This is a genomic window from Bacillus sp. AFS002410, assembly GCF_002556365.1.
Taxonomy (GTDB): domain Bacteria; phylum Bacillota; class Bacilli; order Bacillales; family Bacillaceae_G; genus Gottfriedia.
Genome location: NZ_NUEU01000017.1, coordinates 1 through 57671, shown reverse-complemented (window position 1 = coordinate 57671; position 57671 = coordinate 1). Strand labels below are relative to the sequence as shown.

Annotated in this window: 25 protein-coding genes and 2 pseudogenes (1 of these 27 running past the window's edge); 7 read left to right on the top strand and 20 right to left on the bottom strand. The window is 34.3% G+C overall.

Annotated features, from left to right (window positions below; all coding sequences use genetic code 11):
- From CN692_RS12135 to CN692_RS12110, 6 genes are all read right to left on the bottom strand, one after another.
- Positions 1-1366, bottom strand: the 5' portion of a protein-coding gene (locus CN692_RS12135) for a long-chain-fatty-acid--CoA ligase (RefSeq protein ID WP_098119426.1). It extends 143 nt beyond the left edge of the window; 1366 of the gene's 1509 nt are visible here — the first part of the coding sequence; the start codon lies at positions 1364-1366; the stop codon falls past the left edge of the window.
- 154 nt (positions 1367-1520) lie between these two features.
- Positions 1521-2924 carry an aldehyde dehydrogenase gene (locus tag CN692_RS12130; RefSeq protein WP_098119425.1) on the bottom strand — a complete coding sequence of 468 codons (1404 nt, stop codon included), beginning with the start codon at positions 2922-2924 and terminating at the stop codon, positions 1521-1523.
- A gap of 168 nt (positions 2925-3092) precedes the next feature.
- Positions 3093-4370 (bottom strand): MFS transporter, encoded by a 1278-nt coding sequence (locus CN692_RS12125; protein ID WP_098119424.1) that lies wholly within the window; start codon positions 4368-4370, stop codon positions 3093-3095.
- Positions 4371-4494: 124 nt separating this feature from the next.
- Entirely contained in the window at positions 4495-4983 is a 489-nt protein-coding gene (locus tag CN692_RS12120) for a DinB family protein (RefSeq protein ID WP_179865591.1), read from the bottom strand.
- Positions 4984-5063: 80 nt separating this feature from the next.
- The gene (locus CN692_RS12115; RefSeq protein WP_098119422.1) at positions 5064-5420 is read right to left on the bottom strand and encodes a Rieske (2Fe-2S) protein; all 357 of its coding nucleotides are present in this window, start codon (positions 5418-5420) and stop codon (positions 5064-5066) included.
- An 18-nt stretch (positions 5421-5438) separates the two neighbouring features.
- Positions 5439-6539, bottom strand: a complete 1101-nt coding sequence (locus CN692_RS12110; protein WP_098119421.1) for an amidohydrolase family protein — start codon at positions 6537-6539, stop codon at positions 5439-5441.
- A 496-nt stretch (positions 6540-7035) separates the two neighbouring features.
- Here CN692_RS12110 and CN692_RS12105 point away from each other — a divergent pair, with 496 nt between their 5' ends.
- Positions 7036-8205, top strand: a complete 1170-nt coding sequence (locus CN692_RS12105) for an ROK family transcriptional regulator (protein ID WP_098119420.1) — start codon at positions 7036-7038, stop codon at positions 8203-8205.
- A 114-nt stretch (positions 8206-8319) separates the two neighbouring features.
- Here CN692_RS12105 and CN692_RS26725 read toward each other — a convergent pair.
- The 5 genes and pseudogenes from CN692_RS26725 to CN692_RS12075 form a co-directional block, all read right to left on the bottom strand.
- Positions 8320-9681 (bottom strand): annotated as a pseudogene (locus CN692_RS26725) (spore germination protein).
- Between the two features lie 383 nt (positions 9682-10064).
- Positions 10065-14294: a S8 family serine peptidase gene (locus tag CN692_RS12090; protein WP_098119417.1), complete on the bottom strand. Its 4230-nt coding sequence runs from the start codon at positions 14292-14294 to the stop codon at positions 10065-10067.
- A 59-nt stretch (positions 14295-14353) separates the two neighbouring features.
- On the bottom strand, positions 14354-14665 hold the full coding sequence (locus CN692_RS12085) for a LysR family transcriptional regulator (RefSeq protein WP_098119416.1): 312 nt from the start codon (positions 14663-14665) through the stop codon (positions 14354-14356).
- Positions 14666-14843: 178 nt separating this feature from the next.
- Positions 14844-19061, bottom strand: coding sequence for a S8 family serine peptidase (locus CN692_RS27025; protein ID WP_098119415.1), 4218 nt, complete (start codon positions 19059-19061; stop codon positions 14844-14846).
- Between the two features lie 625 nt (positions 19062-19686).
- The gene (locus tag CN692_RS12075) at positions 19687-23901 is read right to left on the bottom strand and encodes a S8 family serine peptidase (protein WP_179874428.1); all 4215 of its coding nucleotides are present in this window, start codon (positions 23899-23901) and stop codon (positions 19687-19689) included.
- 335 nt (positions 23902-24236) lie between these two features.
- On the opposite strand from CN692_RS12075, the gene CN692_RS12070 reads away from it, so the two are divergent.
- Complete coding sequence (locus CN692_RS12070) at positions 24237-25124, top strand: LysR family transcriptional regulator (RefSeq protein WP_179865588.1); 888 nt, start codon at positions 24237-24239, stop codon at positions 25122-25124.
- Positions 25125-25310: 186 nt separating this feature from the next.
- Here CN692_RS12070 and CN692_RS12065 read toward each other — a convergent pair whose 3' ends face one another.
- From CN692_RS12065 to CN692_RS12055, 3 genes are all read right to left on the bottom strand, one after another.
- Positions 25311-28874 carry a S8 family serine peptidase gene (locus tag CN692_RS12065; RefSeq protein WP_306659831.1) on the bottom strand — a complete coding sequence of 1188 codons (3564 nt, stop codon included), beginning with the start codon at positions 28872-28874 and terminating at the stop codon, positions 25311-25313.
- Between the two features lie 651 nt (positions 28875-29525).
- Entirely contained in the window at positions 29526-30110 is a 585-nt protein-coding gene (locus CN692_RS12060) for a dockerin type I domain-containing protein (protein WP_142317362.1), read from the bottom strand.
- A gap of 176 nt (positions 30111-30286) precedes the next feature.
- Positions 30287-32569 carry a S8 family serine peptidase gene (locus tag CN692_RS12055; RefSeq protein WP_098119411.1) on the bottom strand — a complete coding sequence of 761 codons (2283 nt, stop codon included), beginning with the start codon at positions 32567-32569 and terminating at the stop codon, positions 30287-30289.
- Positions 32570-33572: 1003 nt separating this feature from the next.
- Between CN692_RS12055 and CN692_RS12050 the strand changes: the two genes are divergently transcribed.
- Positions 33573-37031 carry a S8 family peptidase gene (locus CN692_RS12050; protein ID WP_098119410.1) on the top strand — a complete coding sequence of 1153 codons (3459 nt, stop codon included), beginning with the start codon at positions 33573-33575 and terminating at the stop codon, positions 37029-37031.
- 470 nt (positions 37032-37501) lie between these two features.
- Here CN692_RS12050 and CN692_RS27185 read toward each other — a convergent pair whose 3' ends face one another.
- The 3 genes from CN692_RS27185 to CN692_RS12035 all read right to left on the bottom strand — a co-directional run bounded on the left by CN692_RS27185 (position 37502) and on the right by CN692_RS12035 (position 43162).
- A complete protein-coding gene (locus tag CN692_RS27185) occupies positions 37502-37681 on the bottom strand; it encodes a hypothetical protein (RefSeq protein WP_098119409.1) in 180 nt (59 codons plus the stop codon).
- A 112-nt stretch (positions 37682-37793) separates the two neighbouring features.
- Positions 37794-38462, bottom strand: a complete 669-nt coding sequence (locus CN692_RS12040) for a response regulator transcription factor (RefSeq protein ID WP_098119408.1) — start codon at positions 38460-38462, stop codon at positions 37794-37796.
- Positions 38463-39067: 605 nt separating this feature from the next.
- On the bottom strand, positions 39068-43162 hold the full coding sequence (locus CN692_RS12035) for a S8 family serine peptidase (RefSeq protein ID WP_098119407.1): 4095 nt from the start codon (positions 43160-43162) through the stop codon (positions 39068-39070).
- Positions 43163-43629: 467 nt separating this feature from the next.
- Between CN692_RS12035 and CN692_RS12030 the strand changes: the two are divergent.
- A pseudogene (locus tag CN692_RS12030) lies at positions 43630-43935 on the top strand (IS3 family transposase); the annotation flags it as partial.
- 187 nt (positions 43936-44122) lie between these two features.
- Here the strand turns inward: CN692_RS12030 and CN692_RS12025 are convergent.
- Positions 44123-49048, bottom strand: coding sequence for a S8 family serine peptidase (locus CN692_RS12025; RefSeq protein ID WP_179874427.1), 4926 nt, complete (start codon positions 49046-49048; stop codon positions 44123-44125).
- A 1256-nt stretch (positions 49049-50304) separates the two neighbouring features.
- Between CN692_RS12025 and CN692_RS12020 the strand changes: the two genes are divergently transcribed.
- Positions 50305-51438 (top strand): GerAB/ArcD/ProY family transporter, encoded by a 1134-nt coding sequence (locus CN692_RS12020; protein WP_098119405.1) that lies wholly within the window; start codon positions 50305-50307, stop codon positions 51436-51438.
- A 223-nt stretch (positions 51439-51661) separates the two neighbouring features.
- Here CN692_RS12020 and CN692_RS12015 read toward each other — a convergent pair whose 3' ends face one another.
- The gene (locus tag CN692_RS12015; RefSeq protein ID WP_306659902.1) at positions 51662-53125 is read right to left on the bottom strand and encodes a flavin monoamine oxidase family protein; all 1464 of its coding nucleotides are present in this window, start codon (positions 53123-53125) and stop codon (positions 51662-51664) included.
- 415 nt (positions 53126-53540) lie between these two features.
- On the opposite strand from CN692_RS12015, the gene CN692_RS27180 reads away from it, so the two are divergent.
- Complete coding sequence (locus CN692_RS27180) at positions 53541-53675, top strand: TetR family transcriptional regulator (RefSeq protein WP_098119444.1); 135 nt, start codon at positions 53541-53543, stop codon at positions 53673-53675.
- Between the two features lie 214 nt (positions 53676-53889).
- On the opposite strand, the gene CN692_RS12005 is transcribed toward CN692_RS27180, so the two are convergent.
- Positions 53890-54777 carry a LysR family transcriptional regulator gene (locus tag CN692_RS12005; protein WP_098119404.1) on the bottom strand — a complete coding sequence of 296 codons (888 nt, stop codon included), beginning with the start codon at positions 54775-54777 and terminating at the stop codon, positions 53890-53892.
- A 343-nt stretch (positions 54778-55120) separates the two neighbouring features.
- On the opposite strand from CN692_RS12005, the gene CN692_RS12000 reads away from it, so the two are divergent.
- A complete protein-coding gene (locus CN692_RS12000; protein ID WP_098119403.1) occupies positions 55121-56341 on the top strand; it encodes a helix-turn-helix domain-containing protein in 1221 nt (406 codons plus the stop codon).
- The last annotated feature ends 1330 nt before the right edge of the window (positions 56342-57671 follow it).

Below are 57671 nucleotides of genomic sequence, written 5' to 3'. Positions count from 1 at the left end.
ATAATTCATCAGTTGTAACACTTTCATTACTACAAACAACGAAAGCTTTCACACTTTCACCATAATGATGATCAGGTATTCCAATTATGGCTGCTTCTACGATGGCCGGATGCTGATAGAGCACTTCTTCGACCTCTCTTGGATAAACATTATATCCACCTACAAGTACCATATCCTTTTTTCGATCAACAATATAGATGTATCCTTCTTTATCCCTTTTTGCTAAGTCACCTGTATAAAACCAACCATTTTTCAAAGAGGAAGCCGTGGCATCAGGCATGCCAAAGTATCCAATCATAATATTCGGACCTTTTACAATTAGTTCTCCTACTTCACCTCTTGGAACTTCGACTCCATTTGGATCGACAATCATATTTACTACATATGGTATATCTACTCCGACTGAACCAGTCTTTTTATTTCCTTTTAAAGGATTGATTGCTGTAATTGCGGAGGTTTCAGAACATCCAAAGCCTTCTAATACAGTAGTATTAAACTTTCCTTCAAATCTTAGAAGTAATTCAACAGGTATAGAGGCTCCACCTGATAAACATACCCTAACACTTGAAAAATGGTCAGCTGAGAAATCTTTTACTTGCATTAAATAGCTATACATAGTTGGTACACCAGCAAATAAAGTTATTTTTTCATTTAAAATCGTTTGAATAACATCAGTTGGACTAAATTTTTGTGAAATAACGATATTTGCTCCACACATAATTGGTGCATTTATACATACAGTCATACAAAATACATGGAACATAGGAAGTACTGCTAAAATTCGATCGGTTTCTTTAAATTCTATTAATTTAGTAAAAGATGCGGCAGTCGAAGCCATATTACGCTGAGATAACATGGCACCCTTTGGTTTACCGGTTGTACCAGACGTATATAAGATCATTGCAAGATCGTCTTCATTGATTAAAGGGTAATCATATCGATCAGCAGCTTGAACAAGAAGTTCCCAAGTAGATTCGATATAAAACGTCATTTCTAAATCGTTTAATTGCTCTTTTAGATTAGCTAGTACAAACTCCAATGAAGTATTTGCAATAACAGCTTTCGATTGACTATTAGATAGTATATAGGAAATTTCATCTCCTGTGTAAATTGGATTAATCGGTACAACAACCCCACCAGCACGAAGAATACCATAATAGGCAATGACAAATTCAGTGCAATTACCTAATAATAATGCTACTTTGTCACCTTTTTTAATTCCATAGTGAATTAAGTTGGAAGCAACCAAATCAACAGTCGAATCCAACTCACGATATGTCATACTTTCATTTGCAAAAGTAAGGGACAAACGATTTGGAAATTTTTCAGTACTTTTTCTTAAATTTTCATTTAAGTTCCAGCTCATTTATTCTGCTCTCCTTCTATATAAACTATTAATTTCGTTTTATCTTAAATCCATACACGTAACAGACTATTTTTCGAAAATTCAAATAATCACAGCTGTTTTTTATAAAAAACTAGGGTTCCAACTTAATAAAAAGCAAACTAGGGGTTTGTTACTATTTAAAAAGTTTTCGAATAATGTTTAATGCTCCTTTTGTAGTATGGTATCTTACATTTAAATCAAATTTAGTTGTTTGATTTAGAACACTCTTTTCGTGTGTGAAACATTTAAATGAATGGATTCCATGATAGGATCCATGTCCACTATGCCCGACTCCGCCAAATGGTAAATGAGGTGTTGTAATATGATATAAAGTATCATTTATACATCCTCCACCAAATGGAATGTTATTAATAATCCGTTCTTTTACTGAACTTTTTTCCGTGAACAAATAAAGTGCTAATGGTTTAGGATTACTGTTAATGTCATTGATTACTTCATCAATTGAACGGAAAGTTAATACTGGTAAAATAGGGCCGAAAATTTCTTCTTTCATTACGGGATGATCGAGTGTAACATTTGTAAGAATAGTAGGTTCAAATGCTAGTGTTATTTCGTCAGTTTCCCCTCCGTAAAATACAGTAGGTCCAGCTAATAATTTTTTTAACCTTGAGAAATGGCGGTCATTAACAACATGTGTGTAATCACTATAAGTAAGAGGATTTTCCGTAAATAATCTCTCAATCTCTTCTTTTAATGTAGAAAGAAACTTTTCTTCAATTGATTTGTGTACGTATATATAATCAGGAGCAATACAAGTTTGACCAGCATTAAAAAATTTCCCCCATGCAATCCTTCGAGCAGCAAGTTTAATGTTCGCACTTGAATCGACGATTGTTGGGCTCTTTCCACCAAGTTCTAAAGTAACAGGCGTTAAATGTTTACTTGCCGATTGCATCACAATACTTCCGACCTGAACACTACCTGTGAAGAATATATGGTCAAATCTCTCATTTAATAGGGCTGTACTTTCTTCAACTCCTCCTTCAATACAGGCAATAAACTCACTTGAAAATGTCTCTTTAATCAATCTTGCGATCAATGCAGAAGAGTTCGGCGTCAGTTCTGAAGGTTTGATAATAGCTGTATTTCCACCAGCTATTGCACCAATCAACGGGATAAATGTTAGCTGAAATGGATAGTTCCAGGGTGAAATAATTAAATTCACACCATAAGGTTCACGGTAAACTTTGCAACTACTGCCAAAATGAGTGATTGGCGTTTGAACTTTTGAAGGCTTCATCCATTTTCTTAACTGTTTTTTGACATATGTAATTTCATGTAGTATTAAGGCAACGTCTCCAAAAAACCCTTCAAACTCACTCTTATTTAAATCCTTTTTTACTGCTTCTAAAATAAGTTTCTCATTTTCTGAAATTACTTTATATAATTTTACTAGCTGTTGAATTCGAAATTCATATGATCGAGTCTTTCCAGTTTGAAAGAAAGCATTCTGTGATGAAACCAATGAAGCATATTGAGATGAATCAACTAATGTTTTTTCGATTACTTGTTCCATGATTAAACACTCCTTATAGTCGAAATTGTAATAGCCACCTATTCTTTAGCTATTTTTTCTAACTATTATGAATCTATCGAAATACAAAACTATTTGATTTTCAATTTTGATAAAACAAATTGTATCTACCTGTACTAGGGTCGTTTTTCTTCTTTTTTTACTTATCCATTAAACTATATTAATTCCTTGGTCATTTTCTTGTGCCATCTTAATAACACGCTCATCTGGATGCACAAAAACCAATAATAATATACTTGCAACGACAAGTAATGCAATGATGCTAAAAATAAAATAATTATGCCCCATTTCTACGTTTCCTTTTCCGGCAGATTGGATTAAATAACCTGTTACAATTGGGCCAATAATTCCTGCTGAATTCATAAATGAAGTACCTAAGCTTGCCATTAATCCACTACGTTCAGGAGAAAAACTCATTAATAACTGGGGACCTAAAGCTAAGAACACATTTACAAATCCACTTGCAAAAGCAATAGTAACAATGACCCAAACAGTTGAATGAATGAACAGTATTGAAGTCAACATAGCTCCTGCTGACAGCATCGTAATGATTGATAAATTTACACGAGATTTACGAGAATCCCCACTTTTCTTATACAATATATCTGAATAAGTGCAAATCGCATAAGAAATAATCATCGAGCATAAGCCAATACTTAATACCGAATAGCCCATCTGTTGAGATGATAGATGAATCACTTTTACCAAATACTGTGGCATCCAGACAAGTAGCCATACTACATACCAAAAACATGCGAATAAAGCTAGTATCGATGGTATTGAATTACGTGAGAATACTAGTTTGACTATTTCAGAGGATTTCAATTTTGGTTGTATAGATATATTAAGATTAGGTTTCTTTGTTTCAACCGGTTTATCCTTACCAAATGGAATCCAAAAAAGAACCCACAATAGGCTGAATACACCAAAACTAGCAAACGAAAATCGCCACCCAAAATTATGAATCAGATGAACAACAATCGGAGCATATAAAAATGCCCCAATTTGAGCACCTATGTTCAGAATGGATAAAGCCCGTCCTTGCTGCTCTTTTGGGAACCATTTACTTACGTGACTGTACATCGCTGGTGCACTCGGACCTTCAAACATTCCGAGTAAAATTCGGTACAAGATAAGTCCAGTAAGACCAGTGATGGCGAATGCCCCTAGCTGTAAAACTGTCCATGCTAGCAAAAGAATTGTAAGCATTTTTTTTGATCCAATTTTGTCTGACAATGCTCCACCAACGATTGCTGCCAATGAAAATAACCAGAAAAAACTGCTTCCGACCACTCCCCACTGAGGAGCTGATAATTTAAATTCTTTCATAATCGCAATTGAAGCATATCCAGACACCGATTTATCTGCATAGTTAATCATTAATCCGATAAATAAAAATAAAAGTATGATTCCACGAATTCTCTTCAAAGTAAGTCCCCCTTTTTGAATACTTCACCTTTCAGCCACATCATGCACTATTAAAAACCGTCGACAACATGATCTGCAATTAACACAAGGAGGCTTACATAGTCGACGGATTTATTTCTTCAATTTAATTTTGAACTTCTGCTATCTCAACGATATTTTTTAGTGCATTAATAAATCCGGTATGTTCTCCTTGATGATAAATCGCAAAATTAAACAATTCCCCATTTGTCTCTAAAGAGAGAGGTTCTAACAGTAGTGGCTCAGTTAATTTCAGATCAAATCCTTGGACAGCCAGTTCTTCTACTCGCGTTTTTTGATCAATTAATTGGTCAATTAACGTCTCCAATGAGGGTACGTTTTCTTGAAATTCAGTTGGTTTCGTTCCTTGTCCGAATAATTCAATATAATGAAGTGGAAATTCTGTTGGATGATTAGGTAACAAAAACAAAAGCTGTTCATTAATCGTTAAAATATGTCCAACATTCCAATGAAGTGAATTATTAAAACCTTTAGGTTGATGATTTGCAACCACTTCAGCGATAGACTTAAGCATCTTTATTAATGTAACATGTGATCGATTAAATATATTTTTTTGTTGATTCCAGAAATTCATAAACATTCTCCTTTTCTCTTAAAAGATTTTCATAAGAAAGTTTTTTAACCGTACATTTCGGATACACATTTTCCCAAGACCTAAACCTCTACAAAAATTTCTTCTCCATCTATGTTCACTTCATAGGATTTAAGATTCATATTTTTTGATTCAAATAATGTCTTACCTGTACTAACATCAAATTCATATCCATGCCATGGACACCGAATGATTTCATTACATCGACCAAATTCGATTTCTCCTACACAAGGGCTAAGTGTTGTACCTTCTAATGTTCTGGCTCCTACCATTCTTGCTCCCTCATGTGGACAAAGGGCACTTAATACCTTATAGGTAGAATCTTTCATACAACATAAAAGTAATTTTTTCCCATTTACCGTAATTTCTTTGATTTCTCCTGGGTTCATGTCATTTATTTTGGCAACTGCGAATTTCATATTTTCCCTCCTCCCCTATTACTCAAAACCGTAAAATTCTCGAGCATTATCGTACAATAGACGTTGCTTTAATTCTTTAGGGAAAATACTAGGATACGCACGGTATGGATCATCAAAATCCCAATGAGGGTAGTCCGTTGAAAAGACAAGCATTTCAGGCCCAATCATATCAATAATTTGCAATAACTGTTTTGCATCTTCTGGGTCATCCATCGGTTGAGTACTGAAACGGAAGTGTTTTCGGATATATTCACTCGGATTTTTTGTTAACCATGGTACTTCTCTTCGAAGAGAGCGATAGTTCACATCGAATCTCCACATTAGATGGGGTAACCATGTGAATCCACTTTCTAAGCAAATAAATCCTAAGCTTGGATACTTTTCAAACACCCCATGTGTTATTAGACTGACAATTTGAGTCATGAAATTTTGCGGCATCGTTGTATGCCACTGCATGTAATAAGTCGGATATCCGCCCGCTGGTTGTGTGTCCGTACTTTGATGCATTGAAATTCGCAAATTATTTCTTTCTGCAGCTTCATAGATTGGATGGAAATATGGATCTCCAAATTCCACGTCATACAATACAGGCATCATGATTTGTACGATTTTCGGGTGGCTACCAACGCGGTCAATTTCTTGCGCCGCAGCCTTTGGGTCGCGTGTATTAATGCAAATTGATCCACGTAATCGATCGTCTTTAGTCAACCAATTTTCAATAACCCAATCGTTGTAAGCACTCGCAAGCGCATTACGAAATTCTGGCTGAACTGCCTTTGGTGTATCAGAAGGATAAAATAAGCTTGTTAAGATGGCATATTTAATATTGTATTTATCTAAAACTTCTCTTTTCATTAAATTGAAATCTGTTCCTGCAAACCAATTTTTATCGTCATTTTTTAAATCCAGTCGGTCTACTCCGCCAGGAAGTGGCCAAGTATATGGTAATCTTTTTGGTTGCCATTGTCCTCTTTCTAAATAACCTCTCCACGGCTCCTCCATGTAAGGTAATAAGTCAAACACTGATACTGGCATTTCATGGATATCACAATCGATAACGGGTAAACCTTTTCTTGTCTTTTCTTTTTCTAAGTCTGTGTTCTGTTGGATAGTAGTCATTTTCTTCCTCCTATTTGAATTACTGTAAATGATGAAGCAATAGACTTGCTTCGATTCAGTTTTGACTGTTTCACTTAAGATGCAATTTTTGCAAGTTCTCCATCATAAATACGCTAAGGAATCTTCAGATGAATCTAAATTTTCAGATATTATAATTCTTAATCCAATTATAAAACTTATATCCATATTGGGTCAATACATTTACATAAGCGTTTTAAAAATATTTTAGATTATCTAATTTTATAGATAAAACACCAATGATATATTCATTTTGGATGCAAGTACAAACAACTAAAATCAGGAACCGATTAACATTATGCTCATTCTTGTAGTAAAAAACAGTCATTTTTCTTAAGTAAACCGATAAGTAAAAACATTATTGTTAGTTGCAATTGATCTTTAACTATTAAATGACTGCTAATATTGATACTGTTTTTTAAAAATAATAGTGATAAAATGACGATAGTGAATCTTATAATTAAGGAGAAAAGCTTTCATGTTCCAATTTTTAAATCAAGAATCACAAAAAGCGCACACTCAAAAACGTATTTACAAATTGATATGGAAATATGGTCCGATTTCACAAGGAAAAATCATGGAGTTTACTGGATTAAAACAAAGTACTTGTTCGCGCTTTATCGAAGATCTCACAAAAGAAGAGCTAATTAGTGAAGGTAATTTTGGTGAATCGAGAGGAGGAAGAAAACCAACTCTCTATCAAGTTACACCAAATAACTATTTTGTTATTGGCATAGACGTATCTTCTACACCCAGTAAAATATTGATGATGGATCTTTCCTTAACAATCACAGCTGAATCAGTACTCTTTCTCTCTCAAGGAACTTCATCAGAAAATGCGGCTCAAAAAATTGCCCAAGTCATTTCACACATGTTACAAGCACATCAAATTAATCATTCATGTATTCTTGGAATAGGAATTGCCCTCGAAAATTCGGTCATCGATTTAGATAAAAAAGTACTTAGTACTATTCTTGGTGAACAGTTACAAATGAAAATATCGATTGAAAATAGTTCAAATGCCGCAGTTTTAGGTGAATATCAACAAGGTTCATGGAAGGGTTCAGACAATGCTGTATTTATACATAGCGGGATTGGTATTCGAACTGGCATCTTAACAAACGCACATATTCTCCGTAAAACGACAGATACAGCCGGAAAATTTGGACATGGCCATATAGTGGTCGATATTCATGGGCGAAAATGTATTTGTGGAAATTTCGGTTGTGCTCTTGCTTATTCCTCTATTCCAGCGATGATTGATGATACAATAAACGCTTTAAAGAGAGGTCATTCTTCGATATTAAATGAAAAGTTTTCTGTAAATGAACAAATAAATTTTGATGATATTTGCTCAGCAGTTCAAGAAAATGATCCTTTATGTATCCAAGTCATTAAAGATGCTGCTATTTACTTCGGGGCTGGACTTTCTACCTACTTAAGCATTGTCCATCCCGAAATCGTTATTTTAGGTGGACCAACTATAGCAAAGATCGATTTATTTTATGAAATCGTAATTGAAACTACACAAGAGCGAATGAAAAAAGTTTATCCTGATTATGAATTTAAATTTACTCGTCCTACACTTGGCGAAAACGCAGCGGCCATTGGAGCAGGCTGTATTGTTATACATGAATTATTGGATTAATTACACAGCCAAATATGATACTGCTGTTTTATTAATTGAACCGGTAACTGATTGGATTCATCGTTACCGGCTCATTTAATCATTTGTTTTCTTCCACTTCACCTTATTTTCGCTTCATTTATTTTTCTTAGTTTGATACGTATGCTTACTATTAATTAACTTTCGCAAATCTCCTCGGATTAAGCCGTCTTTCATTTCGTTCCATTGAAATGGAATAAAAGGTGCTAAACATGGTACACCAAGAGATTTAAGTGATGCCATATATGCAATTAGAATGATGAATCCTATTAGAATACCTGTTACTCCAAAAAAATAACCAAGTAGTAGAAAAATAAACCTTAGTATTAGTACAGTTCCATATAACCCTCCTGCTGCGATTACAATCGTTGCTAAAAAATTAGTTCCAACTATAATTAATGTTAATGGATGGATTAGTTTAGCCGAAACCGCGGTCTGGCCTACTACAATTGCACCAATCAAAGACACTATAATAACAGTTGACTTTGGTATTCGTAGTGCTGCTTCGGTCAGAAATTGAAACAAAATCAAAACGAAAAAAATTTCAATCAAAATAGGAAAAAGTGTATCTGAGCTGGATAACAATTTTTTAGCAAAATGATGTGGAATCCAATTATGATGAAACCGTTCCATTGACACATATAATCCTAGTAAGAAAACTGACAGGAACCCACCAAATAAGCGCATAAAACGATACCCAAATCGACCTGATTTTGAAAAATATTCATCAGGTTGATGAATATTTTTGAGAAAAAGGCAGGGAACAATTATACAAGAAGGGTTACCGTTTACCAGAATTACTACTCTGCCTTCAAACAAAGCTGAAACCGTTACATCTGGCCGTTAACACGTAAAAGTAAGTGGAAAAAGCTTCTTCTTCCCTTCTAATGCATCTTCTATTACTCTAGCTTCTAATAAATAATCAACATCGATATTCATAATTTTTTGTCTAGCTTCTTCTAAAACATGATGATTAACAAGGCTTCTCATATATAAAATCGAGACATCTGTATTACATTCCTGACCAATTTAATAACTTTCTACACTTAATTGATGCGTCTGTGCCATATTACGTAATAAATTGATATTATTTTTCAATTGCTCATTGAAACTAACCAATGGACCTTTTATAGAACGTTGTGTATCTGGTTCAGAAATGGCTCTTTTTTGCCAATCCGAAGTATCTGCTAAAATTCCTTCATTAAATCCATCAATGAGAACTAGTGTTTTCCCTTTTGATAATCCACTCAAAATCTCATTAATCGTTCTTACTACAATTGCATCTAAAATTGAAAGATGGTAAAAAACAATGTCTTCTAATTTTTCAATTTCTCCAACATGCAACAACGGTGAAAGAAGATGGTTCTGTATAGTTTCATTATTTGTAATTCCATCGAGATAAAAAATCGCAGCCTCACGATCAATCTTTCCTCTAATTTTAAATAAACGAAATTTCAAGTCAGGATTCATTAAATTGTTCTTGGATTAGATTTAGATTCTTAAAAAAGTTAACCGATAAAGATATTTGTTTCAATTCACCCATTCTTTAGCTCCTTCATCTTTTTAAGCATATTAGGCTCTCCTTTAAACAAAAAAATCCAAAGAATTCCTTTCCGTAATGAAAAGCATTTTATTCAATGCATTGAGCATATAAAGAAAACTCGGCGACTACCGAGCCTTTTAGGAGAAAACAAAGGCGTACTTGCACTTATACTTTATTCCAAGATTTGGCATCTACCTCAAGTTCTCTTCCTCACTGCTAATTTTTACTTTCTTATCGTAGAACAAAAAATCTACCTGTTCCAATATTCAGAAACAGGTAGAAAGAATCTTCTAATCTATTAGTTAATTCCTAATCCATTTTTAATACTTTGAAGCGTTGATCCTTTATATTGTTTCTTAGGAGATGGCGCGTTATCAACTTGTTTATTTTGTAATAAGTAGTTCTTTTCTACAAAAGCAAAGTCTTTTGCATCCACATTTCCATCAAAGTTAATATCCGCGCTACGTTTATTTGTCCCCCAATAAGTTTGAATCGCTAAAGCATCCATCACATCAATGACATTATCTTTATTAATGTCTCCAGCGACTGCATTTCCTGTTACTACGTTTGAGATATTCGTCCAATACTTACCACCAATTTGATCATCTAATGGTAGATAAGAATCAAAATCTCCGTATTGAGTGAAATGACCTGGAATATCAATCTTAAGCGTATATTTATCTTTCGTTGTTGGTAAATTTAAGATTTTAAACGTACCATTTTTAGCAATTGTTCCATTGTACGCATTTCCATTTTTATCTAAAATTTGAACCGTTGAACCAATTGTCGTGTAATCTTTCGCAGAATCTACGCCAGTTCCAGTACTCGTTACTTTATTTAATCCTTCTGCAAATAAATAACCATTTACAGTTGAATTATAAGATAAAATATTGATTGGCACTGTCTCTGTGATTGGTCTCGTTACTACATTATCCACATTCGTAAATGTCGATTTCACTGCTGAGCTATAAAAGCTTGATGAACCCAAACGTTCTTGACCTTTTGGAATTTGTAAAGTGATATCAACCATCGGAACATCACCGGAAACACCAGTAGTTCCATCAAATGAAACTTTTACATTTGAATTAACAACCGTGCTTGATTTATCTGTTGATGTCACATTGAAGTCTTTTACACCAAGTTTTTGTGCTTCTGGATTTAATGCAATATTTAGTATTTTTGTATCAGTTTTAGTTGTATCAAAATTGTATACAGCTTCTTTCACTTTGTCGATATTATTCGCTGTTAAAGTAATTGTAACAGTGTCTCCATTTTTCAACCAAAGTGCGTTTAATCTCGTTGGTAAATTCGGTGTTCCTGCAACGTATGGCGTGTCATCCTTCACGAAATAGTACGATTTTTGTGCAGCACTGTTTGTTGCTTGATCAATCCCTTCAAAATACACATGTAAATAGGATTGGCTTGGAATCATAGCAATTTGATCAGTTGCATTTCCATTCCCTTCTACTGTCAGTTGTCCAGACGGTGAAAATGGATCATTATAGAAATACCAAATTTGATTTTGTGATTGATTTGCTGATAATCCGGCTGAATTCATTTCATCAACTATTTTGTCTTTTATGGTAGCTGTCAATGGAACATTTTCTTGATTTGCTTTGAATTCTACAAATGGATTTCCTGGATTTTCTCCATCTACATGCATATCAAAGCTTGGCATTGTGTTATCTACAAACAAATCTCTTTTTAAGATATACGTTTTTCCTGCATCATCATATCCAATTAATTTTACAAAATAGTGACCTTCTTTTGTTATCACCGGATTATAATCAACTGGATTATTTGGATCATTTGTGAATGGATAATACCCACCATTATAAGCAAGAACATTATACTGTACTCCTTCATTAACTCCTACACCATCATACGAGTTAAGCAAACCAATATCCATACCTGTTTTTGCATCTGTTAAAACAATATCTACAGATCTCATATGAGATTTCAAGCTAAATGTACCAAATACTCTATTTTCCCAAAAATATTGGAAATACTGTGTACCCAATGAACTGACAGAGTTTTTTGATAGGTTAAAATCAGCTAAACCTTGCTCTACATAGTGAACACCAAATGGTATTTTATATGTTTCAGCTGGATTGTCTTTATTTGTATAAACAACATATCCTTCATAGATTCCTTTTTCCGCCGCCTTTGGAATCATCAATGTAACATTCGTTTTCTTCTGGCTAATCCCTTTTAACGTAATAGTTGAAGTCGTATCAACGGTTACACCATTCTTCACTGCATCCTTTGATCCTCTTAAATTAGATTGAAAATTAACACTTACATTAAACGTTTTTGACTTTTCCCCTCTATTTAATAATGTAACAGAGTGAGTATCTTTGATGTCATTTCCACTATAAGCTTTATTTCCAAAACTTAGTGCACCAGTATCAATTTTAATTTGTTTTTCCTTGTTATTAATAATTGTTGGTGTTGTTTCAGAAACTTTTAATTCGATAGTTGAATGAATTGCATTGTAAGGATCAACTCGACCTGCCCCAACTTCAAATACACTATAAGGCTTGCTTAAAGGATCCGCTGTATTCATTAAGATGGCTTTTACATCTTCAGGTTTTAAATCAGGCTTTGCTTGCAGCAATAATGCTACTACCCCTGCAGTAGCTGGCGTCGCCATCGAAGTACCTGACATACGCTCGTACGCATATTGATAATTGTTCGGATTCGCATGATCATGAACAAATCCTGGAACAGTCGATAATACACCTACACCAGGTGCTGTAATTTCAGGTTTAATTTCATAAGTCATACGAGATGGTCCACGAGAGCTGAAGTCAGCAAGATTATCGCCACCGGTTTTTATTTGCCCTAAATCACTAAATGAGAATTGTGCACTACCCGAGCTTATTTTTTGCGATAGAGCAAGTCCATCAGCATTGGTTAATGAGAAAGTAGGGATAAAATCTGTGCTTTCACCTAAATTAAATGGAAGATGTCCTTCTGCAGCATTATTATTGTAAATTATTATAGCGGCAGCACCACGATTTTTTGCTTGCAAAATTTTATCATTTATCGTATTTGTTCCTCTTTGGATCAGTACGATTTTTCCATCCACACGACTATTTGCACCTTTGTATTCAGTAGCTTGTCCAGTTCCAACAGCAACGATTTGACGTGATTGACCTTGTAATGAGGTAATATTATCACTAAAGCCTTTCGCCATTAATCGTAAATCAAACTTCGTACTATCAACACTCCCATTCATTGTTGCAATCACATTCGGTACATCACTTGCACCTACTGTTAAAGCTAATGCAGCACCACCTGGAGATCCTACAGTATACATATCACTACCTGAATTCCCTGCTGCAACTACTGCCGTTACTCCACTTAAAACTGCATTATTAATTGCAATTCCAGTTGGATACATCGGATCGTTATAATTTGCTCCTAAAGATAAATTCATAACGTTCATACCGTCCGTTACTGCTTTTTCAATTCCTGCAATTACATTTGATGTATTACCACTGCCTGAAGGACCGAGTACGCGATATACATAAAGATCCGCATCCGGTGCAATTCCATTCGTTGCATATTCACTATTGTTTTTACCTTGTCCTACAATCGTTCCGGAAACATGCGTGCCATGTTCAGTGTAGTAATCGGCTCCATCACTAGTTCCAGGCTTCCCTGCATTTTTCCAATCCTCATAAGTTGTTTCCATTGGATCAGCATCATTACCAACAAAGTCCCAACCTTTCACAGAACTCGGATCAATTGTTTGTGGATTTACTCCTGGTTGTGCACGATATCCTTTGTATGCTGCTGTAATATCAGGATGATTGTAATCAACACCTGTATCAATAACAGCAACTTTCACTCCCTTACCTGTATATCCTTCTTCGTGTAATTTATTAATTTTGAGATATTCATTCTCTGCTGCCATTCCTTGACCAGCAGCTTCTTTTGAAGGAGTTATTTCACTATTAGGCTGCTCTACTTTTACTGTCTCGTCACTGTATATTGCCTTTACAGCTTTCGATTTTAATAAAGATTCGACTTGATTTGCAGGCAAATCCATCGATACACCATTAAATGCGTTTTTATATTCTCTTTTAATCTTGTAAGTACTAGAAGCTTTACTATTCGTATTTAAAAATTGGTGTATATCTTCTTTAAATGCTGTATGATCTGCTTCCACTCGACTTTTTGCTTCGTCATTTGACAAACTTTCACCTTGTAAAGCAGCTTCTAAAACGGCAATTTTTTGTGGTTTTTGATTAAACTGAACGATAACTGAAATAGCTTGTGGGCTGTCTAAATTTATATCTTGATTTAAAAATAAACCTGATTGATCATTTTTTGATATTTGAGTTAATGCTTGTCTTTGTGCTGTTGTTAATTTAGATAAAACCGTTTCTGCATTAAATAAAGAAGTTGCATGAACTTTTGATGGTGAATGAAAATATGAAGCTGAAAAACTACTTGTTACTAATCCTACCCCTAATGTTAAGGCTGTAGTATTCTGAATAAACTTCTTTTTCTTATTCATTTTTTAACTTTCCCCTGTCTATTGTTGTATTAGATAAAATGGTAAATTAGTTAAAATTTTTAGAGTATACTGAGTTGATATCGATCATCTAGTTCCATTTGAACTCGATCATGTATCGATTTGGCTAGTTCCTCTAACTCTTGACATTTTATTAGTAATTCTCTTGCTAGTGGGATGATGCGTAACCCTTCTGCAGTTGGTACAACACCTTGCCCTCGGTATCGATCAAATAGTTTAACGCCTAAATCTTTTTCTAAGCTACTAATTGATTGGCTAATGGCTGATTGACTCACGAATAGATTCTGTGCTGCAAATAAAAAGGAACCGGTATTTACAACTTCAACGAAATATTGTAATTTTTCGATATTCATCAAATCCTCCTATTAATCTATAAAACAATTCAACATCTAAAGCTTTTATAAAAACTATCTGCCTCCTGTCCAAGTGAAAGCAGATAGCTTTGGAAATTTCATGCATTTATTTATAGTTTGAATAAATTTTTAAAGTAACTTAATAGACACGACCAATTTTTTTAGTCTATTGAACTATTTATTGAATACTTAATTCATTTTTAATGGATTCAATTGTTTTCCCTTTTGACTTTTTGACAGGTTTTGGTGGATTTGCAACTGTTGAATTTTGCATTAAGTAATTTTCTTCAACAAACGCAAAATCTTTCGCATCAACTGTTCCATCAAAGTTAATATCTGCACTTCGTTTATTCGTTCCCCAATACGTTTGAATAGCTAAAGCGTCATTTAGATCGATGACATTATCTTTATTCACATCTCCGGCAGTCGCATTATCAACCGTCTCTGTTCCAAGATACTTACTAGTGCCATAAATGGTATCATCCACTGTACTGTAAACGTTTTTAAAATCGTCATACGTTGTAAAATGACCAGGAATGTCCTGAACGATTGTAAAACCTTCTTTTGTAACAGGCAATCCAGACACTAAAAACTGTCCAATTTTATCGATTGTTCCTTCGTATCTCTTTCCTTTGCTATCAATAACAGTAATTTTCCCGCCAACTGTTGTGAAGTCTTTCGTTTTATCCAATAATCCATCTACACCTTTTAATCCATTAGGGTGAATATAACCAGTTACTTTTGAGTAGTCCTGCATAATACCGATAGGAGCAACATAAGTTAATGGTCTCGTCACTTTATTGTCTACACTTGTAAAAGTTGAAGTTACATTAGCAAAACTAGATACCATAGAAAAATCAGTCTGATTTGAATTTGTTAATTTAAGTGTTACATCAACCATTGGAAGATCACCAGACACTTCCTTACTACCATCAAATGTAACCGTTACATCTGATTTTGTTTTTGTAGTAGATGGATTAGAAGATGTCACAGCTAAAGTACCGCCTAGATTTTTCGCCTCAGGATTGAGTGAAATATCGACAATATTTGTATCTCCATTACTTGTCGTAAAATTATAATTAGCTTTCATCAGTTTATTTACGTTATTTGCAGTAAGTGTTATTTTTACTGTGTCACCAGGATGTTTAAGTACTGCATTTAATCTAGTTGGATCATTTGGTTGTCCGTAAACATATGGTGTACCTTCCTTAATAAAAATGTACTGTTTTTGACCTGCACCATTTGTTGCTTCATCAATCCCTTCAAACATGACAGATAGAAAATCTTGAGAAGGTAACATCGCAATTTGATCTTTTGCGTTTCCGTCTTTATCTATTGTTAGTTCGTCAGTAGGATAAATACTATTATAGTAATACCAAATATGATTATGAGATTGGTCAGCTTTAAAGCCTGCTGCATTCATTACGTTAACATACTTATCAGAAATCGATGCGGTCATATCAATTAACTGCTGATCTGGTTTATATTCAATAAATGGATTACCTTTTTTTTCTCCATCAACGTGAACATCATATGTTGGCATTTGATTATCGGCAAAGAAGTCTTGTGAAATTGTATATGATTTTCCATTATCATCGTACCCAATCAACTTAAGCTTATATTGTCCTTCATCTGGTGCATAAGCTTTCGTAGAAATTGGATTATTTGGATCGTTAGTAAACGGGTAGTAATATCCTTGCCACAAATGCGCATTATATGAAACTCCTTCATTTAATGGGATTCCATCAACAGTTCCAATTACGCCTAAATCTTCACCTGTTTTTGCATTCGCTACAACGACATCAATATATCTCATATGTGATTTTAATGAAATGGTAGTAAGAATTTCTCGATCTTTAAATTGGTTTTTTTCTAATGAAGTTGATACTGATTGACGAGCGTTACTCATAGCATCAAACCCTTGTTCTACATAATGAACACCGAAAGGGATTTTATACGTTTCATTAGGATTATCTTTATTTGTATACACAACATACCCTTCATAGATGCCTTTTTCAGCCGATTTTGGAATCGTAAGTGTTACATTTGTTTTCTTTTGACTGATTCCTTTTAACGTAACGGTTGGATTCGTATCAACTGTTACCCCATTTTTCACTGCATCCTTTGATCCTCTTAAACTAGTTTGGAAATTAACACTAACATTAAATGTTTTTGACTTTTCTCCTCTATTTAATAACGTTACAGTGCGAGTATCATTAATATCTGATCCGGTGTAAGCTTTATTTCCATAGCTTAATGCTGCCGTATCAATTCGTATTTGTTTTTCTTTGTTGTTAATGATCGTCGGCGTTTTTTCTTCCACTTTAAGTTCAATGCTTGAGTGAATTGCTTTATAAGGATCAACTCGACCTGCACCAACTTCAAATACACTATATGGCTTACTTAAAGGATCTGCTGTATTCATTAAAATCGCCTTTACATCTTCAGGCTGTAAATCTGGTTTTGCTTGAAGTAGTAATGCAGCTATACCTGCAGTCGCTGGTGTTGCCATCGAAGTACCACTCATTCGCTCATAAGCATATTGGTAATTTCCTGGATTACCATGGTCATGTACGAATCCTGGTACAGTTGATAAAACACTTACACCTGGTGCTGTAATTTCAGGTTTAATTTCATATGTGGTCTTAGCTGGTCCTCTTGAGCTGAAATCAGCTAAGTTATCACCTTGAGTCGTCAGTTGTCCTAAATCACTAAACGAAAACTGAGGACTGCCTGTCGATATTTTTTGTACTAATGCTAGTCCATCTGCATTTGTTATAGAGAATGCTGGGATAAAGTCAGTACTTTCTCCTAAATTAAACGGTAGATGCCCTTCAGCTGGGTTGTTATTGTATATTAGTACGGCAACTGCACCGCGATTTTTTGCTTGCAAAATTTTATCGTTTATTGTAGTATTTCCACGTTGTATTAGAACAACTTTGCCTGCCACACTTTTATTGTTACCTGTATATTCACTTGATGTACCTAACCCAACATTAACAATTGAATATTGATTTCCTTGTAATGTCTCAACTTTATCAGCGAACCCTTTTGCCATAAGTCGCAGATCAGAAACTGTATTGTCAAGCGTACCTTTCATTGTTGCAATTTGATCCGGAACATCACTTGCTCCAACTGTTAAAGCTAATGAAGCATTACCAGGGTTTCCAAGTGTATACATATCATTACCTGCATTACCAGCTGCTACCACAGCCGTCACTCCGTTTAATACTGCATTATTAATTGCAATACTAGTTGGAGACAATGGATCATTATAATTTGCACCTAATGATAGATTCATAATGTCCATTCCGTCAGTTACTGCTTTTTCAATCGCAGCAATAATGCCATCATTTGCACCACCGCCTCCAGGACCTAGTACACGATAAACATATAGATCAGCATCTGGAGCAATACCATTCGTTGCGTAGTCACTATTGTTTATACCTTGTCCAACAATTGTTCCGGAAACGTGCGTTCCATGTTCCGTATAATAATCTGCTCCATCAGCTGAACCAGGTTTTCCTGCCTTTACCCAATCTGCATAGGTTGTTTCCATCGGATCTGCATCATTATCGATAAAATCCCAGCCTTTTACTGAATTTATATCGATTGATTTTGGATCAACACCTGGCTGAGCACGATAACCTTTATACGCAGCAGTTATATCTGGATGGTTATAGTCAACCCCTGTATCAATAACAGCAACTTTTACGCCTTTGCCTGTAAAACCTTCATCATGTAACTTATTGATATTCAAGAATGAATTTTCTGCAGCCATCCCTTTTCCTACAGCTTCAGTTGATGGTGTCGCCTCAGTCACTGGTTGTTCTACATGTACTTGAGTATTACTGTAAATTGCTTTTACTGCTTTTGATTTCAATAAAGTCTTAATTTTATTTGCAGGAATTTGCATTGATACCCCGTTAAAGGAGTTTTTGAATTCACGTTTTATCTTAATTGAAGCCGAATCATTTTTATCAGTTTTCAAGATCGTATTTAAGTCATTTTTAAATGTAGTATGATCTGAATCTACTAATTTTTTTGCATCAGTGTCAGATAAGCTATCACCTTTTAATGCCGCGTCTAAAACAGCGACTTTATGAGGTTTTTGATTAAACTGAACAATGATTGATACATTCTCTGATTTCTCTAAACTGACATCTGGGCTTAAAAATAATCCTGATTGATCATCTGTATTAATTTTTGCCAAAGCTTGTCTTTGTTCTGGTGATAATTTAGCTAAAATCGTTTCAGCGTTAGATAGAGTAGTAGCATGAACTTTAGATGGAGAATTAAAATACGAAGCTGAAAAACTACTTGTAACAAGCCCTAAACCTAAAGTAAGAGCAGTTGCATTCTTAATGATTTTCTGTTGCTTTAACTTTTTTTTCACTTTTTTGCCCCCATTTCATCTAATAAAATTTTCCAAACCATCAAATGCTTAAATTACGTTATTTTCATCGAATCCTGTCACATTAGATTTATTGCAGTAACAACTAAACGACAAAAACAAAACTAATCATTTAAAATATTCTGAAATAAAATTGTAATATAGACCCCCCTTGTCTATTAATCATATTTATTGTAAATTCTTGTCCCTTCTAAGTAAAACGTGCATTTAAGGACTCTGTATAAAGCAATACTTAATACTAGAATTCAAATTTTCATAGCATAAATTGTTCAAAAGAAGTGAAGTATAAAAGTTTACTAATTAATACTAAATTCAAAAAAAGAATACTAAGAGAAATTGGAGCAGAAAGTGCGAGACTCCTGTGCGAGAAGTGGAACAAGTGAACCTTAGCAGGAATGAATGTGACGAGGAGGGCCCATCGCCCATCCCACGGAAAACGAGCATCTTGGAGCGTAAATCATCAAATCTCTTTATTAAAAGCATCATAGTTTACAAAAACACCCTGTCAATAAACTCCTACATAATATCGTGGCATTTCAATGACAGATTCTTTTTTCAACAACATGAATAGAGTAACTACCAAACGAGTAGTTACTCTATTACCAATTTATTGTAATCCTAATTCATTTTTAATACTGTCTATTGTTTCACCTTTATATTTTTTAACAGGCTTTGGTGGATTAGTAATTGTTGAATTTTGCATTAAGTAATTTTTTTCAACAAATGCAAAGTCTTTTGCATCTACTTTTCCATCAAAGTTAATATCTGCACTTCGTTTATTTGTATCCCAGTATGTTTGGATTGCTATCGCATCCATAATATCAATGACATTATCTTTATTTACATCTCCAGCTACTGCTTGATCAACTGTTTCCGTTCCGATTCTAGTAGCATTTCCATAGATTGAGTCATCAATTGTGTTGTAAACATCGAAATGACCATACGTTGTAAAGTGACCAGGAATGTCCTGAACAAGTGTAAAATCATCTTTTGTAACTGGCAATCCATCTAATGTAAACTGGCCACTTGCCTCCATAGTTCCTACATAGTTCTTTCCATTTCTATCAGTTGCGGTTACTTTTGCACCTATTTTCGTTGCATCCTTCGACGAATCAACTTGATTAGTTGAATCGAATAATCCTTCAGGTTGGATATATCCAACTACTCGTGAAAAATCTTGAAGAATAGCAATTGGAGCAACATAAGTAAGTGGTTTCGTTACTACATTATCAATACTTGTGAAAGTAGAAGTCACCTTGTTAAAGCTTGAGCTATAAGTAAAATACGTTTGATTTGAATTTGTTATTTTAAGTGTTACATCAACCATCGGTACGTCACCAGACACATCTTTACTTCCATCGAATGTAACATTTACATCTGATTTAGTCGTTGTTGTTGATGGATTCGTTGCAGTAACAACTATTGTACCACCTAGTTTTTTCGCCTCTGGATTAAGGGAAATATCGATAATATTTGTGTCACTATCATTTGTTGTAAAATTGTAATTTGCTTTCATCACTTTATTCAAGTTATTGGCAGTAAGTGTTATTTTGACGCTGTCACCAGGATGTGATATCACTTGATTTAATCTTGTTGGGCCTGTTGGTTGACCGTAAACATAAGACGTACCATCTTTAATAAAAATATATCGTTTTTGACCAGCACTATTTGTCGCTTCATCGATTCCTTCAAACAAAACAGGTAAATAAGCTTGAGATGGTAACATCGCAATTTTGTCTATTGCATTTCCATCCTTGTCCAATTCTAGTTTTGCTGTTGGGTAAAGTCCATTATAGTAATACCAAATTTGATTTTGTGATTGGTCTGCAATAAATCCTGCTGTTTTTCTTACATCGACATTTTTATCTGAGATCGATCCTGTCATATCAACAAACTGTTGATCTGGTTTAAACTCAATAAATGGATTACCTTCTTTTTCACCATCAACATGGATATCATATTTAGGCATTTGATTGTCTACGAAGAAGTCTTGAGAGATTGTATATGTTTTTCCATTATCATCGTATCCAATTAGTTTTAATTTATATTGCCCCTCTTTTGGTGAATAAGATTTCGATGACACTGGATTATTTGGATCGCTAGTGAATGGATAATAATATCCTGACCATAGAGTCATAGTATTAGGTACTCCCTCATCTATTCCGATTCCATCCATTGATCCAATTACCCCTAAATCTTCACCTGTTTTTGCATCAGATACAATGACATCAATATTCCTCATGTGAGATTTAAGTGTCAATGTTGTTAAAAACCGTCTGTCTTTCAGTGTACCCGGTGCTAAAGATGTCGTAACGGATTCTCGATCATTACTCATACTTTCGAAACCTTGCTCTACATAGTGAACACCGAAAGGGATTTTATACGTTTCATTAGGGTTATCCTTATTTGTATACACAACATACCCCTCATAGATTCCCTTTTCAGCTGTTTTTGGAATTGTAAGTGATACATTTGTTTTCTTTTGACTAATTCCTTTTAATGTAATCGTAGAAATTGTATCGACTGTTACACCATTTTTAGCCGCATCCTTAGATCCTCTTAAATTAGATTGGAAATTAACACTAACATTAAATGTTTTTGCCTTTTCTCCTCTGTTTAGTAATGTAACAGAGCGTGTATCAACAATATCTTTTCCGCTATAGGCTATATTTCCATAGCTTAATGCTGCCGTATCAATTTTCATTTGTTTTACTTTATTATTAATAATAGTTGGCGTTTTTTCTTCAACTTTCAATTCGATATTTGAATGAATTGCTTTATACGGATCAACTCGACCTGCACCAACTTCGAATACACTATATGGCTTGCTTAATGGATCAGCCGTATTCATTAAAATGGCTTTCACATCTTCCGGTTGTAAGTCCGGTTTTGCTTGAAGTAATAATGCTGCAATACCTGCAGTTGCTGGTGTCGCCATTGAAGTACCACTCATACGCTCGTATGCATATTCATAATTATTCGGATTCTCATGGTCATGAAGAAATCCTGGAACCGTTGATAAAACGCTTACCCCAGGCGCAGTAATTTCCGGTTTAATCTCATATGTTACACGAGATGGTCCACGTGAGCTAAAATCCGCTAAATTATCACCACCGGTTGTCATTTGTCCTAAGTCACTAAACGAAATTTGAGCATTACCTGATGTTATTTTTTGAACTAATGATAGACCATCAGCATTTGTTAAAGAAAAAGAAGGGATAAAATCAGTACCCTCACCTAAGTTTACTTGGAGATGCCCCTCCGTTGGATTGTTATTGTAAATTAGTATCGCAGCTGCTCCATGCTCTTTTGCTTGTAAAACTTTATCATTAATCGTATTTGTTCCTCTCTGAATGAGTACGATTTTTCCGTCTACTCGCTTGTTCGAGCCAGAGTATTCAAATGATTGACCAGTTCCGACACTAGTAATTGGAAATGATTGACCTTGTAACGAAGAGATATTATCACTAAAACCTTTAGCCATCAGTCGTAGGTCAAAAGCAGAATCATCGATTTTACCTTTCATTGTAGCAATCACATTTGGAACATCGCTTGCTCCAACCGTTAGTGCTAATGACGCATTACCAGGTGAGCCAACTGTATACATCCCATTACCAGCGTTACCTGCTGCGATTACTGCAGTTACTCCGTTCAATACCGCATTATTAATCGCGATACTTGTTGGGAACATCGGATCATTATAATTTGCACCTAGAGATAAATTCATAATGTCCATTCCATCGGTTACAGCTTTTTCAATTCCCGCTATAATGCCATCAAAAGATCCGCTACCACCCGGTCCTAACACACGATAAACATAAAGGTCAGCACCTGGAGCGATACCATTTGTTGCGTATTCACTATTATTTTTACCTTGTCCAATAATTGTCCCAGAAACATGCGTTCCATGTTCAGTATAGTAATCCGCACCATCAGAATCTCCAGGTTTTCCTGCTTTTACCCAATCTGCATATGTCGTTTCCATCGGATCTGCATCATTATCGACAAAATCCCAGCCTTTTACTGAGTTGATATCGATTGATTTAGGATCAACACCAGGCTGAGCACGGTAACCTTTATAAGCACCCGTAATGTCAGGATGATTATAATCAACCCCTGTATCAAGGACCGCGACTTTTACACCTTTACCTGTATAACCCTCATCATGTAATTTATTAATATTCAAATATGCATTTTCTGCAGCCATACCTTGTCCACGAGCCTCAGTAGAAGGGCTAGTATCACTTATAGGTTGTTCTACATGAACTTGATCATTACTGTAAATTGCTTTTACAGCTTTTGAATTAAGTAACGTTTTAATCTGATTTGCAGGAACTTGCATTGCAACACCGTTAAACGCGTTTTTATATTCACGATTGATTTTAAAAGAAGAAGAGTTACTTTTTTCAGTTTTAATCAATTTAGTTAAGTCATTTTTGAATGTCACATGATCTGAATCAACTAAACCTCGAGCATTTACATCAGATAAATTATCACCTTTTAATGCAGCTTCTAAAACTGCAACTTTATGAGGCTTTTGATTAAATTGAACAATAACTGATACTTTATCCGATTTATCTAGATTAACGTCTGGATTTAAAAATAACCCAGTTTGATCTTCGGTATTCATTTTTGCCAATGCTTGTCTCTGTTCTGGTGTTAGTTTAGCTAAAATCGCTTCTGCGTTTGATAGAGTAGTAGCATGAACCTTAGATGGTGAATTAAAATATGAAGCTGAAAAACTACTTGTAACTAGCCCTACTCCTAAAGTAAGCGCAGTAATGTTCTTTAAAACATTCTTTTTCTTTAATAACTTTTCCATGCTTTTACACCCCATTTAATCTTATCCTTCTAAATTCGATCAATAAAAAATAACAAAATCAAGACTAATCATTTAAAATATTCTGAAATATCTTAGCAGCATAATCCCCCTTCTCTTTATCTAGTGTTTATTCTAATTACTTGATCTTTTTATGTAAATCGAGGAATTCAGGACTCCATATAAAGCCATACTTAATATACACATTAATATTTCAAGATAATGAAATAAGTTAAAATTTAGTAACGAACGAATTGAAATAACTAATATACAAAAAAGAATTTATATGCTTTAATAGCCTCATAGAAATTACGGGAAATCAAAAAATGGGGGTATATATGAATATAGAACAAATAAGGTATATCGTGGAAATTGCAAAAGTAGAATCAATTACGAAAGCAGCAAAAAACCTTCATGTATCTGCGTCAGCAGTCAGTCAATCAATACTCCAATTGGAAAAAAATATAAATTTCAAATTATTCATTCGGTTAAAATCGAAAACGATTCCATCTGAAGAAGGAAGAGTCGTTATTGACCTTGCTAGTAAGGTATTAGAACAAATAGAAAAGTTAGAACAGAGCATAAAAATTCAAAATAATTCAATCAAAAATGAACTAAAGATAGTTTGTGTTCCAGGAATCACGTATATCGTTACCGAATCCATTTTAAAATTCAAAAATGATTATCCAGATATTGATGTCCATGTTCAAGAAGTTGACCCAACGGAGATAGTACATTTCATCAAAACTGATCATCCAGATATTGCATTATTGCCAGCAACTGAACAAACCCTAAGTCAGGAATCCGATATATTGTATGAATGGTTATGCAGTACTCAGCTTTGCATTCTTGTCGGAAAAACATCACCTTTCTACCATTATGATGAAGTTACTCCTGAAGATTTACAAAACGAACAGTTAGTTATTTATAAAATGAATTCATTTGTAGATTTTCATCGCTTAATTTTTAACAAAAACAAATTCCTATTCATTTCTAGTAATTCAGATAATATTCGTTCAGCCGTAAAAAACGGCATAGCTATTGCTCTCGCACGAAATATAACATTAAAAAATGATGTAGATGTTCTTAATGGGTCAATCAAAATAATCCCTTTAATAACCAAGTCCACCTATATTAGTAATGAGTTTTGGGCAGTTTGTTTAAGACAAAAACAATTTTCTAATTCGGCTAACAATTTCATTACTTATTTAAAAACTAATCTATAATATTTTTTCACTATAATGATTACAGATGATAATTCAGGAATTTAGAAATGTCAACCTAATGGTTTGGAACTCTTATTACCTTTTTTACATCCTTATTACTTTACTTATAAACAAAAATACCCCAAAGTAGCTCTATTTAGCTCTACTTCGGGGTACGTTTAAAAATTGACTTATATTACTAATTTATTACTTTACTACTGTAATTTTTTTCGGTGTCGTTGTTATTTTAAATCCATCTTTTGTAACAACATCAGCCGAGATATAATAAGTGCCACTTTGAACCTTCTCAGCTGGAGTCCATTTCAGGCGTAACGTATGCTCATCTTCTACCACTGCTGTATCAACTACTTTCCCATTCGCATCCTTCACATACACTTTCCAATCCACTCGATTATTCGCGTAACTGGTAATAGTAGCAGGTGTACTAGTAGTTACATTTGTTCCAGATACATTAAAGAAAGTCAAGACCATGTTCTCGTTAATAAAAGAAGGATCTCCCCATACTGAGTAGCTTTGGTTATAAGCGTAGTCAACTCCCATGACGACAATGCTCTTAGGATTGTTTGGAACTAGAACAGAAGTTTCCCCAATCTTTGTTTCATAATACTGATTATCAACAAAAAGAATCGCTCCTTTATAACCGCTACCACCTTTATTGTCTGCTGCTTTAAATGAAATTTCATATTTACCATCTTTTGGTTCAACTTTTATATCCGTAACCTTCACTTGTCCAGAATCGACCTTAATCGGAAGTTTCACTACTTGTGGCTTCGCATTTTTATAATCTAATGTAGTTTTTAAAACATAATTATAATTTCCGTCAGGTACTAAATTGCCTTTTTCATCTGTTTCATCCCATGTATAATCTGGAAAATCAAATTCATCAAATTTGTAGAAATAGTTTCCAGAGAACATGCTGTTTTTTCTTAATTTTAGTGGAGAACCATTTTCAGTATACTCTCCTAAGTTGCCAAGCCAATTTACTTTCTTTCCTTTTGAATCTTCCACGTACATTTCTGTTTCTTTTAAGTTACGGAAAGCAGTAAATGATGGGAAGACACCAGGTGCAACTGAATTTGGAGAAACAGCCATATGATCTACTACATCAAAATCTCCGATTGCTCTGTTATATCCAATTGGGGTTTCCGTCATATCATCCCAAAGTGCTGTATATCCTAAGAAAGCATCATTATCCCAAGCAACAGGATCAATATTTTTTGGTTGGTCCCATTCGCCATTGTATCCCATATAAGGAACAGTTAATGGAACAGCCAAACTACTGTTTTTTCCGGTTGGCACAAGACGTACAAATCCCTCTAAAAAAGCATCTTTCTTTAAAGTTCTTGGCAGTCGAATTTCTATTTTTAGATTTTTTTCTTGTCCTTGTTTTATCTTTAATGCGGCTCCTTGTACATCAGTGATTTTTTCATCGTTCACATAGATGGAAGCTCCTTCGACGCGCTTACTTTTTAACGTTAAATATTCATTAGAATAATCTGATTTCCCATCATTGTTGAAGTCAAAATTTTTCGTTTCTGTTCCATCTGTTAATAAATCAACATTTACAGTATATTCTAATTCTTCTTTTGTTTTAAGATTTTGAAGTGCTTCCACATTCAAATTGAAGACCGCTCTATCATTTTTAATTTCTTTTAATGCAACCGCTCCTGCTTGCTCTAAAGGTGTATTTTTCCTAGTTACAAGTACAGGTGTACTAATCGCATTTTTGATTTGCATTAAGCCCGACCCTTGAATACGAGGAGAGTAAGGTACTTCGTTATTCGTACGTGGATCTTGCACGATCTTTGCCGTATTCATTAATGCTATTTTAGTTTTTAATGCAGCTTCTTCTGAGTGTTTAAGCCCTTTATCATATAAAGATTGCAGCACAAGTGCTGAACCACCAGCGACATGTGGAGTTGCCATAGAAGTTCCACTGTACACATCATATTGGTTACCAGGAACTGTCGAATAGATATTTCCACCAGGAGCAGAAATTTCCGGTTTAAAATCTAATGTATAAGGAGCTCCATAAGATGAGAAATAGGACATCGTATCTTTATCTGGGTTATCTACATAAATCCCAATGGATGATTTCATTTTAACGATTTGTCCGTTTGATAGTTTTTGGATTAATGCATCTCCAACAGCTTTACCTGTCGTTGCTGAAGGAATAAAGTAAGAACTGAAGACAAAATTCGGGTAATCCTTTACTGCTGATGGTGGTACTACGATTACTGCTAATGCCCCTCTTTTTCTGGCTTCCCCTTGAATATACGAATAACTTCCATATCCATTTGGTGGAATCGGTTTTGCAACGACGATTTTTCCAGCCACGTCTTTCCCATTAAAGTCTGCAGTTGTACCTTCGCCTACATAAACAAGATCATAACTTTGATCATGTACTAATGCATTAGAAAACGGCATTCCCGATGAATTTCTATACGGCAAAGTAAATCCATCTGAGGATTGTAAAGCATTCATATGAATTTTCGTATTTTCATATGAAGCCACTGATAAAGCATACGGACTTACTCCAGGTTGCCCAACTGTTCCAATATCTGGATTTTCTGCAAATGGTTGAGTAGACCATGGTAGAAGATTATTCTGCGTACTATAAGCTGCATTTCCTCCAGCTACAACTACTAACGTCCCTTGTTCAGTAGCTTCACGAATCGCCTTTTGAACAAGGTCATCGTCTTCTCCTACCCATCCCGCATCACTACCTAAACTCATGTTAATGACATCAGCACCCATCGTCATTGCATGCTGAATACCTGCAATAATGTCATCTTCCCATGCTCCTCCGCCTTGATCAGAGAATACTTTTTCTGCTAATAATTGGACTCCAGGTGCAATACCAAGTACACCATCATTTGCTTCATCACCATTCGCACCAATTGTTCCGGATACATGTGTACCATGAGGATTTCCATTTGCGCCGTGTGGAATGACATCTGTATCATTATCCGCCCAGTCGTATCCAGTTGGAACTTTATCACTGTACCAAGTTTCATTAACTGCAGTTTCGTTAAATTTAGATGCACTGTTTTCTCGCGTTAATTTCTCCAGTTTCTTTCCTTTTTCTGTTATTGTCATATCTTTATGAGTCCAATCAATTCCTGAATCAACTACTCCGACAACAAGCCCTTCACCTTTGTATCCGTATGACTCCCATACTTTTTGAGCTTGTACTAATTCTTTACTTGCAGCCATAGAAGGTTGGAACGTTCTTGCAAGATGAACTTTCTTTACACCATCTATAGATTGTATTTCTTCTAAATTCTTAAACTGCGTATCTATACTAAAACCATTAAAACCTTTATAGAAACGGTGTTTTATAGTCTTCTTAGTTTTCGTTTTAGAAAGCTTAGAGATAACATCGTCCTGAATTGCCTTATCCTTTTTCTCTTTCGTTTGTTCGTTATCTTTCGCTGAATCTGTCGCATTTTCTACTTCAACGATCATCCTAACTTGATCATTTGGCTTATATTCAGCTAATACTTCATTTGGTTTATCTTTCATCGTTTCATAACCAAATTTGTCTTTTTCCTTAGCGTTTGCCAATTCTTCTTTACTTAAAAAGCCATTTTTCAATATTTCAGAGATATTGGCTTTTTGACCCAATTCGTTTGGAATTCCTGATTCATCTGGTGTTCCTTCTGCAAATACAGGAGTTGATAATAACATTGTCGATAATGCTACAGATGTAATGACTTTGTACGGAAAAACTTTACTTTTTTTTTTCAACTTTCCTACACCTTCCAATCTATTATTCTTAAAAAGTAGTTTTTTCAATAAACCAAAAATTCATATGGAAAAGAACGATAGCTGTTCAAACATACAATCTTTTTGCTTTGACAATCGACCACTCTCTTAAGAAAAGATTAGTTATTTATCTGAATATTTGCAATTTAGTTTTTTTAATGAAAGGTAAGTTAATCTTATTTATTTCGGGATAAAAATTTGTCTTAAGACAATTGTCACAAGTTATTTTTTAAAAAATTTAAAAATATTGATAAATTATTGAATGATAATATTCATCTTAAAACTACTTAGTTAAGCCAAGTCTATCGTTTTACTTTCTAGTCAAATACTTAATTAAAATTTTATTAATATACAATTAAAGTTCTATAAAAAATAATATTAAATCTAATCCATTATTAAAGTTCGCTTATTTGATCGTGTTTGTTTAACTAAAAATCACTACTTTTTTCCTAATAAATTTACGGACCATTCCATTCAACTTTTGCCTCGAAAATTGAAATACTTAAAAGCTAAAATTCTTTAGAATAGCGTCAAAAAATAAAAAAAACTCAACCTAAAAGATTGAGCTTCTATCACTTCATATGAACATATATTTATTAATGATTTGATATTTCCTTATGTTACAAAAATTTATTATACTCCTAATTCCTCTTTTATGTCTTCAAGCGTTTTTCCTTTGTATTTTTTCTTTGGCGTTTCTGGTATACTATCTATTTTTTCATTTTGCTTCATGTAATTCTTTTCCACAAAGAACAGGTCTTTCTCATCCACTTTGCCATCAAAATTAATATCAGCGCTACGTTTATTTGTTCCCCAATATACTTGAATTGCCACAGCATCCATGATATCAATGACACTATCTTTGTTCACGTCTCCTGCAGTTAGATCATCTAGACCCAAAAGTTTTGACTTTCCATAAAGAGTCCCATATAAATCACCAAAAACTGTAAAAGTTGAGGTAGCTGTAAAATGTCCAGGAGCATCCAAGGTTACTCTAAATTCATCATTCGAAACTGGTAAATTGATAGCAAAAGATCCTAACTGATCAATAGGACTTGTAAATTCTTTCTCTTGAGTATTTCTAATTTTAAAAGTTATTCCCGCTTTTGAGTAATCTACAATATTATTAGATAACGCTTCTGCTTTTAAATAATCATTCACTCTGGAGAATGTAGGTAAAACCTTTATATTTGGAATGACAGTAAATGGTTTTGTCACTTGCCCATCACTGCTTGTAAATGTTGATTGCATGTTTTTTATAGTAGAATCATAATATATATTTGTGCTAATTGGCAATTCAACGGTGACATCTACTAATGGAATATCCCCTGTTATCTCTTTCGTACCATCAAAGAAAAGTTTTATGACTGTATTGGCATTGATACTACCTTTATCTATTGTATTAGCGAAACATTCTTATTCACGCTTCTATTAGCAAGTATGGTAAATGAAGGATCAGTTGCCAATTTCACACCATTTTTCTCTCCATCTTTTGATCCTCTTACATCGGTTTGAAATTTCACACTTACATCAAAAGTTTTAGCTACTACTCCATTGTTATCGATCTTAACAGAACGATTATCAACTATATCTTTATTGTTAAATAGTTTTGTTCCAAAGCTAAGTGCACCTGTTTCTTCTTTAATCTGATTTACTTTATCATGAATCATCATAGGTGTTTTTTCCGAAACTTTGATTTCAATACTTGAGTGAATAGCCATTAAAGGATCTACACGTCCAGCCCCTACGTCAAATACACTATACGGGTTACTTAACGGATGTGCTGTATTCATTAAAATAGCTTTTATATCATTCGGTTTCAATTTTGAGTTTGCTTGCAATAATAATGCAGCAATTCCAGATACATTCGGTGTGGCCATTGATGTACCTGATAAACGCTCGTATGAATATTTATAATCGGAAGGGTTATCAGGATTATTTTTATAAAAAGGAACAGTCGACATAACCCCTACACCAGGAGCTGTGATTTCCGGTTTGATATCATAATTAACTCGTGATGGACCTCGCGAGCTGAAGTCCGCTAAAAAATCTCCTTGCGCCTGGATTTGTCCCATTTCTCCAAAATTAAAATAAGTATAACCTGCTCGTATTTTTTGTAAAATAGCGGTTCCGTCTGAATTTGATAAGGAAAACGCTGGTAAATAGTTTTTGCCTTCTCCTAAATAACTTTGGATATGTCCTTGCCCCTTAATAAGACTATAGATCAGAACAGCTGCTGCTCCGTTTTGTTTAGCATTTTGGATGATAGAATCTAACGAATATTGATTGTTGTTTGCAATCACTACTTTCCCTTTCACATCTTTACCATTATAGTAAGGTAAATTCCCAGATCCTACATCTACAATGGGAAGGGTTTGGCCATTTAAAGTAGATATGTAATCAGCATAATTTTTGGCCATAAGGCGTAAATCTGCCGATACATTCTCAATGCAACCTTTAAATGTATCAATTTTAAATGGCGTATTGCTTGCTCCAACTGTCAAAGCCAGGGCAGCCGTACCAGGAGAACCTAAAGTATATGCACTACTTCCAGAATTTCCAGCAGCTACAACAACGGTTACACCGCTAAGAACCGCATTATTGACAGCAATACTTGTTGGAAACAGTGGATCGCTATCATTTGAGCCAAGAGACAAGTTCATTACATCTACACTGTCTGAAACTGCTTTATCAATTCCTGCTAAAACATTTTCCATCGATCCACTTCCATAAGGCCCAAGTACTCGATAAACATATAGGTCTGCATCGGGTGCCACACCAGTTGTTGCGTAGTCACTATCGTTTGTTCCTCTTCCTGCGATGATGCCGGATACATGTGTACCATGTTCTGTGTAGTACGTTATTCCACCATTTATTTCTGGTTTTCCAGACTTCTTCCAATCTGAATACGTGGTTTCCATTGGATCATTATCATGATCTACAAAGTCGTATCCACCTTTATAGGCAGCTTGTAAATCAGGGTGATTATAGTCGATTCCCGTATCAATAACCGCAACTTTCACACCTTTTCCCGTATAACCTTCCGCATGGAGTTGTTTCAGCCCAAGAAAAGAATCCTCTTCATCCATTTTAGGGGAATTGGCTAATTGAGTATCCTCTGTCTCAATTGATGGTGGTTCAATTTGCATTTGCACATTACTATACACCGCTTGTACAGCTTCAGATTTCTGTAAAGTCTTAATCATATTCGCTGGTATTTTCAACGCTAAGCCATTGAAAGTATGTTTGTATGTTTGTTCTATTTCGAAAGATGCTATCTTTTTCTTTCCATGAACTTTAAAAGCATTCATTAAATCCTTTTTGAACGCCTCATGGTCAGCAGTTACATCCTTCTTCGCTTGAGTTTCTGACAAGCGTTCCCCTTGCAGTGCCGATTGTAGTACTGCAACTTTATCCGGCTTATGTTTGAATTGTACAATCACTGAAACCTCCTTCTCACTTTCCAAATCCACGCTCGAATCTAGGTGAAGTCCGGATTGCTCGACTATTGAAAGCTGTTGCAAAGATTTACGTTGTTCTGGTGTAAGTTTAGCTAAAATCGATTCTGTATTAAGAGTAGTTGCATGCACTCTACTTGGCGCTCTAAAATTTAATGCCGATAGACTACTTGTAGTAAGAACTGCTATAATGCTCAATTTAATGAACTTCTTTTTCATCTTTCCATCTCCTTTAAGAATTGATTAGCCAGTTTAAAAAAATAATAGTTACTGAATTGAAGAAACCTACTAACTCAAGTTCCTTCGCATTTTTAATGAGCTTTTTTCCAATGCCATTCCATTTTCATTAAGAAAATATACTTTTTTAGATTACGTAAATCCTTTAAACATTCCCCTAATACAGGAATAATCAAAATATTGCCAACAATATAATCTTATTTGAATGAAACACTTAGCTGTTTTTTACAAATTTTTACACCTTCCAATCTAAACTAAATAAAAAGTAGTTGTTTAAAATTCAAAAAAAATCTTTTGGAACTAAATTTTAGCTGAATAAACATGGAACCATTTTGTTTTTAAAATAGACTACTTTCCTCCAGTTTAGATTAAGTAATTTTCAGAATATTAACAATTTATTTTTTCTTATGTAATATAAGGAAAACTTATATAATACGGGAAAAAATTAACCTTAAGCTATATGTCACAGGTCAATTTTTTTCGTAATCTCTAATATTAATTAGAAACATTATGATGGCGAAATAAAATTCATTTTGTAATTTACGAATTTTTTAATATTCCTAGTTTCAATTAAAACCTTACTTTTTCCTAGAATACTTTTCTATCTATTTCTTTCCTACCTTCTTATACGTAGTAAACCTACTACCCATATCATTTAATAGTGCAATTATTTATTTGAATATTTTTAACATTATAATTATTTAATCAATTTGTAATCATTTGTTCATATATCGTTCATAAATGAATTCTATATTTTTGATTATAAAAAATGGAAGGAGCCTATAAAGTGTCTAGTAATTCTATTTATCCTTACTAACTTTTAACAAACTATTAAACAACGAGACTTTCACCTTGATCTTTATACTTTGTCTTTAGTCAGTTTATAAGAGAAATTATTAGACATAAGATTTAAGTTGCTAATCAATCATTAAAATTAACCTACCTCTACGACTCTTCAAACATATGAATTTACCATTAGAAAGGAATGAGTTCAATTAAAAAGTCACTTATCATCCCAACAATCTGTTTACAGCTTGCGCTAATTCCCAGCTTAGTTTTGGGACAAACAACCGAACAAACTGACATTTCTGGCATTAAACCTGTCGATTCAGAGAAAGGGCAGGCTACTAACATTAAGACTGTTACATTACTTACTGGAGACAAAGTGGAGGTTACAACAGCACTGGACGGTAATCTATCGCTTAACGTCCAACCTGCACCAGGACGAGAAGGCGTCAACTTTTATGAGTCAGTCACTCGTGATAAAACCGGCAAACAAAACGCTACCGTCATTCCAATGGACGCTGTTCCACTAGTAGACTCTAAAGCACTCGACGAGAGGCTGTTTGATATCGACCAGCTAATCGCAGACGGGTATACGAACGAAAAGTCTGATTCTTTACCACTGATCGTTGGCTACAAGGACGACGCAGCAGTTTCTAGTTCTGATCCTTCCTCGCTGGGTGCGCTGAATATCGATCGTAATCTTCCAAGTCTGCACGGCTTTGCTGCAGATGTCGATCATGACGAAGCAGCAAAGCTTTGGAAACAGTTAACTACTGGCTCAAGTACACTGACACTCGATAATAATGTAAAGAAAGTCTGGTTGGATGGAAAAGTCCATATTGAGGACGTTGAGGCCAATAACTTAATTGGTTCACCCACCGTTTGGGCGTCTGGATACACTGGAAAGGGCGCCACTGTTGCCATTCTCGACTCAGGATACGATGCTACTCATCCCGACCTAGCAGGTCGAGTTATCGAAGCGAAGGATTTCACCGACACAAATGGAGTAGCCAAAGATACTTTGGGTCATGGTACACACGTAGCGAGCATCATCGCAGGAACTGGTGCTGCGTCTGACGGTATGTACCGCGGAGTTGCCCCGGACACTAGCCTGTTAATTGGAAAAGTATGTACCAATAGCAGCTGCGAGGAAAGCGATATTGTTGCCGGCATGGAGTGGGCTTCTAGTAAACACCCTGCTGCTATTAATATGAGCCTCGGTGGTGATCCGTCGGATGGCACCGACTCAATCTCTCAAGCTGTGAACAGATTGACAGAACAGACTGGCACATTGTTCGTTATTTCGGCAGGTAATTCAGGTGCGCCGTTCACTGTAGGGAATCCAGGTTCCGCGGACGCCGCGCTGACCGTGGCTAGCTCCACTAAGACAGATACGTTATCTACCTACTCAAGTCAGGGTCCGCGAGTAGGTGACCTAGCGCTAAAGCCAGACATCACCGCACCAGGGCAAGCTATTATTGCTGCGCGTGCTGCTGGGACTAATGCAGGTTCTCCAATTGACAGCATGTACACGAACATGAGTGGTACTTCGATGGCTGCACCGCATGTGACGGGCGCTGTTGCGATCATGAAGCAACTGCACCCCGACTGGACGGCTACACAGTTAAAAGCAGCATTAATGAGTAGTGCTAAGCCTCTTAGCGGAGTGTCAGTATATGGGCAAGGTGCCGGACGCCTCGACCTAGTTAGGGCAACAAATACGAATGTATATGCAACAAGTGGCAGTGTCAGCCTTGGCTTTCCATTCCCTCACTCTTCAGAGAAAGTCAACAGAACGGTGACATATCGAAATGATAGCGCTACTGATGTTACGCTGGAGTTGAAAACGAATGTTGCTGGGCCAGACGGCAAATCAGCACCAGATGGGATGTTCAATTTCAGTAGCAGCAAAGTTACAGTTCCAGCAAAAGGGACAGCATCGTTAGAAGTAACTGTGGATCCGTCTAAAGTGGGAAAATTAGGAGCTTACTCTGGGTATTTGACTGCAACAGCTGGAGAAACTTCTGTGAATACCGCGATTGGCGCTTACTTTGACATAGAAGCATATCCTTTGACAGTGCGCACGATTGATCGGAACGGCAATGCACCGACATCGGTTAGAGGAATCGCGTTTAACTCAGATACTGGCGAGAATTTTCAGCTGAACTTCTCTGATGGTGTATCTAATCAGCGATTACCTGTTGGCCATTACGACTTCAATACATTCATTGAATCGGTTGATTCAAAAGGACACAGAAAGGCAACAATTGCAACTCGACCAGACTTTTTGGTAAGTAAGAACGGAAATAAAAATGTGATATTGGATGCACGCACCGCGCTACCGATCACGGTAAAGGTGGACAAAGACAATGCAGGACGAGTTCACGCAGAAGTGTTCCATAAGTCGCAAATCATTAGCGATGAGGGCAATAATATTTCGTCCTCACGACAAGCATTCGTTGCGACATACGGTAACGACACCGAGTTTTTCGCTACTCCAACTGTGAAGGTTGCTGATCCAGTGCACCATATTTACCAGTTTGCGTATAGACCAACACTAGTACCAAGGGATGCTAACGGCAAAGTGCCGATGTATACCGCTAATGGCTGGTTCTACAATTTGGTCTTCCATAGTGAAGGTAATATCCCAGCAGATCTAAGCTTCCAAGTTCGCGATAAGGACTTAGCACAGGTTCACACAACATACCACGACCAAGGAAAGGTGGAGAAATTCTTCCGTACTGAACAAAGTTTACTTCCGGGTGGCGGCGGACTTGGTAATAAACACCAATTCGTAGATGCAGCACCACTAGCTGATCGCATAGAGTACTACACCGCTGATAAAGACATTAGTTGGTTGGGAATGATTGTACTTAACAGTGTAACGAATGGTGTAACTGGTCAGGGCGTTACCTACGACACTCGAATTATGAAAAAAGGCAAATCCGAGGTGGAATGGAACCGTGGCCCGGTCAACCCTTCTACAGCGTCAACTTTCGGTGGATTAGAGCTGTTTCCATCCAGGCGAACAGGTGATACAATCTCCTTCGGTCACCGACTATTCTCATTCGGCGAAGAAGGACACGAACTAACTGAATATACTGGGGCATCGAAGCTGACCGGTACAACAGCAGTAACACGTACAGGTGGCAGTTCAGGTTCGGTAGCTAGCCCTGTTGGAATAACTGTCATCGTCCCGGCAGATGATTCTGAATATACTGTCACAACTACTGCAACTCGCCAAGTTGGTTGGTCTGATCTAGGTACTCAAGCAGAAACAACATGGACATTCCACTCCAAGCGCCCAGCCGGAGGTGAAACTACACTACTTCCGCTGTTAATGATCCGTGCAGATGGAGATTTTTATGGAGCTGATGCTGTGACAAGAAGAGATACGGATTTCATCTTAAACCTTGACGTTAATCGTGAGGATGGTGCTAAAGTGAAGCTAACTAAGCTTTCAGTAGAAATCTCATTCGATGACGGAAAGACATGGTCTCAGAATCCTATATTCGCTCAGACTATAGACAGTGGAAAAACAATTATTAACCACACTTCAGGAGGATTCGTTTCACTCCGATTAAAAGCAGAAGATAAATCGGGTAATAAAGTTAGTCAGACTATGATTCGTGCTTTTCGAATTCCAAGTTATAAATAAAACCGTTCCCTAAAAAATAGTATAAGGACACCCCTACGTTTTTCATAGACGTGTATAGAACTAGATCCGAATGGAGAAAGGTTCCGTACACGTTTCTTTTTTCCTTCTCATCGAAGTTTTTTAAAACTTTACTTAATCATTTCTTTTTGATACTCATGTATTATAAAAAAATCTGTTCTAATTATTTTTAATTATCGAATGCATTTAACATCTATTTCATCTAAGCTAACGAGATTCCATTATATTCCAACGAATTTCACCATTATTTCAAGAAATATTAACCTTATCAACCAAGTTCACAGCTTTATCGATAAAATACACATTGTGTTCGCATTTCCAAATATTTGCTTAATTATTTTACAAAGCAAAACCCTTATTGATAAATCAATAACGGGTCAAGTTTATCCTACTATTAAATTATTACTAATTCTCAATCGCTATGTAGTAAAAACTATGTATAGATCGAGATTTCAATTTTGACAACAGACCGTCTCGAATGGTCTGATCCGATCACATAAATCTAGTACTCTTTCATCGTTAGTAAACATGATAGCTACTTTTCCTCTAGTCTTTACCTCTTCTGCTAACAACACATCCAGATCTCTATCTAGTTTCGAATCAAGACTGGCTGTAGGTTCGTCAGATAGCATAATTTCTCAGTCATTCATCCAAGCACTTACAATTGCTACTCTTTGCTTTTCTCTACCAGAAAGATTTTCTGAATAGTAATAATCAAATTGCAAATAAAGAGACTTCATTTATTTAAGCCTCCAATTTATATCCGATTCCACGAATCGTTTTAATCATAAAATCAGACGTTCTCATCCTGAATCTTTCACGTAATCGTTTTATATGAACATCAACAGTCCGCACATCACCATCAAAGTCAGGTCCCCAGATCAATTGAATCAAATCTTCTCTAGTAAAAATACGGTTTGGATATCTTCCGAGTTGGGATAATAATTCAAATTCCTTTAATGGTAAAATAAAAATATTTCCATTAATACTAACTTCATAGCTCATTGGATTAATCACTGTTTGATTCAGATGAATACACTCTGTACTCAGCATTTTATAGCGGCGTAACAACGCTTTGATCCTGAATTGCAATTCTTTTGGTTCAAATGGTTTAACCAAGTAATCATCTGCTCCATATTCGAAACCTATTTCTTTATCTTGTAACTGGTCTTTTGATGAAAGAATGATAATGGGAATATCATAGAAACTACGAATCTCTTCGCACAGCTCATAACCATTTTTATTCGGCATCATAATATCAATAACAGCTAGATGGATTTTTTCTTTTTTAAGAACTTCAGATGCTTCAAGTCCATCACAAGCTTTAAAAATACCAAATCCTTCATTTTGCAAATGCATTGACACTAATTCCCTGATACTGGGATCATCATCAACAATTAAGATATGGTTCATGGTATACCTCCAATTATAGACAACATAGTTAATATAAAATTCTTTATCTTAAATCATTTTCATAAAGTTATTCTTATTCATGACAGTGAATTCTATAGTTCCTGCAATAATAACAGCAATATAAGGTCAATTTTCACAATTGAATTTTACTAGGTCCAACTAGACTTTTTCATGTGACAAATTTCGTGAATTAGAAAATGAACTATAATGTTTCCAAACTTACTATCTACATTTTTTGTTTATGAGAACTCATTAAAAATCACTAAAAATAATTATCTAGTAGGTTTATTTTCCATAAAAAAAAGATAGTTGTGTCAGAGAATTTATCCAAACCTAAACTATCTTTTATAAATTGCATCTTATAAATTGTTATCAAAATCAATATAAAATTCTTAGCTGATTATTTAGTATTAATACAACAAAATATAATCCCCTTTAGTAGACTACCCATCCTTTTTATCAGATAGGCTTTTTTTCGTGTCTACTATAAGAGGATAATCTAGGCTATACTTTTAAAATGTTTCAAATCATTTGTGACATCATTTTTCAAATTACATTTAAGTACTTTATTTAACTTTTATAGTTCGTTTTACAGAATCGCTTTTTTATTGTATTCCAAGTTCACTCTTCACCGTCTCTAACGTCTGCGATTTATATTTCTTTTTCGGAGTAGGTGAATTACTATTTGTTGGATTTTGCATTAAGTAATTTTGTTCGACATATGTCAAATCCTTCGCATCGACAACTCCGTCAAAATTAATATCCGCTGCACGTTTGTTTGTACCCCAATATGTTTGAATATAGAGTGCATCCATTACATCGATCACATCATCTTGATTTACATCACCGGCAACAGCAAATTCACTAATGTATTGTCTAAGTTGTCCCCAAATTATGCCATTCTTCTCGACCCCGATCGGAAGCTGGATTTTCATCATAAAATGTCCTGGCAATTTGAACTCCCAACTAAATGGTTTATCAGTAACAGGAAGCTTAGAAATACGATAGTCTCCATAACTAATGATTGAAGACGTACCATCATATTTCTTACCGTTAGCATCGATTAATTGAATTGATGCTCCAAGTTTTGTCCAATCAGCGTTGTATGCTATGCCACTTGCTTTTAACGTGCCATATAATTCAGAGAATGTAGGCTGTAGTTGCCATTCCATTCCCGCTGAAGAGATGGAAATTCGATTACCTAACTCATTTGAATAAGCAACTGTCGGATTAATTGCTGCACTTACTGCAAATGCTGTATCCTTCGCTTTTAAAGTTAGATTGATTGCTGGGATATTACCAGTCACTGACTTTGTTCCATCCATCATCAACTTTACTATTGAATTATTGCCTATCGTTTCAACAGTTACACCTGCTGTGCCGTAATTCGCTAGTGCATTATTTGGCTTTGCGTCTATGATTTCAAGGCTTTGGCCAATGTTGCTAAGAGTCCACTCTGCTGATTTTAACTTATCTATGTTATTTAAAACTAGGGTTGTAGATATTGTTTCTCCCATTTTGACGGTTGTTTTGTCAGTCTTTATATATCCGTACGGTGTACCCGCTTTAACAAAATAGTAGTTTTTCTTGTCAGATGTATTTTGCGCCCAGTCTAGTCCATTTAATGTAAAACGTAAGAATGGATTGGATTCATTCATCGGTACATCTAGATTTACAGTTCCATCTGCCCCGACTGGAAGGACAGGATTAAAGTTTCCATTAATTGAATAGTTGAGCTTGTTGACAGACTGATTTATGTTCAATCCAGATACCATCAATTTTTCCACATCTTCATCTTTAACTTTAACTTGAAGAGGCACTGATTTTTGTCCTGGTTGATATTCAATAACTGGTGATTCATTTTGGTCTAAGTTAGTTGAAATGTCTGGGCTATTATTATCGATATACACATCATTATAAGTTGTAAAAGTATGATTTCGCTCACTTGTACCAATCGCTTTTATCTGGTAATGTCCAGGTTTTGCGTAGCTCCGTATAGTAGAAATTGGCTTGTCAGGTTTTCCAGTAAATGCATAATAAGTACCATCAAAAACGTTGCTAATAAAATAATTAGTATTATCATACGAATCTTCCATTGGAATTGTTTCTAAAAAGCCAATATCCTGACCAGTTTTTCCGTCTTCTAAAACTAAATCAAGCTTTTTCATAGGAGCTTTCAAGTTAAAATTCAATGCAACACTAGTAGTAGTATTAAATGAACGTTTTACATGTAAATGCGGCGGTGAGATTGCATTTGAAGAAAGGGAAGTAGAGTTAAACCCTTCTCCTGTGACACGAACTCCGAATGGAATTCGATATTGATCCTTTTTGTCTGTTGTATTTGTAACTACTAAATCCCCTTCATATATCCCCTGATTTGCTGAATTCGGAATCTTAAGTGTAGTATTAACTGGTACCGATTTCTTTCCGTCTACCTCCACAAGTGGAGCCACATCTAATTTGACACCGTTAGCTTTCGCATCGAGTGAACCATTTGCACCTGTTTTAAATTTGACTGCTACCTTGAACGTTTTCGTTTCGTTATCAAGATTCTGGAATGTTAATTTCTTAGTGATAGTCTGTTTAGAATCAGCATATTGACTTCCAAAGCTAATTCCGCCTGTTTGATCTTTCATCATAACTACTTTTCCGTTCACAGGAATTGGCGTTTCATCTTGAACTTGAAGCATCATTCCTGTATGAATAGCACGATAAGGATCTACTCTTCCTGCTCCTACATCAAATACACTATTGCTTTCATCCATAGGTTTAGCTGTATTCATCAAAATCGTTTTAATATCTCCTGGCTGAAGATTTGGATTCGCCTGAAGTAGCAGAGCAGCAATTCCAGTTACATGTGGAGCAGCCATTGATGTACCTGACATTCGGTTATAAGCATATTTATAATTTGTTGAGTCATTTCGCCAAATCGCATAAGCAGGCACGCTTGATAAAACACTTACACCAGGCGCTGTAATTTCTGGTTTTATATCATAATTTTTACGAGAAGGTCCACGGGAGCTGAAATAAGCCAGTTCGTCACCTTTTGTATATTCTTCTTTAAAATTGTTGAAAGTCATCTTGTTATTACCAGCAGCTAATTGTGTAATTAAATCTAGTCCTTGTTCATAACTAAGCGAAAATGTAGGAACAAAGTTTTGTTCATCTCTAACATATTCTAATGGTCCTGCATTTGGGATATTGTTATAATTTAATACTGCAATTGCTCCATGGTCTTTTGCATAGACAACTTTGTTTTGTGTTCCAATAACTCCAGTACTAACTAAGGCTATTTTTCCAGTTACATCTTTATTCGTGTAATCATTTACATTTCCAACACCTAAATCAACAATCTCTAAAGTTTGTTTATCAAATGATCGTAAGTCTTCTGTAAAGTTTGAATAAAGATTACTTAAATCGTAAGTTTTGTTTGAATCACCGCTTAGTACCCCTGTATATTTCGCGATCGATATCGGAGTACTGCTTGCCCCAACGGTAAGTGCTAATGCAGCTGTTCCCGGTGTTCCAAGTGTATAAGAACTAGGTCCGGTGTTCCCTGCAGAAACAACTGCAGTTACACCGCTAAGTACTGCATAATTAATAGCTGTACTCGTAGGGTAAAATGGATCATTGATGTTTGTTCCTAAAGAAAGATTAATAACATCCATTCCATCCGAGACTGCTTTGTCAATTCCAGCTAAAATAGTATCTAAAACCCCTGTACCATATGGTCCAAGAACACGATATACATATAGATCTGCGTCAGGTGCAATCCCTTCTACAGCAACACCACCAGTGTTTTTAGCTTGACCTGCAATGGTACCTGATACGTGAGTTCCGTGTTCTGTATAATATGCACCTTGCCCTTCTGTTGGTGGTTTCGAACCGCTTTTTACCCAATCATCATACGTTGTTTCCATAGGGTCATTATCGTTGTCAACAAAGTCATATCCGCCTTTATAGGCACCTTTTAAATCTGGATGGTTATAATCGATACCCGTGTCGATTACTCCGACTTTAACACCTTTTCCTGTAAAACCTTCCTCATGCAGCTTATCTACTCCAAGAAATGGTATACTTTCAATATTTCTAGTAGAATCTTTTTCTCCTGTAGTATCTGAAATTACTGGTGGTTCGACAGTAAATGTAGCACTTTTATATACAGCTTTTACAGCATCAGATTGTAGAAGAGACTTAACTTCGTTGGCAGGTAGTTTAATAGAAACTCCGTTGTAAGCAGTTTTAAAACTACGCATAATTTTATAGGGGGATTTCCCGCTTTTCTCCTTTGATGCAGGCATTATTTTCTTTAAATCCGTACTAAAAGAGTCATGTTCACGATCTATGTTACGTTTCGCTTCAGCATTTGTTAGTTTCTTCTCTTTAATAGCAGCTTCAAGAATCGCTGGTTCCTCTGGCTTGGAATTAAATTCGACAATGACAGACGTTTCCTTATCGCTCTTTAGATCTTTTTCATTAAATCCTTGCAGACCATAGTTTTCTGTTGCTTCCATTTTCGTTAATGCATCTCGTTGTTCTTGTGTTAAAGAATTCAAAATTTGTTCAGCCTTTGAATTTGTTGCAGCTGAAGCGGAAACAGTACCATTTTGTGAAGGTGGAATTAGTATTCCCAATAAAATAGCAGCTGTTGCAGTGCTTTTTACAGCTCGACCAAGCCAAGTGAAATTTGATATTTTCATATAACCCCTTACCTCTTTCTAAAATAAATAGTCTATTAGTCACAAATATCGTTTAAAACTTACACCCTTTCTGTTCTTAATACTAATTAATAATCAGAATATTAGCAATTTAGTCTTTCTTATTTGACATTTTTTTAATTTCCATCTTTTCAAAAAAATGATCATACTAGTTCTTTTTACATAACAAATTTTAACTAGTATTCTATAATATTTAAAAATGTTAAAATCCTATTAATTTTGCTGTAACTTAACTATTTTCACCATTTACAAATACTTACTTTATTAACATGAATGAAAAACATTATATAAATATATAATGTTATTAAATAAAAAAGGTTAAATATTGTCCTAAATCATTTTTTTATTATTAATAAATTCGAACTATATAAATTGTTCCAATAATGAAATCACAACTTTTTTACTATACTTCAGAAATAAAATTTTACATGGTTATAAAAAATGATGAATCCCCTATCCTACATTCAGATCAAGGGTGGAATTACAAAATGAAACAATATCAGTATCTACTTAAAGAAAATAAAATCATCCAAAGTATGTCCCGAAAAGGTAACTGTTTAGATAATGCAGTTATGGAGAACTTCTTTGGTTTATTAAAGTCTGAATTATTTTATCTTCATGAATTTAAGAGTATAGAAGATTTTACTTTAGAATTAGAAAAGTATATCCACTACTACAATCACAAACGAATTAAGACAAAATTAAAAGGATTGAGCCCTGTACAATACAGGGTCAAATCCTCCCAAGCAGCGTAATTAAATTATGTGTCTAACTTTTTGGGTTCACTTCAATTTTTTATCTTGTGGTTTTTTTACTTTAACTACCTATATATAGTGCTCATTCTTTAGATTTCCTCATTACTGCTCTAAAAAAAACATGTATCCAAAGTCGAATACATGCCCAAAGACTACCCATTTCGAAACTATTAATTAATTAAACTACTTACTTTCTAGCTCCGTCTTTTCCAACTCTATATTTGCCTACTTTACCATTTACTGCCATAGCGCCAGATTTGTAGAAGTAGTAATATTTACCGTTTATTTTTTTCCAGCCATTAGTAAATTTTGAGCCATCGCTGTTTAAGTAATACTTTTTACCGTGTAGTGATAACCAGCCCTTTTTCATTGCACCGTTTTTATCAAAATAGTAATATTTACTATTAATTGATTTCCAGCCATTGCTAAATCTTGAACCATCGCTGTTTAAGTAATATTTCTTACCACTTACCGTTAACCAACCAGTTTTCATTACTCCATATTTATCGAAGTAGTAGTTTTTACCGCTAATTGATTTCCAGCCATTGCTAAATCTAGAGCCATCGCTGTTTAAGTAATACTTCTTACCACTTACTGTTAACCAACCAGTTTTCATTACACCGTTTTTATCGAAGTAATAGTTTTTACCACTAATTGATTTCCAGCCATTGATAAATTTAGAGCCGTCGCTGTTTAAGTAGTACTTCTTACCACTTACTGACACCCAACCAGTTAACTTAATACCAGCTTGATTGAAGTAATATGTTTTTCCACTTACCGTATACCAGCCAGTTACTTTCTCGCCTTTACTATTTAAATAGTAAGTATTTTTACCATCGTTTAACCAACCAGTTTGCATGTAGCCATCTTTATTAAAGAAGTACCACTTGCCACTAACATTTAACCAGCCAGTGTGAAAAGAGCCGTCTTTGTCCGCGTAAATGTATTTAGTTCCAACTTGTTTCCAAGCGTTACGTAATAGACCTGATTTAGCATCAAAGTATGCTTTATCATCATATAAGTTGAAGACACCAGTTTGTGCTACACCCTTAGAATCAAAATAGAAGTAGTTATTACTTTCTGGAACAAAAGTAACATCAGTCGCCATTAAACCGCCTTCTTGGTCAAAGTAATAGCGTTTTCCATTTAAATCTAACCAACCTCTGTGCATTTCGCCAGTTTTTGGATCAAAGTAGAATGTAGATTTCCATGTGTAATCATCTTCTGTTTGTTTTAATTCTAAGAAGCCTTTGTGCATTTTACCATTTTCGTCGTAGTAGTAAACTTTATTATCATCATTCACTACCCAACCAGTTGTGATTGGAGCATCTTCACGATTAATTACTACTTCCTTCACTGTTTCATTTCCAGCAAGGTCAGTCGCTTTTAATAAAACTTTATTTTCGCCTTCTTTTAATGGAACAGTCACTTGATAATCCTTATTTAGTGGCGTTAAGACACTCACCGGATCCTTTAATGGAACTTCGAATTCATGGTTTTCACCAACGTAGAATTCTAAGAAGTTGAAGTTATCTTTTAGATTCACATTAAATGTTACATGATCTACATCTTTATTTACTCGAGCTGGTGCATCTACATTAATTTCAGCAGCTTTTGTATCAACGTAAATATGACGTGCAATCGAGAAGCTTTTGTTAGCAAGGTCTGTTCCTTCTACTTGAACAGTATAATGACCATCTTGATCAAACATTAAAATTGTTGAATAGTTGTAGTGTCCAGTTTCTGGATCAAAAGTAAATGGAACTTCTTTTCCATTAACTTTAATTGTTTTAATACCAATTTCGTCTGTTACGAAACCTTTAACTGGAATTTTGTTATCGCTATAAGCTCCCCATGGTTCTGGTGAGTTTGGAACATAGCCACCAGCACCATCTGATGTACCGTCAGTGATATATACTAATGGAAGGTCTACGTCGCCAATTGCTGCAGTATCTTCTGCTGCATTACCAGCATAATCCATAGCAACTACTTCAATTACTGATTTATCTGGAGCGGTAACTAAATCATATGAAGATTTTGTTTTATCAGTTTGTCCAACAAGATTTCCATTTACGAAGATATAATACCCTTCAACCCCAGTTCCTTCATCCAATCCATCCCAAGTAACAACCTTCTTATCTGCATCGTAAGTTGCATGAATACTTGGCGCATGAGTATCAACATAGACCGGGATCTTCTTAGACTGCCATTGTGCACTTTCATAGCCAATAACAGATTTAATCTCATAACTGTATAAACCGTCTGGAACGACTTGACCATTTACTTTACCATCCCAAATAGTTGCATTGCTATACTTTAGTATGTCGCCGTTACCATTGTTAAAGGTATTTTTTGTAACATCAGATTGGGCACTTAAACGGCGAAGGAATTTACCATCTTTGTCAAGGATATTATATTGTACTTCTGATGCATTTCTTAAGAATGAAGGAACTGCATTGATATTATCATCATATTGATCCTCGTTTGGTGATAACGCATAATAATTCTTTCCAGGAACAGAACCCCAGAAATAATTATCGTCATCTCGTGTCATGTCCTTTGCATCTGGGCCATAAATAGGTTGTAAATCGAAATAACGATTTTCACCAAGATCATTGAAACCATCCACGATTGGAAGGCTATCCCACTTACCATAGAAGCCTACGTATGGGGCCGTTAAGTTGGGATGACCATCGGTACTAATAAGATTTACAGAACCTTCAACAAAAACGTTACTATGAAGATCTGCAAGTATCTTCTTTCCACTCTTATCAAAACCTGGAATTTTTGCATTTGTTAAATCAATTTTAACAGTGAAATCAATGGATTGACCTGCTTGAACTTTTATCGTTTCAGGAGCATCTATTTTTATACCTTCAAATGCCCCTGCTTGAAGAGCATTGCGATCAGCTCCATTAGTTTGATAGAATTCATCTGTTAATGCTGTTGTATCTACTTTATATTCTGCATCTTTATCAGAAATGTTTTTAGCTGTGAAAGTCATTGAAACTTGCTTAGATTGGAAATCCTTCAATTCGGACTTTGCTTCACCAGTTAACTTGTTAAAGAAGTAAACAGGTGTTGTAACAGCATTTTCAATTTGCATCATACCAGCACCTTGACGGCGTGGAGAGTATGGATGACCATCTAAGTCATTAATCACTTTCGCAGTATTCATCAACAAAACTTTTGCCAAGTGAGTACGTTCACTAACATTTAACGAACTAAAATGTTGGTTATTTTTCAGATACTCTTGTACTAATGCCGAACCACCAGCTACATGTGGAGATGCCATTGAAGTACCACTCATCACTTCATATTGATTATTATTAACCGTGGATAAGATATTTCCACCAGGTGCAGTGATTTCAGGCTTTAATTCAAGGCTAGGAGTAACTCCCCATGAAGTAAAGCTTGTCATACGGCCCATTTCAGCGTCTTCAGTTCTCTTTGTTTGGTTCACATGCATTGTTCCTGGACTTGTAAGTGCATTAGCTAATGTTAAACCTTCTGCACTTATGTTAATAAACATCATTGGAATATCAAAACCGCCTAGGTCAGCGTATTGAACTCCGTTTGTCGCATTCCATACGATAATACCAACCGCACCGGCTTGAGCTGCATACTTCGTCTTTTCAGCAAAAGTAAGTGAGCCACGAGCCACAAGAACAATTTTGCCTTTAACATCTACACCGTTATAATCATCTTGTGTACCTAATTTGTATGTTCCATTAGGATTTTTTCCTAGATTAACTATTGGTAAGTTTCCACCAAATTTGTCTGATAGTTTTTTCCAGTCATCGATCCCTTTACCTGTAACATTAATATCGTTTCCATCAAGCGTTATAGCATGTTCATAAAGGTAAGCTTCATTTCCAGAAGCAGCTACTGAAATCGTATCTTTGTTTAGGCCAGGTGCTCCTGTTACACCGATATCAGGGTTTTGAGTAAAAGGATCGTCCCATCCGTAACCAATTTGATCCGAATTACCAGAAGAAACAGCGCAAACAATACCATTGTCAACTGCACGAGTAATTGCAAGGTCTTCCGCACTATTTGGTTCATAAGAAGATGCCACAGAACCAAGACTCATATTTAAGACATCAGCGCCTAGTTTAATAGAGTCATCGATTGCAGCTAAATAAATATCAGACCATGTAGAACCATAGCTTGGGTCATTACTGAATACCTTCATCGCAAGAACTTGTGCTTCCGGTGCAACCCCTTTAACGCCGCCGTTTGCTTCATCACCGTTTGCTGCCGTAATACCCGCTACATGCATACCGTGCATTGAAGCACCAGGTCCAAGATCCGTAACTATACTGTTTTGGTCAAAATAATTATAGCCATATGGAACCTTGTCAGTATAGAAATGACCTGGTAATGATTTATCCTGTACAAGTTGAGCTACTTTCTCTTTTGTTAACCCTTCTTTTGAATGATCAGTTAATTTAAAATCACGGTGTGTAGGATCAATTCCTGTATCAATAATGGAGATAACCATACCTTTACCATCGTATCCTGTGTCTTTCCAAGTTTCTTTAGATTGGATAAATTGATGACTTTTCGTCATATCTGGAGTAACCTGCTCAGAAGTAGGACGATTATATTCGTTTGCTAAATAAACATTTTTTACACCTGAAGTAGCTTCAATTTTTGCTACATCACCAAATTCAACTACACCGCTGAAACCGTTAAATACAGTTGAATATTGCTTCGTATAATTAATGTTGATTCCTTTTTCTTGTAATTTAGATTTTACCGAACTTTGTTGGCTCGCTACTTTTGCATAAAGACTAGCCTTTTGACGCTCAGGTAAGTCCTTAAATATTTCCCCTTGTTTTGTTGCGTATTCAATTGGTGATTGGCCCTCCACTTCAACGATGACTCGTACTTTATCTGATGCTTTTAAATTTAATTTAGTATCAGTTACTTTGTTTTTGTACTGTTGATTCTTTGAATCCTCTAATTGTCTAATTTGTTTCAACTTTGATGTTAAATCACCTGGTCGATAAGAAGCTGCTAATGCTGGTGAAACCATAGCCAAATTAGAAAGCGCAAGAGCAGATGCTAAGGCATATGTAGTTATTTTACGATTCTTTATGTTGTTCATTTCCCAGTTCCTCTCAAGAAAATTTAAGTGAATAATAAGATAGATTAATAGAAACATTTTTCAAAATAACTTTATCAGTTAAATGAAGCCATTCGAGGTATATCGACAGATTCAGGATGTATTTCTCAATCAAGAACTCATCGAATTGATCCCAAAAATTTTTCCAGTTCCCCTTAGATATCTCCTTTCAGAATTTAAAAGTGTAGAAAGCTTACTAACGACAAGCGATAGCATTCTTAATCAAATGTAACGAATTCATACTATATCAACTTGATCATCGCCGTCAAACGAGTTTTTTTAATATTCTCTTTAACTTGAATATTCAATAATTATTAATGAAATTGAGAATTTTTATTGTTATCTTTAATTCTGTAACACAATTAATCACTTTTAAGGAGATGCATACGGAAAAACAAAGAGTCATTTAATTTAAAAATTACGGGAAGCTTCAATCCCAATGCAAAACCTTAATGTTAAGATCATAGGATGATTTTTGGAATCCACATAATATAAGATTTTGAACGGATATGATTTACTGAGTGGATGGATCGTAATCTAGATAAGAAAATTCTGCTTCTTTTGACACATTTTTGAATGAGGATATTTTTTAAAGTAGTTAAAATATAGTGGTATTTATTAAAATAAGAGTTACCCAAGTAACCCTTAAAACTAAACTAACCCATGCAATTATAATAAAGTCAGTGAAATTTTTGTTCAATGAAAAAGTAAGTTTCTAAGAGGAAGCGGGTCAATTATCGAAATAAAGATACAATTCATCAAGGAATAGTTTTGACTTAATTATTAAAGTGGATGAACATGATCGATTAACTTAGCTGTACAAGAACGATAACTACTATTAGAAAAAAAGCGTTCAATTGACGTCTTTTTTCCTATTTTATTTAAATTTATTGATTGTATCCCTATCTTTTTAAATGCTATTTTTTAGTTCTTTGACAAATTCCCTTGCCCCAATATAATACGTATTCTGTGTTTCCTTTGCTTGGTTTTCCCGTAATACTACTTAATAATAGTTCTAATACGAAAGAAGCTTAGGGGTAAAAAGTAATATCAAATAACCCTAAAGTAGCTTTGTATACTTTAGGGCTTTTTTTTATCCTCTGGAACACTACTAGCTGATTCCTTTACTTTCCAATTTTCAATCCTCAATGAAATTTTTGTCTATAATCATAAATTTGAAATTATATGGTAAAAATAGGGACATGATTAAAGCTAGGCAATAAAAGTCCTAGGAAGGAATGAAACGAAATAAAATGAATCGTAAAATAAAAATAAGTGATTTTCAATTACTTTGTATGATTTTTATGTTTGAGTTAGGTGCTCCAATACCAATTGAAATCTATAAAAGAGCTAAGCAAGATACTTGGATCAGTTTAATTTTGGGACTTGTTATTGGTTGTCTGTTACTTTATGTGATTATTAAGTTAAATTCATTTTTCCCAGAAATACCCTTTACAAAATATATACAACATATTTTAGGTAAATACATTGGTAAAGTATTAGCATTAATTTATATAGTATATTTTATTTACTATGCTGCTCTTGTTCTACGTAATTGCGAAGATATACTAGTAGTGACTTTATATAGCAGTTCATCACTTATTTCTATCGGCATATTAATGATGCTCTTAATGATGTACGCTCTTTATAAAGGCTTTGAAACATTTGCACGAGCAAATGAATTTATGTTTTTTGTTTCACTATTTTTTATTTTACTTTTTATTGGATTAGAGATGATTTCTAATATTATTAACTTTAATAATTTAAGGCCTGTTTTAGAAAATGGTTGGGAACCAGTATTAAAAGCCACTCCTTTATTGGTTTCAAATCCCTTTGGAGAAATATTTATATTTACTATGATTTTGCCGAATTTAACTAATCAAAAGAAAGCAATAAAGGTAGGAATATCATCTCTATTATTGTATGGAGTCATAGTGACTATACTTTCAATATTAAATATTTCAATATTGGGTGTTTCAGAAATAGAAAGAACTATCTATCCATTTCTTACTTCTGTTAGTTATATTAATATTGCAGATATTATTCAAAAATTGGATACTTTTCTTGTAATTCTTACAGTATATAATTTCTTCATAAAAATTACGGTTTATTTCTATTGTGCTGTTTCGGGATCAGCCGAGCTATTTGGAGTGAAGAGGAGTAGTGATTTAATCTATCCTATTGCAATAATAGTGTTAATTTGTTCATTATGGCTAGCGCCGAACTATATAGAACAGCGTATAAAGACCTCAGAAATAGTACCATTTTTATTACAGTTACCACTTCAAATAGTAATTCCTGTTATACTACTTATAATAGTTCTAATACGAAGGAAGCTTAGGGGTAAAAAGTTGGTAAGTAAAAGTGTTTGATTTGAACAATTCATACCATATATATTTTTTAAAATAATGATAAGATATATAAATGGAAAAGACTCAGTTTACTAGTTATTATCCAATAACCCTAAAGTAGCTTTTTATACTTTAGGGCTTCTTTTTATCCATTGGAACACTGATCGCCGACTACTTAAGAAGTGTAATTAAACTTCAGTTAATGTATGCTTTAGGTTCATTAATGAAATCAATAAAATCTAACTTATCTACTATTAACTTCATACGCGGTTCTAATTCCTGCTTCAATTGCACCTTGCATCCAGCCTGGTGTAGTTGATGAATGAGATCCAGCGAAATGAATTCTCCCTTCTGGCGTACTAATAAATTGACCTAATTCTTTTATCTGGTCTGGTTTAAACATGACAAATGCTCCTCCGGAATAAGGAAATTCATTCCAATCATGTGAGTAACCTATTAAGAACTCTGAAAACACTTCATTTCCAAATATATATGAAAGATCATTCAAGGCAATTTTTATTCGTTCTGCTTGTGTCATATTGTTCCAAATACTAGAGTCATCTTCCCATGTGTAGCTTGCTAACATAATCCCTGTATCAACAGACATCCCGGGTCCATGACTTGGAAAATATGAAAACTTAATTGGTAGATCAGTAGTTAATTTCCCACCATTTATTCCATATTTTTCCCAAAATCTCGTTTTAAATTGAAGAGCTATTTTAGTTGAATTTGCATAATGTATCTTCCTAATAACTTTCCTTTTATCATATGAAATTGACTCAAATGGAAGTAAATCTACAAAATTCAATAAAGAAAAAGGAATTGTAGAAATCACAAAGTCGCTAGACAGTTGATGCTCAGTATTTAGTATTTGATTTTCAGTATAAATTGTTACGTTTGATTCATTTTGTATAATTTTTTTTACTCTTTGATTCGTAATAATGTCGTCTTTAAGTTGTGGTAAAAATCCATTAATAAGATGATCAGTCCCACCTGAAATTTCATAAAGTTTTAGATCTTTTGTTATTAGTATTAAAACTTCCCTTAATATGGCTGTAAATGCAAGTTCAGAAAATCCTTCTAATCCAACAAACGTTTCAATTAGATTAACTGCTTCAGTTGATAGTGATACACCAACAGGGTTATATTTTAAAAAGTTTGCCATTGAATAATGATCATACAATTTAATAACGATATCCCAATTCTTTACTGGATCTTGATTAATAAAATCAATAACTGGATCAACTCCTAATAATAGTAACTCTAATGCCGTTTTTCCTTTTTCGCTTGAGGAGACCTTAAAATTTAATTGGTCTGGATTAGCATTATAATTTTTTTCATTTGTTAATACGTTATTAATATAAATCAGATCCTGAGGGGTGCTATTAATGAATTCATTAACTTGCAAATTAAATTTTTTTATATATTCAAAAACTAAATAGTGAAATGAAGGTATACGCATTGCCCCAAGATCTATATATTGATTATTAATAAAAGGTTCCCTTTTTGTGTAAATCCTCCCCCCTATTCTGTTATTTGATTCGATTATGGTAACACTATGCCCAGCTTCTTTTAGGAGTGAAGAAGCAACTAGACCAGATATACCTGCACCTATAATTGTAATATGTTTAGGTGAATTCGTTTTTTGTAATCCATTTTGAATTATGTATATCATTTGCTCCATTGAAAGTAGTAATTTTTGAATCAAAGATATCACCTCATCTTGAAATATAATAGCTACTAATAAAATATTATTCGTTTACGGGTTTAAGTAGAATTTCAAAAAAGATTAATTATCCTGATTCAAAATATAATTCAACTGATATGTACGAAACTGTCAACTCACCATACCTAAACGCTTCTAATTTTTTGTTTTTGTCTGTTTTTAGCCAGACTTATTCTAAGACTACCAACTTAATTTTTCATTCTAACTAAGTCTGTGAATAACCATTCTTTTAAATCAGAATAGAAGCCTTTATTTTCAAAGATAAATAATATTTGGGACTGATTTGGACAAGAGATTTACAAATAAACTCATATTCAAAAAAACTAAAATTCTTATAAAAAATACATTGTTTAAAATGGCCTCTAGTAAGGGATTCCAAAGTGTAACCGTCTAGGAAATAATTAATGAGGCAGATATTAACCGTGCAACCTTTTATTATCATTATAAGGATAAGTTGGATTTAATCGAGGAAGTTGAATTTGAAATACTTGAAGGGCTTATTCAAGATCTAGTCATTCCAATGATGGGTTGATAGATCTTTTATATAAAATTCTATTTTTGATTCCGTCAACGAAGTCTGTGCAATACTTTTCATAAAGAAATGTATTGACTTAAATAATAAAGTGGATGAATATGATCGATCATCTTAGCTTTACAAGAACGAAAACTACTAATAGGAAAAAAAGCGTTCAATTGACGTCTTTTTTTCCTATTTTTTTAAATTTATTGATTGTATCACTATCTTTTTAAATGCTGTTTTTTAATTCTTTGATAAATTCCCTTGCTTCCGGTGTTAAACCTTTCTTTTCTAAATAAATAAGCCAGAAATCTATTTCGAATAAGTTTTCTTCTTTTAAAGGCACAATCTTAATATCTCCGTTCAATACCATTGGGCGATTTTTAATCGTAAAATCATGAAGATATAAGATAGTTTGACTTTCTTTTACCAATTCAAATAAAAGGTTAATTCTATTTGACGTCAGTACTATATTTTTAGGATCCATTTTAGCAATTTTTAATAGCCTTTTATAGTCAGAATTTTTATACACTACTGTTTTTGCATGTATTAAATCTCTAGGGGCTACATAGTCCATAGAATAAAACGGAGATTTTTTACCAACAGCAATACATATGTGACCTCTATGTAAATGTTCGAACTTAATATTTCTTTCTTTTTTTAGTTCATCAATTGTTGCTGATATAAATGCAATGTCATAGTTATGTTTATTAAAATCTTGAATAATATTTACTGGGTTTTGCTCGACTATTTCGATTGATATATCCTTATGATCCATATTAAATTTCACCAATAGCTCTTGAATCAAATAAGAAAAAGTAGGGGCGGTTAGAATTTTTAATTGTGATTTATTATTACTTTTATAAATATCAATCTCTTTGTTTAAATCTTTAATGGTCTTTAGTAATATCATTGCTTTTGAAATTACTATTTTCCCTTCAAAAGTTGGAGTTACTCCAACTTTTGAACGATTAAATATTTTAATACCAAGCTCATTTTCTAATTGTGTAATTGATTGACTCATTCCTGATGGAGATATAAAAAATTTTTCAGCTGCCTTTGTAATAGACTTTTCATTTGCAATTGTTATAATGTACTCCATTTGTTCAAAATTCATCTTTTCACCTCAGCATTCAGCTTTTCTCATTTCTACTATCTTATATATTAGTTAAGAAAAGTTGAAGATACAATTTATTGTTAGTTTAATCTGCAAAACAATAACCATTCATCGGTTTAAAAACTAAACTTCAGTTAAGTATTTCTTCATAATGTTTACCATTTTTGTAAATGTACTAAATTTATCGTATATTGTAAAATTTTATTAATACGTATTATAAAATCTCTATTTAATTAATTTTCTACCCTTATCAAAATGAGAATATTCAAAACTCGCCAAAGAGTAAATAGTTTGCAACTTAAATTACTCTAAAATTCAACAAACATGAAGGGAGGAATTAGTTATGTATGAGGGTAAAATAATAAAGTTCTATCGAGAAAAATACAAACTAACACAAGAACAATTAGGTAAAAATATCTGTTCCATTACTCATATTAGTAAGATCGAATGTAATCGAACAACCTTTAATAATGAAATCATAAATATATTATCCGAGAGACTAGGAATCGTGATTGATGTTGAAATAAATAAATTAATCAATATTAAACATCGCTTAACACAATGGAATGATGCAATCATTATGCAATTAGCAGAAGAAATCGAACAAATCAATAGTGAATTAGAACATGAAGAATTGCTCGCGATTTCAGACTATATCCACTTATATCATTTACTTCGCGTTAGATATTTTTTAATTCATAATAATACTCGTGAAGCGATAAAAATCATAAAGAAAATACAAAAATTAGAGAACGAACTAACAGATTATGAATCCAATCTATTAAAACATGTTTTAGGAATTTATTATTTAAAATGTGAAGATCATATTAAAGCAATTCAAACGCTAAAACAAATCCAAATTGAGGATTATAAAAATCCAGAATATTACTATCACTTAGCGATGGCATACCATACAATTCAATCTCCAGTTTTGGCATACTATTTTGCAGAAAAATCGCATAAATATTTTAAAGATATTAATAACTATCTTAGAGTTATAGATGCTGAAATGATTATGATTATTCAAGTTACTGAAAACAGTGATTATGAAGAAATTATTACTCGTTTTAAGAGTTTAATCAAAAGCTGTGATATATGCAATGCTCCTGACCGAAAAGCCAAATTACTTCATAACTTAGCTTATGAGTACTACAGAAGAAAAAACTATGATCAAGCTAGGTTGCATTATAAGCAATCAATGTCCCTTAAAGATCCAGAATCTCCTAATTATTTACTTTCTTTGGAAGGATATATTCATACCTCTTTTAAAGGTGAGCTTATTCCAACAAATGAATTAATTCAACTTGCTGAAGATGGATTAATTATTGCGATTCGAATTAATCAATTATTGTATATTCATCTTTTTAGACTAATCCTTTATTTACTTAAATCGAAAGAAAAAGAGTACTTTAAATATTTAGCTAACAAAGCATTACCAATGTTTAATACGTATGGTTACACTTATTTAATTCAGCGATCTGAAAAAGAACTTTTTAACTATTATTCTAAAATAAACTTACCTGATAAAGCATTGGAAATGGCAAAATTAATACTTGTTACTTAAGTAAAAGCAAGAATACATAATGTATTCTTGTTTTTTTCTTAAGATTGAAATGTATTTTTCAATATAATTATCTGGTGAAAATTATATCTAATTAGTATACCTGATTTTTTTTATTTTTATTTTTATGTTGATCAATTAATTATATTTGCTTACCACTTTTTATTACTTAATTGTGATTGAACGTTTAACTTTCACACTTGCACCTGCCCACTTGGCCAACAGAATATAATGTATATTCTGTTTTTCATTTGCTTGGTTTCGATAACTTTACAGTAAATGTTCCTTTGTTGAAACTTTTACTTTCGCTACTACTTTATTACCTTTCATGACAACAATCGTCGTGTACGATCGTAATTTGATTTATGATGATTTGTGTTCGGTCCTCATTTTGACCTTTGATTGCGTCCCAATTTAAACTATTTGACTTCGTTTTCGCAGTTGACTTCTTGTTGTACCGAGTGATACCCTACTTAGTACTTGTTGTTTGGTATCTCCAAACTGTTTTCTTGACTAACTGACATCTGACTCGCGCTAAGCGCACTCAATGCGAAACAGTTCTACCCTTCATCGAACAATCACAGAAACATTTTTGTCTACTCGATGAAATTCATCAGATGTGAACTTTGACATATTCTCAATTGTTTTTTCTCATTCTCTATCAATTGCATTGAGAATGCTCTTTTTACTTTGTTCATCGAGTATGTCGATATCTTCTTTTGTTAAAGTTGGTGTATTTGGATTGCCATCTTTCTGACTGACAACAATATCCTGGTCGGGCTTACGTTTTTTATTCGAAATCGAAAGCTATTGTTTCGTTTCCTCGGTATGTACAAACGACATGTTTGACATTACTAAACCGAAGAGAGAAACATAAGTCATTCCTTGTGCAAATCTTTTTCTTATTTTCATACTCCCCCTCCTTAATTAGTCAATGAATTGTAAATTCTATGCTCAAACCCTAACCAAATATTTAAGTATTAACCATTTTGTTAATTCAGTAAATATAGTTTAATTTTACTTGAGATCGACAAAATCGTAAATTGGGGTAATATACAACTTTTTATTTCGACTAATCTCGACAATCTTTTAAAAATAACATGCATAATTTAGCGAATAAGTTTTTTACGTATTATAAGTTATCAAATTAGCAATATTTTAGATTTTTTGTCTTTAATTGACATAATTCATTTGGGCAATTTTAAAGATTTTTATGAAAATATCAAGTAAAAGTGTGTATTCCATTTTTTTACTCCATTTATCTAATAAAACTCTAAGTCATATTCAATCATTTTCTAAATTACATACTCAGTTATAAATGTCAACATAAGTA

Bases quoted from the DNA above. Each gene is read 5' to 3' on its own strand.
- CN692_RS12130 (WP_098119425.1), bottom strand. From the start codon at position 2,924: ATGGAACAAGTAATCGAAAAAACATTAGTTGATTCATCTCAATATGCT.
- CN692_RS12120 (WP_179865591.1), bottom strand. From the start codon at position 4,983: ATGAATTTCTGGAATCAACAAAAAAATATATTTAATCGATCACATGTT.
- CN692_RS12115 (WP_098119422.1), bottom strand. From the start codon at position 5,420: ATGAAATTCGCAGTTGCCAAAATAAATGACATGAACCCAGGAGAAATC.
- CN692_RS12110 (WP_098119421.1), bottom strand. From the start codon at position 6,539: ATGACTACTATCCAACAGAACACAGACTTAGAAAAAGAAAAGACAAGA.
- CN692_RS12105 (WP_098119420.1), top strand. From the start codon at position 7,036: ATGTTCCAATTTTTAAATCAAGAATCACAAAAAGCGCACACTCAAAAA.
- CN692_RS12090 (WP_098119417.1), bottom strand. From the start codon at position 14,294: ATGAATAAGAAAAAGAAGTTTATTCAGAATACTACAGCCTTAACATTA.
- CN692_RS12085 (WP_098119416.1), bottom strand. From the start codon at position 14,665: ATGAATATCGAAAAATTACAATATTTCGTTGAAGTTGTAAATACCGGT.
- CN692_RS12075 (WP_179874428.1), bottom strand. From the start codon at position 23,901: ATGGAAAAGTTATTAAAGAAAAAGAATGTTTTAAAGAACATTACTGCG.
- CN692_RS12070 (WP_179865588.1), top strand. From the start codon at position 24,237: ATGAATATAGAACAAATAAGGTATATCGTGGAAATTGCAAAAGTAGAA.
- CN692_RS12055 (WP_098119411.1), bottom strand. From the start codon at position 32,569: ATGAAAAAGAAGTTCATTAAATTGAGCATTATAGCAGTTCTTACTACA.
- CN692_RS12050 (WP_098119410.1), top strand. From the start codon at position 33,573: ATGAGTTCAATTAAAAAGTCACTTATCATCCCAACAATCTGTTTACAG.
- CN692_RS27185 (WP_098119409.1), bottom strand. From the start codon at position 37,681: ATGCTATCTGACGAACCTACAGCCAGTCTTGATTCGAAACTAGATAGA.
- CN692_RS12040 (WP_098119408.1), bottom strand. From the start codon at position 38,462: ATGAACCATATCTTAATTGTTGATGATGATCCCAGTATCAGGGAATTA.
- CN692_RS12035 (WP_098119407.1), bottom strand. From the start codon at position 43,162: ATGAAAATATCAAATTTCACTTGGCTTGGTCGAGCTGTAAAAAGCACT.
- CN692_RS12025 (WP_179874427.1), bottom strand. From the start codon at position 49,048: ATGAACAACATAAAGAATCGTAAAATAACTACATATGCCTTAGCATCT.
- CN692_RS12020 (WP_098119405.1), top strand. From the start codon at position 50,305: ATGAAACGAAATAAAATGAATCGTAAAATAAAAATAAGTGATTTTCAA.
- CN692_RS12005 (WP_098119404.1), bottom strand. From the start codon at position 54,777: ATGAATTTTGAACAAATGGAGTACATTATAACAATTGCAAATGAAAAG.
- CN692_RS12000 (WP_098119403.1), top strand. From the start codon at position 55,121: ATGTATGAGGGTAAAATAATAAAGTTCTATCGAGAAAAATACAAACTA.